Annotated in this window: 48 protein-coding genes and 1 pseudogene (2 of these 49 only partly in view); 23 read left to right on the top strand and 26 right to left on the bottom strand. The window is 69.2% G+C overall.

What is annotated here, in order from left to right:
- Positions 1–2,243, top strand: partial view of an Ig-like domain-containing protein gene (locus JHD82_RS03395; RefSeq protein ID WP_307838074.1) — the 3' portion only. The gene continues 85 nt to the left of window position 1, outside the view; the window shows 2,243 of its 2,328 coding nt (coding positions 86–2,328); its start codon lies off the left edge, out of view; it ends in the stop codon at positions 2,241–2,243.
- A gap of 34 nt (positions 2,244–2,277) precedes the next feature.
- Here the strand turns inward: JHD82_RS03395 and JHD82_RS03390 are convergent, their stop codons facing one another.
- The 6 genes from JHD82_RS03390 to JHD82_RS03365 form a co-directional block, all read right to left on the bottom strand.
- Positions 2,278–2,595, bottom strand: coding sequence for a DUF3325 domain-containing protein (locus JHD82_RS03390; RefSeq protein ID WP_198819416.1), 318 nt, complete (start codon positions 2,593–2,595; stop codon positions 2,278–2,280).
- Entirely contained in the window at positions 2,588–4,261 is a 1,674-nt protein-coding gene (locus JHD82_RS03385; RefSeq protein ID WP_199135411.1) for a PepSY domain-containing protein, read from the bottom strand. The genes JHD82_RS03390 and JHD82_RS03385 overlap by 8 nt, the downstream gene beginning before the upstream one ends.
- Before the next feature lie 17 nt (positions 4,262–4,278).
- Positions 4,279–4,557 (bottom strand): iron uptake protein, encoded by a 279-nt coding sequence (locus JHD82_RS03380; RefSeq protein ID WP_199135410.1) that lies wholly within the window; start codon positions 4,555–4,557, stop codon positions 4,279–4,281.
- Positions 4,558–4,671: 114 nt separating this feature from the next.
- Positions 4,672–6,390 (bottom strand): FMN-binding glutamate synthase family protein, encoded by a 1,719-nt coding sequence (locus tag JHD82_RS03375; protein ID WP_199135409.1) that lies wholly within the window; start codon positions 6,388–6,390, stop codon positions 4,672–4,674.
- Between the two features lie 88 nt (positions 6,391–6,478).
- A complete protein-coding gene (locus JHD82_RS03370) occupies positions 6,479–7,984 on the bottom strand; it encodes a HAMP domain-containing sensor histidine kinase (RefSeq protein WP_199135408.1) in 1,506 nt (501 codons plus the stop codon).
- A gap of 1 nt (position 7,985) precedes the next feature.
- On the bottom strand, positions 7,986–8,702 hold the full coding sequence (locus JHD82_RS03365; RefSeq protein ID WP_012204915.1) for a response regulator transcription factor: 717 nt from the start codon (positions 8,700–8,702) through the stop codon (positions 7,986–7,988).
- A 167-nt stretch (positions 8,703–8,869) separates the two neighbouring features.
- Between JHD82_RS03365 and msrB the strand changes: the two genes are divergently transcribed.
- The 7 genes and pseudogenes from msrB to JHD82_RS03330 all read left to right on the top strand — a co-directional run bounded on the left by msrB (position 8,870) and on the right by JHD82_RS03330 (position 17,535).
- Complete coding sequence (msrB, locus tag JHD82_RS03360; protein WP_012204914.1) at positions 8,870–9,370, top strand: peptide-methionine (R)-S-oxide reductase MsrB; 501 nt, start codon at positions 8,870–8,872, stop codon at positions 9,368–9,370.
- A 16-nt stretch (positions 9,371–9,386) separates the two neighbouring features.
- Entirely contained in the window at positions 9,387–11,216 is a 1,830-nt protein-coding gene (locus JHD82_RS03355; protein ID WP_199135407.1) for a cytochrome c biogenesis protein DipZ, read from the top strand.
- A gap of 34 nt (positions 11,217–11,250) precedes the next feature.
- Positions 11,251–12,000 (top strand): peptide-methionine (S)-S-oxide reductase MsrA, encoded by a 750-nt coding sequence (gene msrA / locus JHD82_RS03350; protein WP_197943097.1) that lies wholly within the window; start codon positions 11,251–11,253, stop codon positions 11,998–12,000.
- 84 nt (positions 12,001–12,084) lie between these two features.
- The gene (gene chrA, locus JHD82_RS03345) at positions 12,085–13,443 is read left to right on the top strand and encodes a chromate efflux transporter (RefSeq protein ID WP_199135406.1); all 1,359 of its coding nucleotides are present in this window, start codon (positions 12,085–12,087) and stop codon (positions 13,441–13,443) included.
- A gap of 13 nt (positions 13,444–13,456) precedes the next feature.
- The gene (locus tag JHD82_RS03340; RefSeq protein ID WP_012204910.1) at positions 13,457–14,284 is read left to right on the top strand and encodes an AraC family transcriptional regulator; all 828 of its coding nucleotides are present in this window, start codon (positions 13,457–13,459) and stop codon (positions 14,282–14,284) included.
- 84 nt (positions 14,285–14,368) lie between these two features.
- Positions 14,369–15,055, top strand: a pseudogene (locus JHD82_RS03335) (B3/4 domain-containing protein).
- Positions 15,056–15,375: 320 nt separating this feature from the next.
- Positions 15,376–17,535: a TonB-dependent siderophore receptor gene (locus JHD82_RS03330; RefSeq protein WP_199135405.1), complete on the top strand. Its 2,160-nt coding sequence runs from the start codon at positions 15,376–15,378 to the stop codon at positions 17,533–17,535.
- Positions 17,536–17,589: 54 nt separating this feature from the next.
- Here JHD82_RS03330 and JHD82_RS03325 read toward each other — a convergent pair whose 3' ends face one another.
- Entirely contained in the window at positions 17,590–18,540 is a 951-nt protein-coding gene (locus tag JHD82_RS03325; protein ID WP_065345925.1) for a transglutaminase family protein, read from the bottom strand.
- Positions 18,541–18,767: 227 nt separating this feature from the next.
- On the opposite strand from JHD82_RS03325, the gene JHD82_RS03320 reads away from it, so the two are divergent.
- Positions 18,768–19,454, top strand: coding sequence for a GntR family transcriptional regulator (locus JHD82_RS03320; protein WP_199135404.1), 687 nt, complete (start codon positions 18,768–18,770; stop codon positions 19,452–19,454).
- Positions 19,455–19,466: 12 nt separating this feature from the next.
- Here JHD82_RS03320 and JHD82_RS03315 read toward each other — a convergent pair whose 3' ends face one another.
- From JHD82_RS03315 to JHD82_RS03305, 3 genes are read right to left on the bottom strand one after another with little or no spacing between them, the layout of a single operon-like run.
- Complete coding sequence (locus tag JHD82_RS03315) at positions 19,467–19,886, bottom strand: heme-binding protein (RefSeq protein ID WP_199135403.1); 420 nt, start codon at positions 19,884–19,886, stop codon at positions 19,467–19,469.
- 37 nt (positions 19,887–19,923) lie between these two features.
- Positions 19,924–23,010: an FAD-binding and (Fe-S)-binding domain-containing protein gene (locus JHD82_RS03310; protein ID WP_199135402.1), complete on the bottom strand. Its 3,087-nt coding sequence runs from the start codon at positions 23,008–23,010 to the stop codon at positions 19,924–19,926.
- A gap of 8 nt (positions 23,011–23,018) precedes the next feature.
- A complete protein-coding gene (locus JHD82_RS03305) occupies positions 23,019–23,708 on the bottom strand; it encodes a GntR family transcriptional regulator (RefSeq protein WP_012204897.1) in 690 nt (229 codons plus the stop codon).
- A 158-nt stretch (positions 23,709–23,866) separates the two neighbouring features.
- Between JHD82_RS03305 and JHD82_RS03300 the strand changes: the two genes are divergently transcribed.
- From JHD82_RS03300 to JHD82_RS03285, 4 genes are all read left to right on the top strand, one after another.
- Positions 23,867–25,108 (top strand): alanine--glyoxylate aminotransferase family protein, encoded by a 1,242-nt coding sequence (locus JHD82_RS03300; protein WP_012204896.1) that lies wholly within the window; start codon positions 23,867–23,869, stop codon positions 25,106–25,108.
- A gap of 105 nt (positions 25,109–25,213) precedes the next feature.
- Positions 25,214–26,248 carry a tripartite tricarboxylate transporter substrate binding protein gene (locus JHD82_RS03295; RefSeq protein WP_199135401.1) on the top strand — a complete coding sequence of 345 codons (1,035 nt, stop codon included), beginning with the start codon at positions 25,214–25,216 and terminating at the stop codon, positions 26,246–26,248.
- A gap of 11 nt (positions 26,249–26,259) precedes the next feature.
- Entirely contained in the window at positions 26,260–26,856 is a 597-nt protein-coding gene (locus tag JHD82_RS03290) for a tripartite tricarboxylate transporter TctB family protein (RefSeq protein ID WP_199135400.1), read from the top strand.
- Positions 26,857–26,883: 27 nt separating this feature from the next.
- Positions 26,884–28,398 (top strand): tripartite tricarboxylate transporter permease, encoded by a 1,515-nt coding sequence (locus JHD82_RS03285; protein ID WP_199135399.1) that lies wholly within the window; start codon positions 26,884–26,886, stop codon positions 28,396–28,398.
- 3 nt (positions 28,399–28,401) lie between these two features.
- On the opposite strand, the gene JHD82_RS03280 is transcribed toward JHD82_RS03285, so the two are convergent.
- From JHD82_RS03280 to JHD82_RS03255, 6 genes are all read right to left on the bottom strand, one after another.
- Positions 28,402–29,445, bottom strand: a complete 1,044-nt coding sequence (locus JHD82_RS03280; protein WP_012204892.1) for a transporter — start codon at positions 29,443–29,445, stop codon at positions 28,402–28,404.
- 146 nt (positions 29,446–29,591) lie between these two features.
- Entirely contained in the window at positions 29,592–30,209 is a 618-nt protein-coding gene (locus JHD82_RS03275) for a hypothetical protein (protein WP_199135398.1), read from the bottom strand.
- Between the two features lie 108 nt (positions 30,210–30,317).
- Positions 30,318–31,037 (bottom strand): ligase-associated DNA damage response endonuclease PdeM, encoded by a 720-nt coding sequence (pdeM, locus tag JHD82_RS03270; RefSeq protein ID WP_185750980.1) that lies wholly within the window; start codon positions 31,035–31,037, stop codon positions 30,318–30,320.
- A 16-nt stretch (positions 31,038–31,053) separates the two neighbouring features.
- Positions 31,054–33,930: a ligase-associated DNA damage response DEXH box helicase gene (locus tag JHD82_RS03265; protein WP_199135397.1), complete on the bottom strand. Its 2,877-nt coding sequence runs from the start codon at positions 33,928–33,930 to the stop codon at positions 31,054–31,056.
- 11 nt (positions 33,931–33,941) lie between these two features.
- Entirely contained in the window at positions 33,942–35,633 is a 1,692-nt protein-coding gene (locus JHD82_RS03260; protein WP_199135396.1) for an ATP-dependent DNA ligase, read from the bottom strand.
- Entirely contained in the window at positions 35,630–36,670 is a 1,041-nt protein-coding gene (locus JHD82_RS03255; RefSeq protein WP_199135395.1) for a ligase-associated DNA damage response exonuclease, read from the bottom strand. Before JHD82_RS03255 ends, JHD82_RS03260 begins: the two co-directional genes overlap by 4 nt.
- Before the next feature lie 189 nt (positions 36,671–36,859).
- On the opposite strand from JHD82_RS03255, the gene JHD82_RS03250 reads away from it, so the two are divergent.
- Positions 36,860–37,117 (top strand): DUF2789 domain-containing protein, encoded by a 258-nt coding sequence (locus JHD82_RS03250; RefSeq protein ID WP_012204886.1) that lies wholly within the window; start codon positions 36,860–36,862, stop codon positions 37,115–37,117.
- A 9-nt stretch (positions 37,118–37,126) separates the two neighbouring features.
- On the opposite strand, the gene JHD82_RS03245 is transcribed toward JHD82_RS03250, so the two are convergent.
- Entirely contained in the window at positions 37,127–38,089 is a 963-nt protein-coding gene (locus JHD82_RS03245) for a TauD/TfdA family dioxygenase (protein WP_199135394.1), read from the bottom strand.
- Positions 38,090–38,275: 186 nt separating this feature from the next.
- Here JHD82_RS03245 and JHD82_RS03240 point away from each other — a divergent pair, with 186 nt between their 5' ends.
- The 5 genes from JHD82_RS03240 (at position 38,276) to JHD82_RS03220 (ending at position 43,599) form a co-directional block, all read left to right on the top strand.
- Positions 38,276–39,508 (top strand): SpoIIE family protein phosphatase, encoded by a 1,233-nt coding sequence (locus JHD82_RS03240; protein ID WP_199135393.1) that lies wholly within the window; start codon positions 38,276–38,278, stop codon positions 39,506–39,508.
- Positions 39,509–39,517: 9 nt separating this feature from the next.
- Positions 39,518–40,090 (top strand): SiaB family protein kinase, encoded by a 573-nt coding sequence (locus JHD82_RS03235; protein WP_013802972.1) that lies wholly within the window; start codon positions 39,518–39,520, stop codon positions 40,088–40,090.
- A 68-nt stretch (positions 40,091–40,158) separates the two neighbouring features.
- Complete coding sequence (locus JHD82_RS03230; RefSeq protein ID WP_012204882.1) at positions 40,159–40,560, top strand: DUF1987 domain-containing protein; 402 nt, start codon at positions 40,159–40,161, stop codon at positions 40,558–40,560.
- The gene (locus tag JHD82_RS03225) at positions 40,560–41,300 is read left to right on the top strand and encodes a GGDEF domain-containing protein (protein WP_012204881.1); all 741 of its coding nucleotides are present in this window, start codon (positions 40,560–40,562) and stop codon (positions 41,298–41,300) included. The genes JHD82_RS03230 and JHD82_RS03225 overlap by 1 nt, the downstream gene beginning before the upstream one ends.
- A 22-nt stretch (positions 41,301–41,322) precedes the next feature.
- Entirely contained in the window at positions 41,323–43,599 is a 2,277-nt protein-coding gene (locus JHD82_RS03220; protein WP_199135392.1) for a bifunctional diguanylate cyclase/phosphodiesterase, read from the top strand.
- 28 nt (positions 43,600–43,627) lie between these two features.
- Here JHD82_RS03220 and JHD82_RS03215 read toward each other — a convergent pair whose 3' ends face one another.
- Both JHD82_RS03215 and JHD82_RS03210 read right to left on the bottom strand, forming a co-directional pair.
- On the bottom strand, positions 43,628–44,800 hold the full coding sequence (locus tag JHD82_RS03215) for an MFS transporter (protein ID WP_199135391.1): 1,173 nt from the start codon (positions 44,798–44,800) through the stop codon (positions 43,628–43,630).
- On the bottom strand, positions 44,797–46,056 hold the full coding sequence (locus JHD82_RS03210; RefSeq protein WP_199135390.1) for a serine hydrolase: 1,260 nt from the start codon (positions 46,054–46,056) through the stop codon (positions 44,797–44,799). The genes JHD82_RS03215 and JHD82_RS03210 overlap by 4 nt, the downstream gene beginning before the upstream one ends.
- A gap of 118 nt (positions 46,057–46,174) precedes the next feature.
- Between JHD82_RS03210 and JHD82_RS03205 the strand changes: the two genes are divergently transcribed.
- Entirely contained in the window at positions 46,175–47,068 is an 894-nt protein-coding gene (locus JHD82_RS03205) for a LysR family transcriptional regulator (protein ID WP_199135389.1), read from the top strand.
- A 33-nt stretch (positions 47,069–47,101) separates the two neighbouring features.
- Here the strand turns inward: JHD82_RS03205 and JHD82_RS03200 are convergent, their stop codons facing one another.
- The 7 genes from JHD82_RS03200 to JHD82_RS03170 form a co-directional block, all read right to left on the bottom strand.
- Positions 47,102–47,779: a DUF1028 domain-containing protein gene (locus tag JHD82_RS03200; protein WP_199135388.1), complete on the bottom strand. Its 678-nt coding sequence runs from the start codon at positions 47,777–47,779 to the stop codon at positions 47,102–47,104.
- A 53-nt stretch (positions 47,780–47,832) separates the two neighbouring features.
- Complete coding sequence (locus JHD82_RS03195; protein ID WP_012204875.1) at positions 47,833–48,267, bottom strand: RidA family protein; 435 nt, start codon at positions 48,265–48,267, stop codon at positions 47,833–47,835.
- 60 nt (positions 48,268–48,327) lie between these two features.
- Positions 48,328–49,611 (bottom strand): NAD(P)/FAD-dependent oxidoreductase, encoded by a 1,284-nt coding sequence (locus JHD82_RS03190; protein ID WP_199135387.1) that lies wholly within the window; start codon positions 49,609–49,611, stop codon positions 48,328–48,330.
- Positions 49,612–49,726: 115 nt separating this feature from the next.
- Positions 49,727–50,425: an ABC transporter ATP-binding protein gene (locus JHD82_RS03185; protein WP_016448200.1), complete on the bottom strand. Its 699-nt coding sequence runs from the start codon at positions 50,423–50,425 to the stop codon at positions 49,727–49,729.
- Positions 50,418–51,245 carry an ABC transporter ATP-binding protein gene (locus tag JHD82_RS03180; RefSeq protein ID WP_199135386.1) on the bottom strand — a complete coding sequence of 276 codons (828 nt, stop codon included), beginning with the start codon at positions 51,243–51,245 and terminating at the stop codon, positions 50,418–50,420. The genes JHD82_RS03185 and JHD82_RS03180 overlap by 8 nt, the downstream gene beginning before the upstream one ends.
- On the bottom strand, positions 51,235–52,416 hold the full coding sequence (locus tag JHD82_RS03175; protein WP_026062742.1) for a branched-chain amino acid ABC transporter permease: 1,182 nt from the start codon (positions 52,414–52,416) through the stop codon (positions 51,235–51,237). Before JHD82_RS03175 ends, JHD82_RS03180 begins: the two co-directional genes overlap by 11 nt.
- Entirely contained in the window at positions 52,416–53,333 is a 918-nt protein-coding gene (locus tag JHD82_RS03170; protein ID WP_047327224.1) for a branched-chain amino acid ABC transporter permease, read from the bottom strand. The genes JHD82_RS03175 and JHD82_RS03170 overlap by 1 nt, the downstream gene beginning before the upstream one ends.
- A gap of 283 nt (positions 53,334–53,616) precedes the next feature.
- On the opposite strand from JHD82_RS03170, the gene JHD82_RS03165 reads away from it, so the two are divergent.
- The 3 genes from JHD82_RS03165 to JHD82_RS03155 form a co-directional block, all read left to right on the top strand.
- The gene (locus JHD82_RS03165) at positions 53,617–54,765 is read left to right on the top strand and encodes a branched-chain amino acid ABC transporter substrate-binding protein (RefSeq protein ID WP_012204869.1); all 1,149 of its coding nucleotides are present in this window, start codon (positions 53,617–53,619) and stop codon (positions 54,763–54,765) included.
- Positions 54,765–56,279, top strand: a complete 1,515-nt coding sequence (locus JHD82_RS03160) for a 4-hydroxyphenylacetate 3-hydroxylase family protein (protein WP_199135385.1) — start codon at positions 54,765–54,767, stop codon at positions 56,277–56,279. Before JHD82_RS03165 ends, JHD82_RS03160 begins: the two co-directional genes overlap by 1 nt.
- Before the next feature lie 133 nt (positions 56,280–56,412).
- A protein-coding gene (locus JHD82_RS03155) for a LysR family transcriptional regulator (protein WP_034398359.1) crosses the window boundary here: on the top strand, positions 56,413–56,480 show its start. The gene runs 883 nt beyond the window's last position; the window shows 68 of its 951 coding nt (coding positions 1–68); it begins with the start codon at positions 56,413–56,415; its stop codon lies beyond the right edge, outside the window.

Raw genomic sequence — 56,480 nt, 5'->3', positions numbered from 1 at the left:
CTCCCATGGCGGCACGCAGGCCCCTGCGCCTGCTCGCCCTGGCATTGCTGTCGCAAGGCTGCATCGCCACGGCCCATGCATGGACCGTCGTGGTGGACAGCGCCGCCGACGCAACCGGCCCGTGCGCCAGCACCGGCCTGGGACCCTGCACCCTGCGCGACGCCATCACCTACGCCAACGCCAACCGCAACAAAGGGGGCGACAACCGCATCGAGTTCAGCATCGGTGCGGGGGGAGAGCAGACCATCGTCACCCAAAGCAACTGGAATGGCAGCCTCATGCAGCCCATTGCACCGGCCACATCACTGACGGTGGACGCCAGCACGCAACCCGGCTATGAGGACCACTTGCCACGCCGCCCCCTGATCACGCTGCAGGCAGGCAGCTCAGAGTTCGGTACAGGGCTTGAGCTGGCAGGCGCCATCACGGTGCGCGGTCTGGCGATAGGCGGCTTCAACACCGCCCTGGCGGTGACAGGCGACGGCAACACCGTGCTGGGCTGCCATATAGGCGTTGACGCATCGGGAACGGTCGCCATGGGCAATCGCAGCAACATCCTTGTCAACTCCGGCAACCGCAACCGCATCGGTAGTCTGGATATTGGCGGGCGAAATGTCATCTCCGCGGCGGAAAATTCCGGAATATGGCTTTCCTGGCCGGGCGCCGGTACAGAAAACATCATTCAGGGAAATTACATAGGCACCGATATCACCGGCAACGTGGCGCTGGGAAACCAGGGAAACGGCATCAGCGTGGCATCCGGATTTACCGGCACGCTGATCGACAGCAACCTCGTCTCCGGCAACGTCAGGGAAACCGGTGGTTCATCCGGGATTTCCATTTCCGGCTCGCACACGCTGGTGACCCGCAACCGTGTCGGGACCAATGCAGCCGGCACGGCCATGATTGCCAACAATGGGCCAGGCATTGCCGTATTCTTTTCGCCGGAAGGCGGACATCGCATTGGCACAGGCCCTGAAGACGGCAACCTGGTTGCCGGAAACAAGGAAACGGCCATCGAATTGAATGGAAACTACGCCGCACGCAACTCGAATACCCTGATTGCCGGGAATATCGTGGGAACCAGCCTGGACGCCAGCACCATGCTGCCCAATCAATGGGGCATCGTCATCAAGGATTCGGACGAAGTGACCGTGCGCGGAAACATCGTCGGTGGCAGCAAGGCCTCCGGCATACAGTTCCAGGGCGCCGGCAAGAACAACCTCGTGCAGGGCAACTACGTGGGCGTCAGTCCCCAGGGAACCGCCCTGCCCAATGGGGAAGGCGTTTCCTTTTTCCAGAAGGCCCATGACACCCTGGTCGGCGGTGACGACGCGGCACATGCCAACGTGATTGCGCACAACAGGCTGTTCGGCGTGGGATTGCGGGGGGACGAAGTCAAGGGCGTCTCCATGCTCGGCAATGCCATCTACGGCAATACCGAGGGAGGCATCGCACGAACCAGCCTGGCCAACGGAGATCCTGCCGATCCGGTGCTGCTCACGGTGACGCCCGACGGCCTGTCCGGCACGCTGGACAGCGTCGCCAACGAGAGCATGCGCATCGAGTATTTCTCGACGCCCAGGCTGCCCGACGGGCTGGTGGAGCGCGCCGCCGGCAAGGTTCTGCTGGGCTCGCAGACCGTGACCACCGATGCATCAGGCCATGCGCCCTTGGCGTTCAAGGGCGCCATGCCCCCGGGCGACCAGGCCGCTGTCACGGCGACCGCCACCCGGATTTCCACCGGCGACACCTCGCGCTTTTCCAACGCGATGGCGGCCAACGCCGCCCCCGTGGCGCTGCCGCAAGCCGTCACGACGCCGCAGGATACGGCGCTGACCATCACCCTCGCTGGCACGGACTTCGAGTCGGACCCGCTGCGCTTCGAGATCACCGCCGGCCCCGCCCATGGCGGCATCAGCGGCTTCGATCCCCAGACGGGCACGCTGGTCTACACGCCGGCGGCCGGCTACTCCGGGCCCGATACCTTCGCCTTCACGGTATCCGACGGGCACCAGAGCGCTGCCGCACCGGCATCCGTGTCCATCGAGGTGATCGCTGCCGATCCTCCCGACCCGGGCCCGGGCACCGATCCCGACCCCGGTCCGGGCACGGACCCAGGGCCCGGTGCCGGCCCCGGAAATGTCCAGGCCGTTCCCGGCCTGGGCAAGGGCGGCATGCTGGCGCTGCTGTGCGGCATGGCCTATCTGGCCAGCCGCAGGATGAGGAAAAGGCAGGCCTGAGCCTGCAGCGGGCGCAGAGGCCCCCGCGCAATCGTCAGGCCGGCAGCCAGCGCAGCCAGCTCGGCCGCCAGGTCAGGGTGAAGGCAATGGCCAGGGCGGCAGCGGCCAGCGTCATGATCCAGACCAGGGAGGCCATGGAGGCATGGTCCACCGCCAGGCACAGGCCCAGCGAGGCGGCCAGGCCTGAGGCGCCCAGCCAGCGCAGCAGCCTGACCTTGCCATCGGGCTGGGGCATGTCGCCGTGCACCTGCTCCCAGTGCACGTCCTTGGCCAGCGCAAACCAGCCCATGCCGGCCAGCGAGGCGGCAAAGGCGGCGGCCAGCAGCAGTGCGTCCAACAGTCCCTCAGACATGGGCCACCTCCGCGGCGCGCGAGGGCATGGCGGGCACGGCGCGCGTCTTGAGCTTGCGTGCCACCACCACGGCCAGCACGGCGCTGGCCAGCATGAACAGGTCCACGCCGGCCACGGGCCAGTAGCCCGCGCCCAGGGTCTTGAACAGGTGGTCGCCCGTGGTCAGCCAGTTCAGCAGCACGGCGGTGACGGCCATGGCGGCCACGGCCCAGCACTGCTCGCGCCATGCGGGGTTGGGCAGGCCCCGGGCCACGGGGGCGCTGCGCACAAAGGCATGCGCCATGGCCAGCAGCCAGGCGGCCCAGAAGAAATAGCGCTCCATGTCGCCCCGGCCCGGCCAGCCCTGGGGCATGGCCTCGGGCAGCAGGCGGTTGGAAATCAGCATGCCCAGGGCGGCCACCAGCATGCCGGTGACGGTGGTGACGGCCAGGGCATCGACCACGCGCGCGCCCTGCACGCCCTGCTTGGCGTGCTGCTTCTTGCGCTTTTCCACGAAGAAGACGTAGCCGGTGGCAATGCAGGCGCAGCCGGCCAGGCCGCCCAGCACGTACAGCCAGCGCAGCAACCAGTGGCGGAAGTGCTGCAGGTGCAGGCCGGTGAGGAAGGTGTTGAGGCTGTCCACGGCCGTGCGCGGCGGATCTTCGCGCAGCAGGGCGCCCGTGCTGGCCTTGAAGTGGATGCCCTCGCCCGTGAGCGCGATGCGGTCGGTGCCGGCGCGGTAGACGCTGACGTAGCCATTGGCATCGCCCACATGGGTGACGGACAGGAAACCCACGTCGCCGGCCATGCCCTTGGCGGCCCAGCGGCGCTGCGCCTCGGCCACCATGGCGTCCACCGAGGCCACGGGCGCGGCCACTCCGGCGCGGTCGTGCGGCAGGCCGGTTTCCTCGGCCTCCATTTTTTCGTGCAGCTCGTGCAGCGGCTCCAGCTGGGTGTGGGTGATGGGGAAGTAGATGCCCGCAAAGATCACCAGCCCCGTGAAGGCGAAGAAGAAGTGAAAGGGCAGCGCCACCACGCCCGTCATGTTGTGCAGGTCCAGCACGCTGCGCTGGGTGGCCTTCTTCGGACGGAAGGTGAACAGCTCGCGGAAGATCTTGCGGTGCATGACCACGCCGCTGACCAGGGCCACCAGCATGATGAATGCGGCAAAGCCCACGATCCAGTAGCCAAGGCCCATCCAGTTGAGCGTCAGGCTGTAGTGCAGCGGGTAGAAGAACTGGCTGCCGATCTTGAGGTGGTCGTCCGGCAGGGACTCGCCATTGCGCGGGTCGATGGTGCGCATGGCCCAGATCAGGGTCTCGGGCTTCTTGGCGTTGGCCACCTCGTAGCCGGCGAACAGGCCCAGCACCGGGTCGCGGTGCGTGGTGTAGGCGCCCCAGCGCTGGGGCGTGTCGAAGCGCTCGGGCAGCGGGCCGTTGACCTCGCCGCGCATGGCCTCGCGCGCCTGGGCGTTGGGCTGCATGGACTCGAAGACCGGCTTGAGGATCTGGTCGTACGAGGGCATGGGCGTGGGCTCGAAGCGCGAGGCCGGAATGGCCCAGCGGTCGATCTCGCGGTCGAACACCGACAGCGCGCCAAAGAAGAAGGCGGCCATGAGCACGAAGCCGAGCACCAGCCCGAACCAGGTGTGCAGCCAGGCCATGGAAAGGCGGAAATTCTGGAACATGGGAAGCGATCTCCGGATCAGGGCAGCAGCATCTGCTGGAGCAGCGATGCGCAGCCGGTCATGACAATGCCGCCACCGGCCAGCACGGCCCAGACGCGCGGGAGGCTCTGCGCCGCAAAGGCCCAGAGGAACACCGTCAGAAACACCAGCAAGCCAAGGATGTAGCCCAGATGCTCGGCATCGTGGAACTCCATTCCGGCAGCAAACATCAGCACCACGCCCAGGGCGATGAAGCCCCAGGTGAAGGCATAGCCGCCGAAGACCGCAGCTGCAATGCGAACCAAAATAGTTTTCATTTACACAGAAAAATACAGTTGTGCACCAAGTTCTCGGGGCGCATTATCCCCGAGGGTTGTTAAAACCTGTAATCGGCTGTGGTCTGTGGCGCCTGTCTTCTGTGCGTGGCGTCTCTAGGCAGCCTGGCCCGCCGCCTGCGCCTTGGCCTGCGGCGCAGAAGGCTTGAGCGTGGGCGGCGCGAACTGGAAGGTGTGGGCGCTGGCGCCCGGCCAGTAGAGCTTGAACACGCTGTGCTGCTTGTCCAGCGGCCCCAGCAGCGCGCCGGGCTCCACGCGCAGGACCAGGTTGGCCAGCTGCCGCACCTCGGTGTCGGAGATGCGCCGCACGATGTGGTGGGCCGTGATGTCGCAGGGGTGCTCCAGGCCCGCAGCCTGCACCAGTTCCTGCAGCGCATGCAGGGTCTTGTCGTGGAAGTTGGCCACGCGCGTGGCCTTGTCGGGCACGACCAGGGCCTTCTGGCGCGCCGCATCCTGCGTGGCCACGCCCGTGGGGCAGTGGCCGGTGTGGCAGTTCTGCGCCTGGATGCAGCCCAGGGCCATCATGAAGCCTCGCCCGGCGTTGCACCAGTCGGCGCCCAGCGCCATCATGCGCGCGATGTCGAAGGCCGTGATCACCTTGCCGGCCGCGCCGATCTTGATGCGGTGGCGCAGGCCCACGCCGATCAGCGTGTTGTGCACCAGCAGCAGGCCTTCCTGCAGCGGCACGCCCACGTGGTCGGTGAACTCCACGGGCGCCGCGCCCGTGCCGCCCTCGGCGCCATCGACCACGATGAAGTCCGGCGTGATGTCCGTCTCCTGCATGGCCTTGACGATGGCGAACCACTCCCAGGGATGGCCCACGCAGAACTTGAAGCCCGTGGGCTTGCCGCCCGACTTCTCGCGCAGGCGGGCGATGAAATGCATCATCTCCACCGGTGTCTTGAAGGCGCTGTGGCTGGACGGGCTGATGCAGTCCACGCCCACGGGCACGCCGCGCGCGGCGGCGATCTCGGGGGTGACCTTGGCGCCCAGCAGCATGCCGCCGTGGCCGGGCTTGGCGCCCTGGCTGAGCTTGATCTCGATGAGCTTGACCTGCGGGTCGGTGGCGTTGGCGATGAATTTTTCTTCGTTGAAGCTGCCATCGTCGTTGCGGCAGCCGAAGTAGCCCGAGGCCACCTCCCAGATCAGGTCGCCGCCGTGCACGCGGTGGTGCTGGCTGATGGAGCCCTCGCCCGTGTCGTGCGCAAAGCCGCCCATCTTCGCGCCCTTGTTCAGCGCCAGGATGGCATTGGCCGACAGCGCGCCGAAGCTCATGGCCGAGATGTTGAAGATGCTGGCGCTGTAGGGCTGGGTGCAGGGCGAGTTGCCTTCATCGGCGCAGCCGATGGTGATGCGGAAGTCATGCGAGGCCAGCCTGGTGGGCTGCATGGAATGGTTCACCCATTCATAGCCCTGGGCCGTGACATTGAGCTGCGTGCCCAGCGGGCGGCTGTCCGGGTCGCCCTTGGCGCGCTGGTAGACCAGGGAGCGCTGGGCGCGCGAGAACGGCAGCGCCTCATGGTCGGACTCGATGAAGTACTGGCGCATCTCGGGCCGGATGAACTCCAGCAAAAACCGCAGGTGGCCGATGATGGGGTAGTTGCGCAGCACCGAATGGCGCACCTGGGTCATGTCGCGCACGCCCAGCAGCGCCAGCGCGGCGCATACGCCAAAGCCCAGCCACCACCACAGCCCTCCCCACACCAGCGCCGCCACCAGCAGCCCCGCGCTGCCGACCAGGCTCAGGCAGAACGTGGTGTAGCGCAGCGGCACCCATGCGGGCAGGCGATGAACCGGGGAGGCAGACGTTGACATGGCGTGGGTCCTTGGGGGCGTGTTGACGATCTTGTGCATGCCGCGCCGTCGAGGGCGCGCTGTGCACAAGGGTAACCCACGATCCGCGTCAGCCCAGGCGCGGCCGTGCGTCGGCGCCCGTTGCCTGCGCGGCCGCCGGCAGCACGAACCGGAAGCTGGCCCCCTGCCCCGGCTGGTCCACCAGTTCGATGCGGCAGCCATGCAGCTCCAGCATGCGGTGGACGATGCGCAGGCCCAGGCCGCCGCCGCGGCGGGCGCCGCCCACGGTAAAGGGGCGCTCGAACAGGCCTTCGCGCAGATCGGCCGAGATGCCGGGGCCGGTGTCGGCCACGGTGACTTCGACCGCGTTGCCCGCTGCCGCCAGCGCCACCTGGATGCTGCCGCCGCCGGGCGTGTGGCGCAGCGCGTTGTCCAGCAGGTTGCCCAGCACGCGCTCGATCATGCCCAGGTCGGCCTGGACGACGGGCAGGCGAGGCGGAAAGTCGGCCCGCAGCGCCACCTGGCGCGCCTCGGCACGCAGCTCAAATTTCTGGAACACGTCCTGCACCAGATCGGGCATGGAAAACGGCTCCGGCTCGGGCTGGACAAAGCCGTATTCCAGGCGCGCCAGCTCGAACAGGCTTTGCGCCAGCTCGCCCACCTTCTGGCTCTGGGCCAGGGCAATGCCCAGGTAGCGGCGGCGCTCGGTGGCGTCGAGCACGGCGTCCTTGAGCAGCAGCGTTTCCAGGTAGCCGTGCAGGGACGACAGCGGCGTGCGCAGGTCGTGCGAGACGTTGGCGATGAGTTCGCGCCGCTCCTGGTCCTGGCGCGTGAGCGCCCGCCACTGCTCGCCGATGCGCGCCACCATGCGGCGGTAGGCCGAGTCCAGCACGGCGATCTCGTCACGGCTGTCCTGTGCGGCGCCGGGCTGGGGGGCCGGCAGGTCCGGGGGCGCGCCATGGATGTCGAAACCGGCCACCTCTTCGGTGAGCCGGCGCAGCGGCCGCGTGATCAGCGCAAAGGCCACCAGGCCCGCCACCAGGCACAGCAGCGCCACCAGGCCGATGGACCACAGCGCCGTGCTGAGCACCGAGTTGGCCGAGCCCTGCGCCACCAGCTGGTCATGCGCCTCGCCCTGCAGCACCACGTAGATGAAGCCCACGTCCTTTCCGTTGACGCGCAGCGGCGCCGCGCTGAAGACCTTGCGGCCTTCGACGCTGCGCGGGTCGTCGCCCAGGATGGGCAGCGTGCCGCCCTCCAGCAGCCGGTGCACGGGCGCCAGGTCCACGCGCTCGCGGCGCACGCGGCCGTCGGGGGCGGCATGGCCGGCAATGCGGCCGTCGGCGTCCAGCAGGTAGACCTCCACGCTGGGGTTGACCAGCATGAGCTGGTTGAAGAAGCTGCGCACGGCGCCGGGCATGAGGCCGTTGGCGTCGGTCAGCTGGGCGTCGCGCGCAATGCTTTCGGCCACGTCGCGGGACAGGCCCTGCACCACTTCCAGCTCGTGCATGCGGCTGGCGCGCAGCTGCATCCAGGCCGAGGTGCCGCTGCACACCAGCAGCAGCACGGCAAAGACCAGGGACAGGCGCTGGGTCAGTGTCAGGCGCAGCTTCATGTCAGGCGCCCTCCCCCGCCTCGGCGAACTTGTAGCCGCGCCCCCAGACGGTGAGGATGCGCGCGGGCTGAGCCGGGTCGGCCTCGATCTTGGCGCGCAGGCGGTTGATGTGGGTGTTGACGGTGTGCTCGTAGCCTTCGTGCTGGTAGCCCCAGACGGCGTTGAGCAGGTCCATGCGCGAGAACACCTTGCCGGGCTGGCGCGCGAAGAAGTACAGCAGGTCGAACTCGCGCGGGGTCAGGTCCAGCCGGGCACCATGCAGCCGGGCATCGCGCGCCACGGGGTCCATGGCCAGGCCGGCGATGGTCAGGCTACCGGACTCCAGACGCGCATTCTGGGCCAGCGCCTCCACGCGGCGCAGCAGCGCCTTGACGCGCGCCACCAGCTCCAGCACGGAAAACGGCTTGGCCAGGTAGTCGTCGGCGCCGATCTCCAGGCCCAGGATGCGCTGCACCTCGCTGGAGCGCGCGCTGATGATGATGATGGGCGTGTAGCGCGCCATGGCGCGGGCGCGGCGGCAGATCTCCAGGCCGTCCACGCCGGGCAGCATGATGTCCAGCACCAGCGCGTCCCAGCCGCCGCGCTCCAGTTGGCGCAGGCCGTCGTCGCCACGCGCGCAGTGCATGACTTCCAGGCCTTCGTCGCGCAGGTGCAGCGTGAGCAGGTCGGCGATATGGGCGTCGTCCTCGACGAGAAGTACGCGGCGCGTGGCGGTCATCGGATGCGGTTTCCTGGAAGTGGCGGGAGTGGCTGCCATTGTGCGCAATACCGGGGCCGGGAGTTATCACGAATCTTTGAACTCTGCGTGAAGACTTCGGGAGGCCGCCGCCCTAACCTGACTGGCATCGCATCGTTTCAGACGCACGCAACCTTCAGGAGCACACCATGACCACCAGACGCCATCTTCTGTGGACTGCAGGCGCCGGCACCACCGCCGTGCTGGCGGCCAGCCTGTTCCCGCGCAGCGCACCGGCCGCCGCCTCCAGCGAAATCTTCGAGGTGAGCTACAGCGACGCCGAGTGGCGTGCCCGGCTCACGCCCGAGCAGTACCAGATCCTGCGCAAGGAAGGCACGGAGCGCGCCGGCACCAGCCCCCTGAACAAGGAGCACCGCGCCGGCACCTTTGCCTGCGCGGGCTGCGCCCTGCCGCTGTTCTCGTCCAAGACCAAGTTCGACAGCGGCACCGGCTGGCCCAGCTTCTGGCAGCCGCTGGACAAGGCCGTGGCCACGCGCCAGGACCGCACCTACGGCATGCTGCGCACCGAGGTGCATTGCCGCCGCTGCGGCGGCCACCTGGGCCATGTCTTCGACGACGGCCCCAAGCCCACGGGCCTGCGCTACTGCATGAACGGGCTGTCGCTGACGTTCACGCCCCAGCCTGCCTGAACCCGGGAGCCGCGCCATGCTGCTGATCGTCCTGGCCTATCTGGGCGGGGTGCTGACCATCGTCAGCCCCTGCATCCTGCCGGTGCTGCCCTTCGTCTTTGCACGCGCCGACCAGCCTTTCGCCAAAAGCGGCCTGCCGCTGCTGGCGGGCATGGCGCTGACCTTCGCCCTGGTGGCCTCGCTGGCGGCCGTGGGCGGCGGCTGGGTGGTGGCCGCCAATGAATACGGCCGCTGGCTGGCCCTGGGCCTGGTCGCCGTGTTTGCACTGACCCTGCTGTGGCCCGGCCTGTCCGAGCGGCTGACGCGGCCGCTGGTGGCGGCGGGCTCGCGCCTTTCCGAGCGTGCGCAGGGCAAGGACGGCGGCGCCCGCCCCGGCGCCTCGCTGCTGCTGGGCGTGGCCACGGGCCTGCTGTGGGCGCCCTGCGCGGGCCCCATCCTGGGCCTGATCCTCACGGGCGCCGCACTGCAGGGTGCCAACACCACCTCCAGCCTGCTGCTGCTGGCCTATGCGGCCGGTGCGGCCACCTCCATGGCGGCGGCCCTGCTGCTGGGCGGCAAGGTGTTTGCGGCGCTCAAGCGCATGCTGGGCGCGGGCGAATGGGTGCGGCGCGGGCTGGGCGCAGCCATGCTGGCCGGCGTGGGTGCGATTGCGCTGGGGCTGGACACGGGCGTGCTGGCGCAAGTGTCCACGGCCTCCACCGGCGGCCTGGAGCAAAGGCTGGTGGACCGCCTGAGCGGCAGGCCCGAGGGTGGCGCCATGGCCATGCAGGCCGGTCCCGCAATGATGGCCGCCGTGGATAGGGACTCCGGTGCTGGCCCGGCCATGATGGCCGCAGGCGGCGCCATGCGCATGGCCGGCGGCCCGTCCCGCGCCGCCCTGCCGGACGAAGGGCTGGCCCCTGCGCTGGACGGCGCCACCGACTGGCTCAACTCCACGCCGCTGACGGCCGAACAACTGCGCGGCAAGGTGGTGCTGGTGGATTTCTGGACCTACTCCTGCATCAACTGCCTGCGCACCCTGCCCTATGTGAAGGCCTGGGCCGAGAAGTACCGCGACCAGGGCCTGGTGGTGGTGGGCGTGCATGCGCCGGAGTTCGCCTTCGAGCGCAAGCTGTCCAACGTGGAAAAGGCCATCAAGGACCTGGGCATCGGCTACCCCGTGGCCGTGGACAATGGCTACAAGATCTGGCGCGCCTTCAACAACCAGTACTGGCCGGCGCATTACTTCATCGATGCCCAGGGCCGCATCCGGCACCACCACTTTGGCGAAGGCGGCTATGCCGAGTCCGAGCGCGTGATCCAGCAACTGCTGCAGGAAGCCGGATCGAAGCAGGTGGACCAGGGACTGATCGACGTGCAGGCCAAGGGCGTGCAGCAGGCAGCCGACATGGCTGCCGTGCGCTCGCACGAGACCTACCTGGGCTATGAGCGCGCCGAGCAATTTGCCGCCACGCCTGCCGCCGTGCACAACCAGGCCACCGCCTATGCCACGCCCGAGCGCCTGCCGCTCAACGCCTGGGGCCTGAGCGGCCAATGGACGGTGGGCCCGGAAAGCGCCACGCTGGACGGCGCCACCGGCCGCATCACCTACCGCTTCCAGGCACGCGACCTGCACCTGGTGCTGGGCCCCGGCAGCGATGGCAAGCCCGTGCGCTTCAAGGTGCTGATCGACGGCAAGGCGCCCGGCGCCTCGCGCGGCATGGACGTGGCCGCCGACGGCAGCGGCAGCGTGACCGAGCAGCGCCTGTACCAGCTGGTGCGCCAGGACGGCGGCGCAGCCGAGCGCACCTTCAGCATCGAATTCCTGGACCCCGGCATCTCCGCCTATGCCTTCACCTTTGGCTGATCCCTGGCCACTTCACTTTCACCGGAGAGACACCATGACCAACGATTCCACCCTCGCCGCCGCACCCCGCCGCCGCGGCCTTCTCCAACTGCTGACCGGCAGCGCCGTGCTGCTGGGCGGCGCCCTGCTGTGGCAGGGCAGCAACCTGCAGGCGGCCGAGCAGGCCGTGCGCATTCCACCACCCGCGCAGGATGCGCCCGCCACGGGCCAGGGGCCGCAGAAAGCCATCTTTGCGGGCGGCTGCTTCTGGGGCGTGCAAGGCGTGTTCCAGCATGTCAAGGGCGTGCAGCGCGCCGTCTCGGGCTACAGCGGCGGCACGGCGGCCCAGGCCTCGTATTCGGCGGTGAGCAGCGGACGCACCGGGCATGCGGAGTCGGTCGAGGTCACCTATGACCCGGCCCAGGTCAGCTACGGGCAGCTGCTGCAGATCTACTTTTCCGTGGCCCATGACCCGACCCAGCTCAACCGCCAGGGGCCGGACACGGGCACGCAGTACCGCTCGGCCATCTTCGCCACCGACGCCGCGCAGCTCAAGACCGCACAGGCCTATGTGGCCCAGCTGGACGCGGCCAAGGTCTTCGGCAAGCCCATCGTGACCCGGCTGGAGGACAAGCCCAGCTTCTTCCCGGCCGAGAACTACCACCAGGACTTCATGACCGAGAACCCGCGCCATCCCTACATCGTCATCAACGACCTGCCCAAGGTGGAGCAGCTCAAGCAGCTGTTCCCGGGCAGCTACCGCGCCGAGCCGGTGCTGGTCAAGCAGGCCGCCCGGCAGATGTAGCGTCTGCGCAGCGCGGGGGCGGTGCGGGTACGGTGCGGGTGCCTGCAGGCGTCGGCGGCGGCTGCCGTATGAGACATTTGCGGCATGCCTCCCAGTTCGCTTGATGCACCCGCTGCACCCCTCCCTCCCACCCGCGCCGAAGCCCTGCGCTACTGGCTGAAGCTGGGCTGCATCAGCTTTGGCGGGCCGGCCGGGCAGATCGCCATCATGCATGAGGACCTGGTGGAGCGGCGGCGCTGGATCTCGGAGGCGCGCTTCCTGCATGCGCTCAACTACTGCATGCTGCTGCCCGGCCCCGAGGCGCAGCAGCTGGCCACCTACATCGGCTGGCTGCTGCACCGCACCTGGGGCGGCATCGTGGCCGGCGGCCTGTTCGTGCTGCCTTCGCTGCTGCTGCTCATCGCCCTGTCCTGGATCTATGTGGCCTTCGGCCATGTGCCGGCCATTGCCGGCATCTTCTATGGCATCAAGCCGGCCGTGACGGCGCTGGTGGTGCAGGCGGCCTGGCGCGTGGGCTCGCGCACCCTGCGCAACGGCTGGCTGTGGGGGATTGCCGCGGCGGCCTTCGTGGCCATCTTCGCGCTGAAGCTGCCTTTTCCGCTGATCGTGCTGGCGGCCGGCGCGCTGGGCTACCTGGGGGGCAGGCTGGCACCGCGCCACTTCTCCCCTGCGGGCGGGCACGGCCCGCGCGGGGGCAGCCACGGCCCGGCCGTCATCGACGATGACACGCCCACACCGGCCCATGCACGGTTCAGCTGGCGCTTTTTCAGCCAGGTGCTGGCGGCCAGCCTGGGGCTGTGGGCGCTGGCACTGGGCCTGCTGGCCGCCGCCTTCGGCTGGCAGGGCGCGCTCACCCAGATGGGCTGGTTCTTCACCAAGGCGGCGCTGCTGACCTTTGGCGGCGCCTACGCCGTGCTGCCCTACCTCTACCAGGGCGCCGTGGACCACTACCACTGGCTCACGGCCACGCAGATGATGGACGGGCTGGCCCTGGGCGAGACCACGCCGGGGCCGCTGATCATGGTGGTGTCCTTCGTGGGCTTCCTGGGCGGCTGGAGCACGCAGGTGTTCGGCCCCGATGCGCTGCTGCCTGCCGGCGCCGCCGCCGCCCTGGTCGTGACCTTCTTCACCTTTTTGCCGTCCTTTGCCTTCATCCTGCTGGGCGGCCCCTTCATCGAGTCCACCCATGGCAGGCTGGGCTTCACCGCGCCGCTGACGGGCATCACGGCCGCCGTGGTGGGCGTCATCGCCAACCTGGCCGTGTTCTTTGCCTGGCACGTGCTGTGGCCCCAGGGCTGGGCGGGTCCCTTCGACTGGCCGTCCGCACTGCTGGGCCTGGCTGCGGCGGCCGCGCTGCTGCGCTGGAAGGTGGGCGTGATCCCCGTGGTGGTCGGCGCGGGGCTGGCCGGCCTGGCGATCACGCTGGCGCGCCAGGTTGGATAGGAAAGGCTGTGGCATGGTATCGACCACGGATGGGCATTTCAGCTGGCTGCGCTGCCGCACCGCAGGGGTGGAGGCCGTGGCCGCAGACACGGCGAGGCGCTTTGGGCGGCACGCCCACGAGCAGTACGGGATCGGCCTGATCGAGCGTGGCGCGCAGAAGTCCGCCAGCGGGCGAGGTCTGTACGAGGCCGGGGCCGGCGACCTCATCATGGTCAACCCCGGCGAGTTGCATGACGGCATGCCCCTGGGCGATGGCGGTCGCGCCTGGCGCATGCTGTACCTGGAACCCTCGGTCGTGGCCGGGCTCATGGCGGACATGGATGGCGCAGGGCCGGCGACCGGCTTCGAGTTCCGCCAGCCCGCCGTGCGCGACCCGCGCCTGGCCGCGTGTTTTCAGGCTCTGTACCGCAGGATGACCGGCAGCGGCGAGGCAACGGACGCCCTGGACCTGGACGAAGCCCTGCTGCAACTGCTGGGCGGCATGCTGCAGCGCCCTGCCCCGGCGCCCCGCGCACCGGCCCCCATCACACTGGCCCGCGCCCGGATGGACGACGATCCCGGTGCACCGCTGACCCTGGGCGCCCTGGCCCACGAGGCGGGCCTGAGCCGCTACCAGTTCCTGCGTGCCTTTGCGCGCGCCACGGGAATGACGCCCCATGCCTATCTGCTGCAGCGGCGCCTGCACCAGGCGCGCAGGCTCATCGCCGGCGGCATGCCGCTGGCCGAGGCCGCCGCGCACAGCGGCTTTGCCGACCAGAGCCATATGACGCGCCTGTTCGTGCGCAGCTTCGGCATGGCGCCCGGCTTCTACGCCAGGGCAGCCAAGGCCTGCGCTGCGTGACGCGCTGCAATTTCCTTCAAGACCACGCAAACCGGCCTGGCGAGGATGGAGATCACATCCCCTCTCCACTCACAAGGCCTGATCTTGCAGTTCTCCTACTCACCCTCCATCCCCCGCGACTTTCCTGAACTGGCCTCGCAGACCTTGCTGCTGCGCGGCCTGTCACCCGACGTGCCCGCACACGCCGTGATCGCACCCTTCATGGCACAGGCCAGGCAGAACCTGGCCTGCACCCCGGAAAGCGAGATGCCATCCATTCAGGCCTGGCGGCGCGGCTTTGCCAGGATGGGCCTCAAGCCCACGCAATACCGCTGCGCCGCCGAGGCCCTGCTGCGCCGCTTGCGCAAGGAAGGAGATCTGCCGGGCCTGCATCCGCTGGTGGACCTGTGCAATGCGGCCTCGGTGGCCTTTGCCATTCCCGTGGCCGTCTTCGACCTGGACCGCGTCAGCGGCTGCCTGCAGGTGCGCCCCGCAACCGGCAGCGAGGTCTACGAGACCTTCTCGGGCGAGATCGAATATCCCGAGCCCGGCGAAATCATCTTCGCCGACACCGCTGGCCGCGCCCACGCCCGGCGCTAGTGCAACCGCCAAAGCGGCCACTCGGCAGTGCGCGAATCCACAGTCAACGCGCTGATCGTGACCGAAGCGCTGCACGCCACGGGCAAGGCCGATACGCGGCAACTGGTGGAAGCATTGCAGTCGGCGGCCGGGCGGCTGTGGCCCGAGGCCGTTTCACACCGAAGCAACCCCTCGCAGGCCGCCCTGGCCTGAGGCGACCGGGGCCGTTGGCGCCCCGGCGTGAAAGGGGCTAACACGCTGCGCGGACTTCCCGCAAGCAAGACCGCACGCGTATCGCACCGCCCTGCACATCGACTCGCAGATCTCTTCAAGACATGCTTTGTTGCTATCAAAATGATACCAATGCGTTGCATGCTACATACAAATGAAAAGAAAAAGCAATCATTATCATTGTCATTCTAAAATCCGCACCCGCAATGACAGGCCGCGCCGCTGGCCCCAGGCCGGCAGCAGCGCCGACGCACCCAGAGCACGCCCCACGGCACAGGTTTCCCAGCTCTCGACCATTGACCATGCCTATCCAAAGACTCTCGCGCACGGCAGTTGCGCATGCCGCCCTGCTTGCCCTGTGCGGCGCAGCCCACGCCCAGGCCCAGCCTGAAAATGTTCCCGAGGCCACGCTCGCCCCGGTCACCGTGAACGCAGGCGCCGAGAAGGAAAATCCCACCGGCCCCGTGGTGGGCTTCACCGCAAAGCGCGCCATTTCGGCCACCAAGACCGACACGCCGCTGATCGAGACGCCCCAGGCCATCAGCGTGGTCACGCGCGACCAGTTCGAGGCGCAGGGCGTGCAGACGCTGCGCCAGACCACGGCCTACAGCGCGGGCGTGGTGTCCAACTATTTCGACAGCCGGGTGGACAGCTTCTCGGCACGCGGCGGCAGCGTGAGCCAGTACCAGGACGGGCTGCTGCGCACCTACGGCACCTACAACACCAGCCGCCCCGACCCCTACACGCTGGAACGCGTGGAGCTCCTGCGCGGCCCCTCTTCCGTGCTCTACGGCCAGGGCAGCGTGGGCGGCGTACTCAACCTGACCAGCAAGCGCCCGCAGGCCGAGGCGCTGCGCGAGGTGCAGGTGCAGATGGGCAGCTACGGGCGCAAGCAGATCGCCACCGACCTGACCGGCGCCGTCACCGAAGACGGCCAGTGGCTGTACCGCCTGGTGGCCGTGGGCCGGGAAAGCGGCACCCAGGTGGACCATGTGAACGACGACCGCCTGGTCATCGCGCCCAGCCTGACCTGGCGGCCCAGCGCCGATACCTCGCTGACGCTGCAGGCGCTCTACCAGAAGGACAAGAGCGGCTCGCTGATCGGCTTCTTCCCCTGGCAGGGCACGCGCCTGCCCAGCCCCTACGGCCAGATTCCCACCAGCACCTTCATCGGCGAGCCCGGCTGGGACTCGTTCGACACAGAGAACAAATCCTGGGGCTACCTGTTCAGCCACCGCCTGAACGCGGACTGGACCGTGCGCCAGAACCTGCGCCGCACCATCAGCGACGTGGACTACCGCTCCATCTACACCAGCTTCACCGCCATCCCCGGCCAGGGCCGCCCTGCGCGCCCGGTCTTCAACCCCGACAACCGCAGCGTCTACCGCGATGCCTCCTGGCAGGTCAACGGCGGGCGCATGCTGGTGATCGACACGCAGCTCGAAGGCCGGCTGCGCTGGGGCACGGCCGAGCACACCGTGCTGGCCGGCATGGATGCGCAGCGCAACAGCACCAGCCAGTCCACCTGGCGCGGCCTGACCGCGCCGTTTGACGTCTACAACCCGGTCTACGGCAATTTCACGCCGCCCACGGCCTCGCAACTGGTGCGCCAGCCGGGCGTGTCGCAAAAGCAATTGGGCTTCTACGCCCAGGACCAGATCAAGTGGGGCCGCTGGACCGCCACCCTGGGCCTGCGCCACGACAGCGCGCAGACGGACACCGAAGGCCGGCCCGCCTCCGCCGTGGACGAGAAGGCCTGGACCAAGCGCGCAGGCGCCACCTACCAGATGGACGGTGGCTGGGCGCCCTACCTGGGCTACTCCGAGTCCTTCCAGCCGCTGGGCGGCGTGAACGTCTACGGCACGCCCTACAAGGCCCAGCGCGGCGAGCAATGGGAGGCCGGCGTGAAATGGCAGCCGCCGGGCCAGGGCCTGTCGGCCTTTGCCGCCGTCTACACGCTGCGCGAGAAGAACCGCAAGACCACCGACCCCGCCAACCCGCTCAACAGCCTGCAGATCGGCGAGGTCAAGGTCAACGGCTTCGAGGCCGAACTCACCGCCAGCCTGGCGCGCCACTGGGACGCCACGCTCGCCTATGCGTACACCGACGCCGTCATCTCGCGCAGCAATGGCGGCGACCAGGGCCAGCGCGTGACCAGCGTGCCGCGCCACACGGCATCGGCCTGGCTGACCCACCGCTTTGCCAGCGAAGGGCGCGGCGGCTGGAGCCTGGGCGCTGGCGTGCGCTACACGGGTTCGCAGTGGACGGGCACCAGCCTGGTGGACACGCCTTCGGCCACCCTGCTGGACGCCATGGTGTCCTATGACGCCGGCCCCTGGCGCCTGGCCTTCAACGTGGTCAACCTGACCGACAAGGTGCAGATCACGCAGTGCCTGGCACGCGGCGACTGCTTCTACGGCCAGCGGCGCACCTTTGCGGTGACGGGAACGCACCGCTTCTGAGAGCCGCCGCCGCGCGCCTCACACAGCCCAGGCATTTCACGCAGCGCAGGCAGCTCAGGCAGGCAGCTGCCTGAAGCTCCTTCGGTCCGCCGTGCTGCCAAACGATGCGCAGCCCGACAGCACGGCGGGCGAAGGCGCGGTGGTCGACAGCGCCTCGCTGCACAGCCGGGGCAGCTGGCTGTGCTCGTCTTCCAGGGCCTGTGTCTGGATCATGGGGGCCATGGCCACCACGTTGCCGAAGATGGTGGCAAAGGCCACGTCGGCCGCGTCCCGGCCCGTGCCAAAGCGCATGAAGCCCATGGGAATGGCCGTGCCCGATGCATCGAACAGATACCACCTGTCGCCCAGGTAGGCTTCCACGTAGGCATGGAAATCGGGCGGGCCCAGCGCAGGGTCGGCACCGTAGTCCGTGCCGGTGGCGATGCGGGCAGGAATGTTCAGCGCACGGCACAGGGCGATCATCAGGTGCGTGAAATCGCGGCACACGCCCACCTGCTCCACCAGGGTATCGACGGCCGAGGTCGACGAGTTGCTGGTGGCCGAAGCGAAGGTCACCAGCTCCTGCACCCACTGCTGTATGGCCAGCACGCGCGAATAGCCGGGCGCCAGTTGGCCGAAATTGCGAAAGGCCAGCTGCATCAGCCGGTCGGACTGGCAGTAGCGGCTGGGGTAGATGTACGGCAGGACCTCCAGCGGGATGCAGCGCACCGGAACCTCGCCCAGCGCAGCCGGATCCTCGCGGTGGTGCGCGATGCAGACGGTGGCCGTGTAGGTCAGGTGCAGGGGGCCTGGGTTGGCATGCAGGCGCATGAAGCGGGTGGAGGTGGCGGGCTCGGTGGCAATGTCGGGCTCCACGGGCTGGCTGAGCACCAGTTGCTCGTTCTCCACCGTCTGGTGCGAGGTGTGGGCCGCATGGATGTTGAACACGAAATCGGCCCCGGCCGGATCGCGGATGTCATAAGCAAGATCCACCTGGATCTGCAGCCGGATCGCTGCGTTGGCCATTGTTTGTCCCTGGTTGGTGTGTCTGATCGCCACCATGGTGCGGGCAGCCACGCCCGCAGGCCGTAGGCCCCTGCTGAAAAGCCTGTAGTGCTTGGCAGGGACAGCGCGTGCGCCGGGCAGGAGGCCCGCCTGGAGTGCAAACTCGGCTAACATCGGCGCCGCCCCGCATGGCGCAATGCCTGTGGCGGGGGCATCCACCAGCCAGGAACAGCCAAGGAGACCGCTAGATGGCGGAGATCATCGAAATATCGCGGGCGGCGCTGCACGAGCAGGTGGCGGACCGTTTGCGGTCCATGCTCATCGAAGGGCGCATCGCCCCGGGCGCCAAGCTCAACGAGCGCGAGCTGTGCGAGCAGCTGGGCGTCTCGCGCACGCCGCTGCGCGAGGCCATCAAGCTGCTGGCCGCCGAAGGCCTGGCTGACCTGCTGCCCAACCGCGGCGCCATTGCCGTCAAGCTGAGCGAGGCCGACGTCATGCACGCCTTCGAGGTGCTGGCCGGCATCGAGGGCCTGTCCGGCGCACTGGCCGCGCAGCGCATCACCGACCAGGAATTCGCCGAGATCCGCGCCCTGCACTACGAGATGATGGCCAGCGTGGCGCGCGCCGACGTGTCTGCCTACTACCGGCTCAACGCCACCATCCACGCGGCGCTCAACAGCGCCGCCAAGAACCCCGTGCTGACGGAGACCTTCCAGCGCATCAACAACCGCGTGCAGTCGCTGCGCTTTCGCACCAACCTGGACACGGCCAAGTGGAAGCAGGCCGTTAAGGAGCACGAGGCCATGATCGAGGCCCTGGGCGCACGCGACGCCACGGCCCTGCGCGAGCTGCTGGTCACCCACCTGCACCACAAGCGCGATGCCGTGCTGGCCATGCTGCGCGCCGAGGCCCTGCAGCCGCGCAAGTCGCGCTGAAGCCAAGGGCCGCTACCGCTGCGGCGCGGCCCCCAGCGCCGCAATCCCCGCCCGCGCCACCTCCGCATCCTCGGCCGGCTTCACCCCGCTGACGCCCACGGCGCCCAGGCAGTGGCCCTCACTGGTGATGGGCACGCCGCCTTCCAGCAGGCCCTGCAGCGCGGGCACGCTCAGGTAGGCGGTACGGCCACCATTGATCATTTCCTCATAGAGCCGGCTTTCCTTGCGGCCCAGTGCTGCGGCGTGGGCCTTGGCCGGCGCGATGTGGGCCGAGGCCGGTGCCGCGCCGTCCAGGCGCTGCAGCCACAGCAGGTGGCCGCCGTCATCGGCGATGGCGATGCTGACGGCCCAGCCGCGCGCCGTGGCATGCGCCTCGGCGGCCTGGGCGATGGCCTTGATGTCCTGGAGGTCCAGGCAGGGCTTGTGCTTCATGGGAGTGCCTTGTCTTGTGCGGGAGGGAGGATGGCGGTCAGCGGGCGTCCAGCAGGCTTTCCAGCAGCCGCGCCACATGCACGGCTTCGCGCGCCGCGCCGTCGGCGATCTGGTGGCGGCAGCTGGTGCCGTCGGCCACGACGATGGCTTCGGGGCGCTGGCGGATGGCCGGCAGCAGGGCCGCCTCGGCCATGTCCATGGAGACTTGGTGGTGGCTGGCCTCGTAGCCGAAGCTGCCGGCCATGCCGCAGCAGGAGCTTTCGATGAGCTCGGGCTGGGCGCCGGGAATCAGCCGCAGCACGTCGAGGATGGGGCTGACGGCGCCGAAGGCCTTCTGGTGGCAATGGCCGTGCACGAGGATGGGCGCCCCGGCGGAGCGCAGCGGCAGCGCGAAGCGGCCGGCCTTGACTTCACGGGCAATGAATTCCTCGAACAGCAGGGCCTGGGCGGCAACGGCCTGTGCAGGCTCGCCCAGGCCCATGACCAGGGCTTCGTCGCGCAGGGTCAGCAGGCAGGAGGGCTCCAGGCCGACGATGGGGATGCCGGCCCGGGCCAGAGGCGCCAGGGCGTTGATCAGCGCACCGGCGCTGGCCTTGGCCTGCTCGACCATGCCGGTGGCCAGGTAGGTGCGGCCGCAGCAGTGGTGGCCGCCGCCCTCTTTGGCGGACTTGCTGGCGGTGTGCAGCGCATATCCGGCCGCCTGCAGCACGCGCGCGGCGGCCAGGGCGTTTTCGCTTTCGAAGGTGCCGTTGAAGGTGTCCACGAAGAGCACGGCCACGCGCTCGCCAGCCGCCGCGCGGGCCAGGGCCTGGTCGCGGTCAAGAAAGGTATGTGCTTCGGGCGCGCGCCAGAACGTGTCGCTGCGCCAGGCCGGCAGCGAGCGCCTGGCGGACAGGCCCAGCAGTTTTTCGCCCAGTTGGCGCAGCACGGGCAAGCGGTTGCGCAGGTTCAGCAGCCAGGGCATGCGGCTGGCCGTGGCCGCGTAGCGCGGCAGATGGGCGACCAGCCGGTCCTTGAGCGTGTGGCCATGGCGGGCCTTGTAGTGGGCCAGGAATTCCACCTTCATGCGGGCCATGTCCACGCCCGTGGGGCAGTCGCGCCTGCAGCCCTTGCAGCCCACGCACAGGTCCATGGTGTCGTGCAGGGCCTCGCTGGTGAAGGCGTCAGGCCCCAGCTGGCCCGAGATGGCCAGGCGCAGGGTGTTGGCGCGGCCGCGCGTCAGGTGCTGCTCGTCGCGCGTGACGCGGTAGCTGGGGCACATGGTGCCGGCGTCGAACTTGCGGCAGTGGCCGTTGTTGTTGCACATCTCCACGGCCTTGGCAAAGCCGCCGGTGACGTCGCCGCCCGTGCCGGGCGCCGTGGTGACTTCGGTGACCGGGTCGGCCTGCACGTTCCAGGCCGACCAGTCGAGCACGGGCGTGATGGGAATGCGCCGGTAGGGCCGGGGCGCGTCGGCGGGCGCGAAGCGAAACAGCCGGCCATCGTCCATCCTGGGCGTATCGATGATCTTGCCGGGGTTGAACAGGCCCTGGGGATCGAACTCCTGCTTGATGGCGCGCAGGGCCTCGGTGATGGCGGGCCCGAACTGCCAGGCAATCCACTCGCCGCGGCACAGCCCGTCGCCGTGCTCGCCGCTGAAGGCGCCCTTGTATTTGCGCACCAGTTCGGCCGCTTCCTCGGCAATGGCGCGCATGCGCGCCGCGCCGTCGGTGCGCATGTCCAGGATGGGCCGCACATGCAGCGTGCCCACGGAGGCATGGGCGTACCAGGTGCCCCGGCTGCCGTGGCGCGCGAACACTTCGGTGAGCGCATCGGTGTACTCGGCCAGGTGCTGCAGCGGCACGGCGCAGTCCTCGATGAAGCTCACGGGCTTGCCGTCGCCCTTGAGGCTCATCATGATGTTCAGCCCCGCCTTGCGCACTTCCCAGAGGTTTTTCTGGGCCGCTTCCTCGGGCATTTCCACCACGCTGCCGGGCAGGCCCAGCTCGCCCATCAGCTCCACCAGCTGGCGCAGCTGCGCCAGCAGCGCGGCGCGGTCGTCGCCGGCGAATTCCACCAGCAAGATGGCGGCCGGGCGGCCGATGAGCGCGGTCTCTATGGTGGGCTTGAAGGCCGGGTTGGCCAGGCCCAGCTCGATCATGGTGCGGTCCACCAGCTCCACGGCCGTGGGGCCCAGCTTCACGATGTGCTGGGCCGAGTCCATGGCCGCGTGGAAGGTGGGGAAGTTGACCACGCCCAGCACCTTGGCGCGTGGCAGCGCGCTGAGCTGCAGGGTGAGCGAGCGCGTGTAGGCCAGCGTGCCCTCGGCGCCTATCAGCAGATGGGCCAGGTTGACGCTGCCGTCGGCCGTGTAGGGCCGCTCGCTCTGGTTGTCGAAGATATCGAGGTTGTAGCCGGCCACGCGGCGCATGACCTTGGGCCAGTGCGCGTGAATGTCCTCGCGGTGCTGTTGCGCCAGCCCGTGCACGAACTGCGCAATGCGCGCCGCGCGGCCCGTGGCCTGGGCGACGGGGCCGAAGTCCAGCAGCTCGCCATCGGCCATCCAGGCGCGGGCGCCGCGCACGTTGTGCACCATGTTGCCGTAGGCAATGGAGCGCGATCCGCAGGAGTTGTTGCCCGCCATGCCGCCCAGCGTGGCCTGGGCGCTGGTCGATACGTCCACCGGATACCACAGGCCGAGCTTCTTGAGCCGGGCGTTGAGGTGGTCCAGCACCAGGCCGGGCTCGACCTCGGCCGTGCCTGCATCAGGGTCCACCGAGAGGATGTTGCGCAAATGCTTGCTGTTGTCGATGACCAGGGCCGCGCCCGTGGTCTGCCCGCACTGGCTGGTGCCGCCGCCGCGCGGCAGCACGGGCACCTTCAGCTCGCGGGCGATCTGCAGGGCCGTGGCGATGTCTTCTTCGCAGGTGGGCACGAAGACGCCCACGGGCATGATCTGGTAGATGGAGGCATCGGTGGCATAGCGCCCGCGCGAGGCGGCGTCAAACAGGACCTGGCCGCGCGTGTCCGAGCGCAGGCGGCGCGCCAGCATCTGGCTGACATCGTCGGGCGGCAGCACGGTGCCGGGGGCGGGCACGGTGTCGTCGGGGGAAGCGGCAAGGCGGTGCGTGGATTCCATCAGCATGGCGGCTCTCATTCGTTCATGGTTCGTGGGTAGATCTGGCCTGCCTTGAGCAGGGCGATGACGGTGTCGCGCTTGTGCTCCAGGTGGGCCACCAGCACCTGGCGCAGCGCGGCGGCGTCGCGCGCCTGCAGCGCCTCCAGCATGCGTTCGTGCTCCTGGACGGCACGCTTCCACTTGGCCGCGTCCTGGTTGGTGCGAAAGCGCAGCGACTGCACGCGGGCGTTGATGCGGCCATAGGTCTCGGCCAGCACGGGGTTGGCGGCGGCGCGGTTGATGGCCGAGTGGATCAGCGCATTGAGCCGGTAGTAGCCGGACAGGTCCTGGCGCGCATGGCTGGCCAGCATCTCGAAGTGCAGGGCCCGCACCTCGGCCAGCTGCTGCTCGCTGATGCGCTGCGCGGCCAGCTCGCCCGACATGCCCTCCAGCCCCGCCAGCACCTCGAAGGTCTGCAGCACATCGGCCTCGCCCAGGCGCACGGCCACGGCGCCGCGGTTGGGCACCAGGTCCACCAGCCCTTCGGAGGCCAGCAGCTTGATGGCCTCGCGCAGCGGCGTGCGCGAGACGCGCAACTGCTCGCACAGCGCGCGCTCGTTGAGCTTGGCACCGGGCGGTATGCGCCCCTCCACCAGCCAGGTGCGCAGCCGCGCCGCCACCTGGTCATGCAGGGCAAGCCGCGAAATCTCGATGATCTCCGCCATGGATTCTCCTGGTCGAATGAATTTTGCATTCATTTTTACGCAAGCATTTCTCAAGGCATTCATGGTTATCACCAAGGCATTTATGAATTTTGAATGCAAAAATTCGCAAACACCCTTTCCCGCAGACCGACCTGGCATTTCCTTGAAAAGGACGCACCATGCTCACGCTCGACAACCATCCCACGGGCCGCCACTTCCTCCAGATCCCCGGCCCCAGCCCGGTTCCCGACCGCATCCTGCGGGCCATGAGCCTGCCCACCATCGACCACCGGGGGCCGGAGTTCGGCCAGCTCGGCCTGAAGGTGCTGGCCGGCATCCAGCAGGTCTTCAAGACCCGGCATCCGGTGGTGATCTATCCGGCCTCCGGCACTGGCGCCTGGGAGGCGGCCCTGATCAACACGCTCAGCCCTGGCGACCATGTGCTGATGTTCGAGACCGGCCACTTCGCCTCGCTGTGGCAGAAGATGGCCACGCGCCTGGGCCTGTCCACCGAGTTCCTGTCCTATGGCGGCTCCGATGAGCACCTGCCCCAGGCGCCGGGCTGGCGCCATGGCGTGCAGGCCGGCCTGATCGAGGCGCGGCTGCGCAAGGACACGGAGCGCCGGATCCGCGCCGTGTGCGTGGTGCACAACGAGACCTCCACGGGCGTGACCTCGGACATCGCCGCCGTGCGCCGGGCCATCGACGCGGCGGGCCACCCGGCCCTGCTGCTGGTGGACACCATCTCGGGCCTGGCCAGCGCCGACTACCGCCATGACGAATGGGGCGTGGACGTGACCATCAGCGGCTCGCAAAAGGGCCTGATGCTGCCGCCCGGCATCAGCTTCAACGCGCTGTCGCCACGCGCGCTGGAGGCCGCCAAAAGCGCGAAGCTGCCCAAGTCGTTCTGGGCCTGGGACGAGATCGTGGAGATGAACCAGACCGGCTACTGGCCCTACACGCCCAACACCAACCTGCTGTACGCCCTGTCCGAATCACTGGACATGCTGCTGGCCGAAGGGCTGGACACGGTGTTTGCGCGCCACCAGCGCTGGGCGGCCGGCGTGCGCGCCGCCGTCCAGGCCTGGGGCCTGCCCATCCAGTGCGCCGATCCGCAGGTCTACTCGCCCGTGCTCACCGGCGTGATCACGCCCGAAGGCGTGGATGCCGACGCCCTGCGCCGCCTGATCCACACGCGCTTCGACCTGTCGCTGGGCGCGGGCCTGGGCAAGCTCAAGGGCCGCATGTTCCGCATGGGCCACCTGGGCGACAGCAACGACCTGACGCTGCTGGCCATGGTGGCGGGCGTGGAGATGGGGCTGAAGCTGTCCGGCATCCGGCTGGCCGGCAGCGGCGTGCAGGCGTCCATGGATTACTTCGCTGCCCACGCCGCAGCCGGTGCGCTGCGCAAGGCCGCCTGAACCCATCGGCCCCGCGCCGAAAACCCTTGGCAGAGCCGGAGCACATGGCTCGCCCCCTTGATCGTGGATTGCACCAATACCAGGAAATAACAGGAGACAAGAGACATGACATCGCCCCGCAACCGCCTGGCGGCAACTGCCGTCGCCACCCTCGCCGCCACCGCCGCCATCACCCTCGCCCCTGCCGCCTGGGCGCAATGGAAGCCCGCCAAGTCCGTCGAACTCGTCGTGCCGTTCTCGGCCGGTGGCGCCTCGGACCAGATGGCGCGCGTGATCCAGGCCATCGTAACCAAACACAAGCTGATCGAGCAGCCCGTGGTCATCCTCAACAAGGCCGGCGCCTCCGGCGCCGAGGGCATTCTGGACGTCAAGGCCTCGGCGCGCGACCCGCACAAGCTGCTGGTGGCCTCCACGGCCATCTTCACCCTGCCCATGGCCACGGCCCTGCCCTTCCAGTGGCGCGACCTGAATCCCGTGGCCATGATTGCCCAGGACCAGTTCGTGCTCTGGGTCAATGCCGAGACCGGCTACCAGACGCCCGCCGACTACCTGGCCGCCGCGCGGCAGGCCGGCGGCAAGTTCAAGATGGGCGGCACCAGTTCCAAGCGCGAGGACCAGATCATCACGGCCAACATGGAACAGGCCGCCGGCGTGAAGTTCACCTACATCCCCTACAAGGGCGGCGGCGAGGCCAGCACGCAGCTGGTGGGCAAGCACATCGACTCCAACGTCAACAACCCCAGCGAGTCCATGGCGCAGTGGCGCGCGGGCCAGGTGCGGGCGCTGTGCGTGTTCGACACGCAGCGCATCGAGTACACGGCCAAGGTCACGGGCAGCCAGGCGCTGTCGGACATCCCCACCTGCAGGGAGCAGGGCCTGGATGTGCAATACACCATGCTGCGCGGCTTCTTCCTGCCGCCCGGCACCACGCCCGAGCAGGCGCAGTTCTATGCAGGCGTGATGCGCAAGATCGTGGACACGCCCGAGTGGAAGGAGTATCTGGAGAAAAACGCGCTCAAGCCCGAGTACATGACGGGGCAGGCCTTCGTGGACTTCCTGTCCAAGGACGAGACGCGCCACCTCGACATCATGAAGAAGGCCGGTTTCCTGTCGGCCAGCGTGGCCGCCGCCGCCAAGTGAGGAGCCGCGCCATGGACACCGCCATCCACCTTGCCCCGCCCTCCTCCAATTCAGCGGCGGCAGCAGCAGCGGCAGCCCCGGCCCAGCCCGCCAGCGCGGCCACCGAATCCATCCCCGCCACCGAAGCCCAGGCCCCCGGCCTGTCCCGCCGCCATGTGGAGTACGGCGTGGCCGCCGTGCTGCTGGCGCTGGCCGTGCTCGTGGTCTGGGACAACCAGCGCATTGGCGCGGGCTGGAGCGACACCGGCCCGCAGGCCGGCTACTTCCCGCTGCGCGTGGGCGCCGTGCTGGGCATCTGCGCCATCGCCGTCTTCGTGCAGGCGCTGCGCAGCCGCAGCCAGGAGCAGTTCGCCAGCTGGCTGCAGCTCAGGCGCGTGGCCCAGGTGCTGCTGCCGCTGACGGCCTACATCGCCGTGATCGCGCCGCTGGGCATCTACGCGGCCTCGGTGCTGTTCATCACGGGCTTCATGGTGTTTGCGGGCCGCTATCCCTGGTGGAAGGCCGTGGCCCTGTCGGGCTTCACCAGCGTGCTGCTGTTCTACGTCTTCGAGATCCAGTTCAAGGTGCCCCTGCCCAAGGGTCCGCTTGAAGCCTGGCTCGGCTATTGACCCCTGTCGCCGCCACGGAGCAACACCATGGACGAACTCCAATACCTCGCGCACGGCTTCGCGGCCGTCACCACCTGGCAGAACACGGGGCTGATGCTCACGGGCATCCTGCTGGGCATCGTGGTCGGCGTGCTGCCGGGCCTGGGCGGCCCCAACGGCGTGGCCATCCTGCTGCCGCTGACCTTCGGCATGTCGCCGACCTCGGCCATCATCCTGCTGTCTTGCATCTACTGGGGGGCGCTGTTCGGCGGCGCCATCACCTCGGTGCTGTTCAACATCCCGGGCGAGGCCTGGTCGGTGGCCACCACCTTCGACGGCTATCCCATGGCCCAGCAGGGCCACGCGGGGGCGGCGCTGACCACGGCCTTCACAGGCTCGTTCATCGGCGCCATCTCGGGCGTGATGCTGATCACCTTCCTGGCGCCGGTCGTGGCCTCGTTCGCGCTGCAGTTCGGGCCGCCGGAGTTCTTTGCGGTCTTCTTCCTGACGTTCTGCTCCTTCATCGGCATGGGCAAGGAGCCCAAGGCCAAGATCGTGGCCGCCATGGCCGTGGGCCTGCTGCTGGCGGCCGTGGGCATGGACACCATCTCGGGCGACCTGCGCATGACCTTCGGCTCCACCGAGCTGCTGCGCGGCTTTGATTTCCTGGTGGTGGTGATCGGCCTGTTCGGCATCAGCGAGATCCTGATGACCATCGAGGAAGGCCTGGCCTTCAAGGGCAAGAAGGCCTCCATCGACCTCAAGGTGGTGTTCAGGACCTGGGCCCGGCTGCCGCGCTACTGGCTGACCATGCTGCGCTCGGCCCTGGTGGGCTGCTGGATGGGCGTGACGCCGGGCGGCGCCGTGGCGGCCAGCTTCATGGGCTACGGGCTGGCCAAGAAGTTCTCGCGCGACCCCGACAGCTTCGGCAAGGGCAACCCCGAAGGCGTGCTCGCCCCCGAGACCGCCGCCCACGCGGCCGGCACCTCGGCCCTGCTACCCATGCTGGCCCTGGGCATTCCGGGCTCGGCCACGGCGGCCGTGCTGCTGGGCGGGCTGATGATCTGGGGGCTGCAGCCCGGCCCGCTGCTGTTCACCGAGCAAAAGGACTTCGTCTGGGGCCTGATCGCCAGCATGTACCTGGGCAACATCGCCGGGCTGGTCATCGTCATGGCCACCGTGCCGCTGTTCGCCGCCATCCTGCGCGTGCCGTTTTCCATCGTCGCGCCCATGATCCTCATGGTCTGCGCCATCGGCGCCTTCACCGTACACGGCAATGCCACGGACATCTGGCTCATGCTGGTCTTCGGCGTGGTCGGCTATGTCTTCAAGAAGCTGGACTATCCGCTCGCGCCTATGGTCCTGGCCATCGTGCTGGGCGACCGCATGGAAGACGCCTTCCGCCAGAGCATGCTCTCCAGCCAGGGCGCGCTGGGCATCTTCTGGCACAACGGCCTGTCGGGCACCATCACCACGCTGGCCCTGCTGATGCTGGTGTGGCCGCTGCTGGGCAAGTTGCGGGCGACGGCGTTCGGGGCGAGGGCAAGGGCTGTGGCGGCCTGAGCCCTAATCCCTGTACCGCTTCTTGCGAAACGCCAGCCAGGCGGCGATGACGGTGAAGGCGATCACGATGGACACCACGATCCAGAAGCCGTGCTCGTGCTCTGCCAGCGGTATGCCGCCCACGTTCATGCCGAACAGGCCGGCCAGGATGTTGATGGGCAGGGCCAGCACGGTGACCACGGTCAGCACGAAGAGGCTGTTGCTGTTGTCCTCGTTCACGGCGGCGGCCACTTCTTCCTGCAGCAGCTTGATGCGGTCCTGCAGGGTCTGCATGTCGCGCAGCATGAGCGAGAACTCCTCGCTGGCGGCGGCCAGGCCGCGGCGGTCGTCCTCGCCCATCCAGGCGGGGGGCTGCTGCAGCAGGCGGAACAGCGCGGCCGGCTCGGGCGCCAGCAGGCGCTGCAGGCGCACCAGCAGCCGGCGCAGCCGGCCCAGGTGGGCGCGCGGATGGTGGTAGCGCTGCGCGATGATGGCGTCCTCGATGTCGTCCACGCGCGCCGTGGTCTCGCGCACCACCTTGACCAGCACGTCGGCCTGGGTGCGCATCAGGTGTTCCAGCAGCTCGGCCGTGCTGGCGGGGCTGTCGCCCTGGCGCACGCCGGCACGCAGCGCATCGACCGAGCGCAGCGGCTGGGTGCGCGCGGTGACGACCAGGCGCTCGTCCAGGCAGATCCACAGCGTGGCGATGTCGGCCGACTCGAAGTTGAACTCGAAATTCACATCGTTGAGCACGGCGACCAGGGAGTCATCGGAGCGCTCGATGCGCGTGGAGGCCAGGCCCTCGCGCAGCGTGGTGTAGAAGACTTCGGGCAGCGCGGCGTGGCGCTGCAGCCAGCGCAGGGACTGGGTATTGGCCAGGTTGAAGTGCAGCCACAGGAAGTCGCGCCGGCCGGGCTCGGTGAGCGGACGCTCTGCACCCAGCCACTGCGCGGCCGACTGCGCCGTCATGGCCTCCACACGCCGCTGCGTGTCGCAGAAAAACCGCCAGCCGCAGATCAGGCCTGCGTCTTCATTGGCCTGGGCCAGGGGGGAGGCTGCGTCAGTCATGGATGGGTGGGGCACCTGCGGGGAGTGGCCTGCGCGGGCCGGACAAGTGCGGGATTCTTGGCCGCCTCCATGACAGAGGTGTGACAACTGTCACGGAGTCGTCATCCGATGTGCCTGCCCCCCCAGTCGGGGGTGCGGGGCAGGCCTCAGCACATCACGACGTTCTCCAGCGTGAACGACAACGGCGTGGACCCGGCGCCCGCACCGCCGCCTCGCATCACGATGTCGGCGCGCGAGATGCCCAGCAGGGAGATCTCGGTGTTGATGTCGCTCAGGATGGCCGAGTTCATGACCTGGCCCTGCTCGATCTGCGAGACCACGCCGATCCAGATGGTGGGCTTGAATTCGAACACGGCCTTTTGCTGGGGGGCAATCGCGGTCTTGACGGCCAGCAGCCGGCCGTCCTTGTAGCAACTGGCATTGATGGCGCCCCGTGGCAGCGAGTTGAGCACCTGCACTTCGTTGGAGCTTGCGCCATAGCCTGCGGGCGCCAGGCGATCGCCGCTGCTGCTCAGGGACAGCTGGAACTGCTGGCCGAACTGCGCCTCCAGCTGGGGCGTGTGGTTGCCATAGCTGTCGCTGGCACCGACCTGCAGGCCCAGCGGGAAGGTGAACGGATGGTTGTCGCCCTGGCCGCAGTACTTGATGACCCGCCAGGCCACGGCCAGTTCCTCGAAATCGCTGGCCACGTTTTTCTGGAAGATGACGATCTGCGAGTTGTTTGCGTCGTTCGATTGATTGACGAAGTTGAGTTGAACGCCCATGCATCTCTCCTGATGGATCAAAAAAGCGCTGCGGCGCTTTCTGCTGCCCCGCCGTGGGGGCGCAAGCGCACTGTAGGGAACAACGATCCTTCAGAAAATTACGCCTGATTACATCCCGCCCCCTCCACCGGGAACGGCCCAGACCCGCCCGCCGCCCACGGCAAAGCACTGGAGGCCAGGACCGGCCGGCAGGCTGGCCATGCCCGTGAACAGACCGAAGGCCGGCAGCAGGGTGAAGCCGGCATGGACGGCAAAGCACGGCAGGCGCAGCGCATCGCGCCCGGGGCCGCGCAGCACGACGGCGGGGTGGACATGGCCGGCCAGCACATGGCAGGCAGGAGCCTCCTGTGGGTAATGGCAGCCCGCGAATGGCCCCAGGCGCCAGGGTTCGTCCACCACGCCGATGCCCAGCGCGGACGGCGGGTCGCCCGCATGGCTGTCGTGGTTGCCACGCACCAGCACCACCTCCAGCGCCGCGTGGCGGCGTCGCCAGTCGGCCAGGGCGGCCAGCACGGACGGCGTGCGGGCCTGCGCGGCATGCAGGAAGTCGCCCAGAACGACCAGCCGGCGCACCGGCAGGCCCTGCAGCAGCGCCGACAGCCTGTCCAGGTTGCCCTGGGTGGTGCCGGCCGGCACGGGAATGCCGCGCGCGCGGAAGGTGGCGGCCTTGCCCAGGTGCAGGTCGGCAATGAACAGCGTGCCCTGGGCGGGCCACCACAGGGCGTGCTGGGCCAGCAGGTGGACGGGCTCGCCCGCCAGGAGGATGCCCAGGCTGCCGGCCAGGGCGTCGGGGGAGACAGGACTTGGCAACGGTGCGTGGCCTTTCATCAGCGGTGCAATGGTTCTACAGCAGCGGCAAGGGCCGCGAGGGCTTGCGCACGCGGCGCGGGCGGCGGCTGGCGGCATCGGCCTCGGGGCCGTCGGTGGCCTGCAGCGAGAAATCCAGCGTACGGCGCACGGCGGCCGTATCCTCGTCCACGGCGGGGGGCTGGTCTGCCTTGGGCTTTTTCCGTGGACGCAGCGGCGGATCGGGCGGGACCAGGTCCTGCGTGCGCGGCTCGCTGGCTGCACCGCCGGCGTCTGCCGCCTCGTGCAGCTGGGCCAGCATGCGCGCGATGCGGTCGGCCAGGTGCTCGTTGGTGAGCTTTTCGCGAAAGCGCTCCACCATCAGCGGAAAGGCAAACGGGCTGGGCCGGCGCAGCGCGCTCACCACCAGCTGCTGGGCCTGCATGCGGCGCAGCGCGGCCAGCAGCTGGGCCACATCCAACTCCTGGCTCAGGACTTCCTCATCGGCCTGGCGCAGCAGCAAGTTCATGTCGTCGTATTTGCGAAACACCTCGAAGAACAGCTGGGCCGAGGCCTGCAGCTGGCGCGCGCTGCGGCGCTCGCCCGGGTGGCTCTGGAAGATCAGGCCGGACACCCGCGCTATCTCGCGGAAGCGCCGCCTTGCCATCTCGGTGGCGTTGAGGCTGGCCAGCACTTCGTGCAGCAGGGCGTGGCGCGCGTCATCGCCCGCCAGGTGGGCGTCGTCGGCGGCCTGGTCCCAGTGGCGGTCCGCATTGGCGGTGTTGCGCGTGGCGACCGCCTGGCTGGCGGACACGCGCCCGGGCACTGCCACGGCCTGGGCAGGCTCGGCGCGCAGCAGTTCGGGCAGCATGGCGGCCCAGTCACGCTCGGTGGCGCTCAGCAGCTCCAGCCCGTAGTCGTTGACGGCGATGGAGAAGGTGCCCGTCTCGCCCTGCGCGGCGCGCCAGGCCAGCAGGCTGGCCAGCCCCGTATGGGCATGGCGGCCCGCAAACGGGTAGAGGAACAGATGCCAGCCTTCGCGCGTGCGCAGGGTTTCGGCCAGCAGCGTGCTGGGCGTGGGCAGGGCCGACCAGCGCTGCTGCACCTCCAGCAGGGGGCGCACGCAGCGCAGCTCGGGCGAATGGTAGTCGCCCGCTGCCGCCAGCGCCAATTGCTGCACCACGAAGTCGGCCAGCACGGTGGACAGCGGCATGCGCGCGCCCGCCCAGCGCGGCACGGTGGGCCGCGTTCTGGCGGCGCGGCGCACGTAGGCGGTCATGTCCTCGATGCGCACCAGCTCCAGCACCTGGCCCGCGAAGACAAAGGCATCGCCGGGCGACAGGCGCGACAGAAAGCTCTCTTCCATGCTGCCCAGCCGCGCGCCGTGCAGGATCTGCACGCTCATGCTGGCGTCGCTGACGATGGTGCCGATGTTGGCGCGGTGCCTGCGCGCCAGCCGCGCGTCGGGCATGCGCCAGATGCCCTCTTCATCGGGCCGCACGCGCTGGTAGTCGGGATAGGCGGCCAGCGAGGGGCCGCCGCGGTGCACGAAGTCGAGGCACCACTGCCAGACCGCAGGCGCCAGCCCGGCGTAGGCGACGGTGCGGCGCACTTCGGCATACAGCTCATCGGGCACGAAGCCGCCGCCCAGGGCCACGGTGGCCAGGTGCTGCACCAGCACGTCCACGGGCTGGCGGGGGCTGGCACGCATTTCCACCTGCTGCGCGCGCACGGCGGCGCGGGCGGCGGCGGCCTCCACCAGCTCCAGGCTGTGCGTGGGCACCAGGGTGATGCGCGAGGGCCGGCCCGGCGCATGGCCCGAGCGGCCCGCGCGCTGCAGCAGCCGTGCAATGCCCTTGGCCGAGCCGATCTGCAGCACGCGCTCCACGGGCAGGAAGTCCACGCCCAGATCCAGGCTGCTGGTGCAGACCACGGCCTTGAGCGTGCCGGCCTTGAGCCCGGCCTCCACCCATTCGCGCACGCCCCGGTCCAGAGAGCCATGGTGTATGGCCAGCAGGCCGGCCCAGTCGGGCCGGGCCTCCAGCAGCGCCTTGTACCAGAGCTCCGCCTGCGAGCGCACATTCACAAAGACCAAGGTGGAGCCTGCCGTGGCCTCCAGCTCGCGCACCACGGCCGGCAGCATGGCCAGGCCCAGGTGGCCGGCCCAGGAAAAGCGCTCGGGCCGGTCGGGCAGCAAGGTGTCCACCACCAGGCGCTTGTCCACCTGGCCCTGGACCAGCACGCCGGGCCGCGGCTGGCCATGGTCGTCCAGGCCCAGCAGGGTCTGCATGGCTTCGTCCAGATTGCCCAGCGTGGCCGACATGCCCCAGACGCTCAGTTGCGGGCTCCAGCCGCGCAGCCGCGCCAGGGCCAGCTGCAGTTGCACGCCGCGCTTGTTGCCCAGCAGCTCGTGCCATTCATCGGCCACCACCAGGCGCACGGAGCCCAGCAGCTCGCGCGCATCGGCCCGCGCCAGCAGCAGGGACAGGCTCTCGGGCGTGGTGACCAGCACGGTGGGCAGCTGGCGCGACTGCGCGCCGCGCTCGGCGCTCCCCGTATCGCCCGTGCGTGCGCCCACGGTCCAGCGCGCCAGCGCGGGATGGTCCTGGGCCAGCGCCTGCAAGGGCGTCTGCAGCGCCTTGAGCGTGTCGGCCGCCAGGGCACGCATGGGCGTGATCCAGAGCACGGTCAGGGGCGCGGCGGCGGGTTTTCTCCTGCTGGATGAGGCCTGGGCAGGGGCCTTGGAGGCCTGCGCAAAGGCCTGCAAGGCGCCCAGCCAGACCGCATAGGTCTTGCCTGCGCCCGTGGTGGCATGCAGCAGGCCGCTGTGGCCCTGGGCCAGCGCCTTCCACACGGCGCGCTGGAAGGCAAAGGGCTTCCAGCCCCGTGCGGCAAGCCAGGCGGTGGCGAGGGGGTGGGGGGAACGGGTGGCCATGGCGCGGTGCGTCAAGGGTCGGAATGCGGCAGCAGGGCGGCCAGCGTGTCGATGGAGTCGGCCTCCTGCACAGGCTTGTCCTCGCGCCAGCGCAGCATGCGCGGAAAGCGCACGGCAATGCCGCTCTTGTGGCGTGCGCTGCGCGCAATGCCCTCGAAGCCCAGCTCGAACACCAGGGTGGGCCGCACGCTGCGCACGGGGCCGAAGCTCTCCACCGTGGTCTTGCGGATGACGGCGTCCACGCGCGCCATTTCGGCATCGGTCAGGCCCGAATAGGCCTTGGCGAAGGGCACGAGGGCGCGGCCCTCGGTGCCGGGCGGCGCGTTCCAGACGGCAAAGGTGTAGTCGCTGTAGAGGCTGGCGCGACGGCCATGGCCGCGCTGTGCGTAGATGAGCACGGCGTCCACGCTCAGCGGATCGATCTTCCACTTCCACCACACGCCGCTGTCCTTGGTGCGGCCCACGCCGTAGGCGGCATCGCGGGACTTGAGCATCATGCCCTCCACACCCAGGGAACGGGCCTGCTCGCGCAGTTCGGCCAGGGCCTGCCAGCTATCGCCCGCAAGGACCGGACTGGGCAGCAGCGCCGGATGCGCCACCAAGGCCACCAGCCGCTCAAGCCGCGCGCGCCTTTCATGCTGGGGCAGCGCGCGCAGGTCCTGGCCGCCCTCCTCCAGCAGGTCATAGGCCAGCAGCACCACGGGCAGCTCGCGCAGCAGCTTGGGGCCCAGGGTCTTGCGGCCTATGCGCTTTTGCAGGTCGGCAAAGGGGCGCACATAGGCGGGCGCCTCGCCCTGCTGCGCGGCCCAGACGACGATCTCGCCGTCGATCACGGTGCCCGCAGGCAAGGCATCGCCCATGGCCTGCAGCTCGGGGAAGCGCTCGCTCACCAGTTCCTCGCCGCGCGACCAGATCCAGGTGCCCAGCGCGTCACCGCTGCCGCGCCGCACGATCTGGGCGCGTATGCCGTCCCATTTCCACTCCACCACCCATTGGGACGGCGGGCCGAGCACGGCGTCGAACTGCTCCAGCGGCAACTGCAGCGGATGGGCCAGGAAGAAGGGATAGGGGTGGCCGCGTGCTTCGCCCGAATGCGCGTCATCGCCCTCTTCCTCGCCTGCCACCAGCCGCAGGTAGTCGGCCGCCCCGGGCCGCGCGCCGATGTGGGTGTAGCCCATGAGCCGCTGGGCGATGCGCTTGGCATCCACGCCGCTGACGGCCGCCAGCGCCTGCGTGACCTGCAGCCGCGACACGCCGACCCGGAAGGCACCAGTGATCAGCTTGAAGTAGACCAGCCGCTCATCGGCCGCCAGCCGCGCCCATTGCATGCGCAGCGTGTCCGCCAGCGCTTCGGGCGCCATGCCGCGCAGCGGCAGCAGGTGGTTCGTGACCCAGGCGGCCAGGCCCAGGTCGTGCGCGTCACCGGGTGGCGGCAGCAGCAGCGCAATGGTTTCGGCCAGGTCGCCCACGGCCTCGTAGCTTTCGTCGAACAGCCATTCGGGCAGGCCGGCAGCCTCGCGCGCCAGCTCCTTCAGGACCTTGGTGGGCACCAGCTGGCGCGGCTTGCCGCCGGCCAGGAAATAGACGGCCCAGGCCGCATCGGCAGGCGCGGCGGCGCGCAGATAGGCCTGCAGCGCGGCCTGCTTGTCGCGGCTGGCGGTGCTGGCGTCCAGCGCGCGGTAGAGGGCGGCGAAATCCTTCATGGCGCGGGCGCCTCATCCGGTGCAGCCTGGGCGGCGGCAGCCTCGTCCTCATCACCGTATTCGGTCTGGAAGGCTTGCGCATCCAGGCCCTGCTCGCGCAGCCAGCGCACCAGCACCGCCACGCTGCCGTGCGTGACGAAGACACGCTCGGCGCCCGTGGCGCCTATGGCGTATTGCAGGCCGGGCCAGTCGGCATGGTCGGACATGACAAAGCCCCGGTCCACGCCACGGCGACGGCGCGTGCCGCGCAGCTGCATCCAGCCGCTGGCAAAGGCATCGGCATGGCCGGGAAAGCGGCGCATCCACGGCGTGCCCTGCGCCGAAGGCGGCGCCAGCACCAGGGCGGTCTTGAGCAGTTGTGCATCCACGCCAGGGTCGGTGACGCGCAGCGTGGGCGGCAGGTCCACGCCTGCGGCGCGGTACACGGCATTGAGCGGCTCCACCGCGCCATGCACGACGATGGGGCCGATGCGGCGGTCCACCCCATGCAGGATGCGCTGGGCCTTGCCGAAGGCATAGCACAGCAGCACCGAGGGCCGGCCCTGGGCGGCGTTGGCCTGCCACCAGGCGTTGATGTCGGCCATGAGCTCGGGCTGGCGGGGCCAGCGGTAGATGGGCAGGCCGAAGGTGGATTCGGTGATGAAGGTGTCGCAGCGCACGGGCTCGAAGGGGGTGCAGGTGCCATCGGCCTCGGTCTTGTAGTCGCCCGATGCCACCCAGACCTGACCACCATGCTCCAGCCGCACCTGGGCCGATCCGAGCACATGGCCGGCCGGGTGCAGGGAGATGCGCACGCCGTGGTGATCAATGGCTTCGCCATACGGCAGGGTCTGCAGCGTGATGTCCGCGCCCAGCCGTGCGCGCATCACGCCCTCGCTGTCGTCATGGGCCAGGTAATGGGCGTGGCCGGCGCGCGCGTGGTCGGAGTGGCCATGCGTGATCACGGCCCGGTCCACGGGCCGCCAGGGGTCGATGTAGAAGTCGCCGGCCGCGCAGTACAGGCCTTCGGGGCGGGCCACGATCAGGTCGGCGGGCATGCGGAATCAGGGGCGGGAATGCTCATGGCCCCATGCTAGTGGGGCGGTCGCCGCGCGCACGCTGGCCCGGAGCGCGGCAGGCTGTCAGCCTGCACCTACCCGCGCAACGAATGACCGCAACCGGGCCGCAGGGCCGGTCAAATCGGGGAAGATAGCGCCCTCTCATCCCACACACATCCACACGCCTTCATGAACAACTCCGTCGTACGCATGTCCAATCTCTTCCTGCAGCTGGGCCTGGATGCCAGTGACCAGGCCATTGCCGATTTCATCCGCGCGCACCAGCTGGCCGCCGATGTGGATGTGGTGGATGCGCCCTACTGGAGCGATGCGCAGCGCCAGTTCCTGGCCGAGCAGCTCAAGGCCGATGCGTCTTGGTCCATCGTCGTGGACCAGCTCAGCGAGTCGCTGCACGAAGACGCGGTCAGGCAGCGCGCTGCCCGATAGCACGGGCAGTCAGGCCGCCAGCGGCTCGGGCACCGTGATGTCCACGCTGCGGCGGCCGTCCACGCTGGTGGCCACGGTGCCGGTCACGGTGACGCGGCGCACCACGCGGTGGGCATCGCCGTAGTCGTTGATGGCGTAGTGCTGCGTGGCGCGGTTGTCCCAGATGGCCACGTCGCCCTGCGCCCACTGCCAGCGCACGGTGTTCTCCAGCCGGATGATGCGTTCGTTGAACAGCTGCAGCAGCGCCGTCGATTCATTGGCGCGCAGGCCCTTGATGCGCTTGGCGAAGTGGCCCAGCAGCAGCGCCTTCTCTCCGGTGTCGGGGTGCACATGCACCAGCGGCTGCTCCGACTCGATGGTCTTGCGCGTGAACACCTTGCGGTAGCTGGCGCGGCCTGCGGTCTCGGTCTGGCTGGCCGCGTTCTGGCGGAAGTTCTCGGCGTAGTCGTAGTCGTTGCCATGCACGGCCCACAGCTGCTCGGCCAGTTGCCTGAGCGGCTCGGGCAGGCCCTCATAGGCGGCCACGGTATTGGCCCAGACGGTGTCGCCGCCATGGCCGGGCAGCGTGACGGCGCGCAGCACGCAGACCTTGGGAAAGGCCGCCTTGAAGGTGACGTCGGTATGCCAGGAATCGGCGCGGCCGCCATGCTGGGAATTGAGCTCCAGAAAGGCCGTGCCGTCCGGGGCAGGCACGGTGGGGTGCGATTCGATCTCGCCGAACAGCCGCCCGAAGGCCTGGTGCGATGCATCCGTCAGATGGTGCTGGCCCCGGAAGAACAGCACGCGGTGGCGCAGCAGGGCCGCATGGATCTGCGTGAACTGTTCGGCCGCCAGCTCGCCCGACAGCCTGGCGCCGTGGACCACGGCGCCTATGCGGCCGGACAGGGGCTGGATCTGCAGCGGCTGTTGCCGGTCCTGCTCCAGGTCTTGGGCCACGGTGCTCAGGTGGCTGGCTTCGGTGACAGCGTTCACGGCGTCTCTCCTCAGTGCTTGCATGGGTGGAAGCCCCCATGCTAGGAACCGCCCTGCCACGCCACAACGAAGCTTTTGGCGCATGGTTATGCGCAAGACAAGTGCATGCCAACCAGGGCCGTGCGCGTCACAAAACTGCAACAAGGAAAACGTAACATTCCTTAACAATTTTGCGATGTGCCTTCCATGGATGAGTCCCGCGCCTACCTGAGCGATTCCAGGCCACGTTTCCGCCCACCCAGCGCTGCGGACCTGTGTACCCCCGTTCCCTGCATGACCGCCGACGAGACCAACGAGAAGGTGCTCGAGGTCTTCACGCGCCACCGGGACCTGATCAGCCTGCCCGTGGTGGAGGGCAACCGCCCCATCGGCCTGATCAACCGCAGCATCTTCCTGTCCCAGTTCAGCAAGCCCTTTCGCATGGAGCTGTACGGCAAGAAGAGCTGCATCGCCTTCATGGACAAGGAGCCGCTGGTGGTCGATGCCTCCACCGACATCGACACCCTGACCGTGAAGACCGTGGAGTACGGCGAAAAGGCGCTGACCGATGGCTTCATCATCACGCGCGACGGCCTGTTCGCGGGCGTGGGCAACGGTCTGCAGCTGATGCGCGCGGTGGCGGACATGCAGGTGGCGCGCAACCGCCAGATCATGCACAGCATCGAATACGCCAGCGTGATCCAGCAGTCGCTGCTGCGCAGCTCGCGCGAGGCCCTGGCCCGCGCCTGCCCCGGCGCCGACCTGGTCTGGGAGCCGCGCGATGTGGTCGGCGGCGACTTCTACCAGTTCAGCCAGGACGGCGATGGCTGGTTTGCCACCGTGGCCGATTGCACGGGCCACGGCGTGCCCGGCGCCTTCATGACGCTGATCGCCACCAGCAGCCTGAGCCAGGCCATCAAGGAGCACGGCCCGCGCGACCCGGCTGCGCTGCTGGGCCATGTGAACCGCAGCGTCAAGCAGATGCTGGGCCAGCTCGACGGCAAGGATGGCACGCCCGGCTCCGACGACGGGCTGGACGCGGCCTGCTTCTGGTTCGAGCCCGCGCACCGGCGCCTGCGCTTTGCGGGCGCGCGCCTTGCGCTGTTCGTGCTGCGCCCCGGCGCCGAGGCGGTGGAGGTGCTCGACGGCCAGCGCAAGGGCGTGGGCTATGTGGACAGCGAGTTCGACTTCGCCTGGAACAACATCGACCTGGAGCTGCCCGCCGCCACCCTGGTCTTCGTCACCACCGACGGCCTGATCGACCAGGTCGGCGGCCCGCGCGGCATCACCTTCGGCAAGAAGCGCGTGCGCGAGCTGCTGCTGGAGCAGGCAGGCCGCACGCCCGCCGAGATCAACCGCGCCCTGCTGGCCGCCCTGCAGACCTGGCAGGGCGAGCACCACCGCCGCGACGACCTGACCTTTTTCTGCTTCAGAACCTGAATGCCTCCCATGCCCTCCGCACAGATCGCCGACAAGTACGGCAGCTTCTTCCACCTGGCGCGCCAGCACCAGGTGATCTTCTACTACGTGGGCTACTTCTCGCAGAACATCGTCGCGGCCATGGCCGAGGCCGTGCGGCTGCAGCTGGAAGTGGCCGGCGTGCCCGGCCCCACGCGGCGCAAGCTGTTCTCGTCCTTTGTCGAGATGGCGCAGAACATCATCCATTACTCGGCCGACGCCCTGACCCCGCCCCACCAGGACGATGGCGAGCTGCGCCACGGCGCGGTCTGCATCCGCCGCGAGGACGACGGCAGCTTCGTGCTGCTGTGCGCCAACCCCATCGAGCCGGGCATGGGCGAGGCACTGCGCGCCAAGCTCGACGCCCTGCGCAGCATGACGCTGGACGAGATCAAGAAGGCCTGCCGCCAGTCGCTGCGCGATGACGCGCCCGAAGGCAGCAAGGGCGCGGGCATGGGTTTCCTGACCCTGGCCCGCGATGCGCGCGAGCCGCTGCAGTTCGACTTCGATCCCGCCCAGACCGTGGACGGCCGGCCCGTCTTCTACCTGAAAGCCACGCTCTGAGCCGTCGCTCCGGCACCAGGCCTGGACAGGCCCGGCCCGCAGGCACGGACAACGCACCGAGATCACGCATGGACAACCTCTACATCGCACCGACTCCCAGTTCCCCGGAAGTGGACTTCCAGTTCGACACGCACACGCTGCACCTGCGTGGCGAGTCCTATCCCGAGAACGCCGCCGCCTTCTACGGCGGCATCCTGGCCCGCCTCAAGGACTACCTGGCGCAGCCGCAGCCGGCGCAGCAGCAGGCGCGCATCGAGGTGCACATCGCGCTGGCCTACTTCAACAGCTCCAGCACCAAGATGCTGTTCAACCTGATCGAGGCACTGAGCGGCGCCGCCGAGGCCGGCCGCCCCGTGGCCCTGCACTGGTACCACGACGAGGAAGACGACACCATCTGCGAATTTGGCGAGGAGCTGCGCGACGACTTTCCCGCCATCGCCTTCACCGGCCACCCCGTGAAGGCGGCGTGATGGACACCGTGGCCGCTCCCGCGGACCTCTTCGATGCCGAGCACCAGGCCCTTTTGGCGGCCCGCGCCGCCCACGACCGGGGCGAAGAAGCCGGCGCCCAGGCCTGCCACCAGGCCCTGGGCGTGCTGCTGACCGCCTATGAGCGCCTGCTGCGCGAAACGCGCCGGCTGGTGCGCCGCAGCGACCGGGCCGAGCTGGAGATGACCCAGCTCAACCAGCGCCTGCAGGAGCTGGCCGGCGAGCTGGAATACCGCGCCACGCACGACCCGCTGACCGGCGTGCTCAACCGCGCGGCCATCATCGAGCGCGTGAACCGCCACTTCACCCAGCAGGGGCTGGCCCTGATCGTGCTGGACATAGACCACTTCAAGCGCGTGAACGACAGCTTCGGCCACCCCGTGGGCGACAGCGTGATCCTGGGCGTGGTGCGCTGCCTCAAGGCCGCCGTGCCGGCCACGGCCCACATCGGCCGCGTGGGCGGTGAGGAATTCACCGTGCTGCTGCCCCAGCACGACAGCGACGGCGCCGTGTGCGTGGCCGAGCAGGTGCGCGCCGCCATCGAGGCCCATCCCTTCGGCCTGCCCGACGCCAGCTGCATCACGGCCAGCTTCGGCGTGAGCTGGCGCCCGAGCGGCGGCCGCTTCGACGACGCCTACAGCCTGGCCGACGAGGCGCTGTACGCCGCCAAGCGCAGCGGGCGCAACCAGGTCGTGCGCGCGGCAGACCATGCCACGGCCTGAGCGGCGCGGACAGGGCTGAGGCATGAGTTTCGTGATGCGCGCACGGGCGCCCAGGGCGCCCGCCCCTGCTTCCGCCCTCCTGCAGCCGGCTCTGCAGCCGCCCCCGCCATCGCCCGTGCCCGGGCCTGAATGGCGGGTGCTGATCGTGGACAGCGACCCCGACGTACACGCCGCCTTCCGCCTGGCGCTGGAAGGCCACAGCCTGTTCGGCCGGCCGCTGGTGTTCCTCTACGCCCGCTCCGGCACACAGGCGCGCAACCTGCTGCGCAGCGAGCAGGACCTGGCCGTGGTGGTGCTCGACGCCGTGACCGATGGCACGGGCGCCGGTCTGGACCTGGTGGACTTCATCCGCTACACGGCCGGCCTGCGCAACAGCCGCATCGTGCTGCGCACCGGCCGCCCGGGCCAGGCGCCCGATCTGGAAACCCTGCTGCGCTACGACATCAACGACTGCCGCACCAAGACCGAACTCACGCCCGACCGGCTGCTGGCCATCGTGGTGACCGCCGTGCGCTCCTACGAGCAGCTGTGCGCCATCGAGGCCAACCGCCGCAGCCTGGAGCTGATGGTGCGCTCCAGCGCCTCGCTGCTGGAGGAAACCAATCTGCACGCCTTCGCGCGCGGCGCGATCACCCAGCTGGCCACCTTGCTGGGCGTGGCCAGCGAAGGCCTGGTCTGCTCGGAGGGCACGCACCCGGCCGAGCCCTACCGCGTGCTCGCGGCCACGGGGCCATTCGCCCGGCTCATCGACCAGCCCATCGCCACCGTGCTGGCCTCGCGCGGGCTGCGCCTGCTGCGCCAGGCGCTGCAGGCGCGGCGCAACATCTACGGCGCGCAGCGCGGCGTGGCGCTGTACATCGGCCGGGGCGACGAGCAGGACATGGCCGTCTTCATAGACGCGCCAGCCTCGCACAGCGCACTGGACCGCCAGCTGCTCGAAGTCTTCTGCGCCAACCTGCGCACGCTGCTGCACAACCGCGGCCTGCTGGAGCGCCTGCACCAGTCCGCCTACTTCGACCCGCTGGTCTGCCTGCCCAACCGCGCCCACTTCGTGGAAAAAGTGGACGAATGCGTGTGGCGCGGCACGCGTGACCATGTGCTGGCCCTGGTGGACATCGACGACTTCAGCGCCACCAACGACGTGATGGGCCACCGCTTCGGCGACCGCCTGCTCGAAGCCATGGCCCGCCGCCTGGCCAGCGCCCTGCCCGCAGGCGTGCTGCTGGCGCGCGTGGGATCGGACACCTTCGGCATCCTGGGCCCCACCGACGAGGTGGCGCTGGCCCAGTTGCTGGACTGCGCCCGCCAGCCACTGGCCGTGGACGGCGTGCCGCACAAGGTCTCGCTGACCTGCGGCTACGTGTACCTGCCCCATGAGCGCCAGGCCGGCACCGACCTGGTCAAGGACGCCACCATCGCCCTCAAGCGCGCCAAGCGCGATCACCGCGGCCAGTTGCTGGAGTACTCCGAGCAGATGGGCATGGAGGCGCGAGACCGCGCCCTGCTGCTGTCCGACCTGCGCGCCGCCATCGACGGCGCCCAGCTTTTCCTGGTCTACCAGCCCCAGGTGGACCTGGAAACCCATGCCCTGGTCGGCCTGGAGGCCCTGCTGCGCTGGCGCCGGCAGGACGGCAGCTTCGTGCCGCCCGACCGCTTCATTCCGGTGGCCGAGCATTCGGGCCTCATCGTGCCGCTGGGCCAATGGGTGCTGGCCACGGCCTGCCGCACCATGCGCGAACTGCTGGACGCCGGCCGCGCCCCCAGGCGCATGGCCGTCAATGTCTCCACCGTGCAGCTGCAGGACCCGGGCTTTCTGCAGACCGTGAGCAACGCCCTGGCAGAGCACGGCCTGCAGGGCGCGCAGCTGGAGCTGGAGATCACCGAATCCGTCGCGGTCCTGCCCACCCAGCTGCTGCAGGCCACGCTCAGCGCCCTGCGCTCTCTGGGCGTGACCATTGCCATCGACGACTTCGGCACCGGCTACTCCTCGCTGAGCTACCTGGAGCGCCTGCCGCTGGACCGCATCAAGATCGACCGCAGCTTCGTGCGCCAGCTTGGCGAATCACAGGAAGCGCGCATCGCCGAAATGATCGCCCAGTTGGGCCGCAAGCTCGGCCTGCAGGTCCTGGCCGAAGGCATAGAGGACGCCAGCGCCTGGCAGGCCCTGCGCGCCATGGGCTGCCAGGAGGGACAGGGCTATCACGTTGCCCGGCCCATGGACAAGGCGCAGTTGCTGGGCTGGCTGGGCCAGCGCAATGAAGTGCCTCAGCGACAGCCTGGCACCTCTGAGTTCCCCTGAAGCGGCCAGGCCGCGCCCTGCCCCTGCCCTACCTGCACACCGCAGGAAAGCCATGCCGCCTGGCCGCCCACACCACGGCCAGCGATGCGCCCAGCAGCGCCAGCAGCACGGGCGTGAAGGCGCCCACGCCCATGCGCGCCAGCAGCAGGCCGCCCACGATGCCGCCGCCGGCAATCGCCATGTTCCAGGCCGTGACCAGCATGGACTGCGCCACGTCGGCGGCCTCGCCCGCCGTGTGGGCAATGGCGGTCTGCAGCAGCGTGGCGGCGCCGCCAAAGGCCAGGCCCCAGACGGCCACCGCCGCATAAACCAGGGCCGGCGCATCTGCGGCCACGCCCAGCATCAGCGTGGACAAGGCGAACAGCGCAATGCTGGCCAGCGTGAGCGCGCGCAGGTGGCGGTCGATCAGCACGCCGGTGATCCAGATGCCCAGCACGGAGGTGGCGCCGAACACCAGCAGCACCAGGTCCGTGCGCGCGGCCATGCCCGCCTCCGCCAGGAAGGGCGCGATATAGGTGTAGAGAATGTTGTGCGCCAGCACGAAGGCCAGCACCACGAACAGCACGGGGCGCACGCCCGCCAGGGTGAACACGCGCCGCAGCGGCAGGTGGCGGCCTGCCGCCTGCCCTGCAAAGTCGGGCAGGCGGGCGCGCACCCAGACCATGAGCACCAGCGCCAGCACGCTCATGAGTCCGAAGCACAGCCGCCAGCCCACCAGTTGGCCCAGCACGGTGCCGGCCGGCACGCCCAGTGACAGCGCCAGCGGCGTGCCCACCATGGCAATGGCGATGGCGCGGCCCTTGAGATGGCCGGGCACCATGCGTGCCGCGTAGCCGGCCAGCAGCGCCCAAAGCAGCCCGGCCGAGACCCCCGCCAGAAAGCGCGCCACCAGGGTCAGCGCAAAGTGCGTGGACAAGGCCGTGACCGTGTTGGCGACGACAAAGCCCGCGATCGCCGCCAGCAGCAGGGGGCGGCGGCGCATACCCTGCGTGGCGGCCGTCAGCGGTATGGCGGCCACCAGGGAACCTATGGCGTAGAGGGTGACGGTCTGGCCTACCCAGGCCTCGGTCACGGCCAGGCCCTGGGCCATCTGCGGCAGCAGGCCGGCCGGCAGCGCCTCCGTCAATATGGTGATGAAGGCCGCCATGGCCAGCGCCAGCAGGGAGGCAACGGGCAGGCGGTCCTGGCGTGTTCCGGTCATTGCGGCGCTCCCGAAGCCCCTTGGACCTCACAAACCCCGTAGACCGCGTCGCGCAAATCGTTGACGAAGCGCCCCGACATGCCCTCGTACAAGGTGTTGGTGAAGGCCACGACGCTGAGCTCCTGCGCCCGGTCCACGAACCAGGAATGCCCGTAGGCCCCGCCCCAGCGCCAGGTGCCCACCGACTCCGGCGATGCCGCCTGCGCCGCATCGCGCAGCACGGAAAAGCCCAGACCAAAGCCGAAGCCCGGCGCATTGGGCAGGGCCAGCCCGCCGGTCTGGTCCCGCGCCATCTCGGCGACCAGGGCGTCGGGCAGCAGGGTGTTGCCACCCTGGCGCAGGGCTTCCAGCAGCCGCAGGAAATCGCCTGCCGTCCCGGCCATGCCGGCGCCGCCGGAGGCAAAGGCCTGGGCGTCAAAGATGCGCGAAGGGCTGAAGGCAATGCCGATGCTCCCCTCGAAGGGCGACACGGTCTCGCCCTCGGCCAGCGGATGGGGCTGCGGCACATCGCTGACATAGGCCGTGGCCACGCGCTGCGCGGCCAGCGCATCGGTGACGGCAAAGCCGGTATCGGTCATGCCCAGCGGCCCGGTCACCAGCTCGCGCACGGCCTGGTCCAGCGGCCTGCCGTGCACCTGTTCAATGAGGGCGCCCAGCACATCGGTGGCCAGCGAGTAGCCCCAGGCCGTGCCCGGCGCGTACAGCAGCGGCACGCTGGCGATGCGCTCCAGGTTCTCTGCCAGTCCGATGGCCTGGCGGTCCATGCCGTCCGATACGCCAGCGCGCGCATAGGGGCCTTGTGCATCGGCCTCGAAGAAGCGGTAGCCCAGCCCCGCCGTGTGGCTGAGAAGCTGCCGCACGGTGATGCGGGCGGGCCCGCCATCGGCCAGCCGGGGGCGGAACCGGGGCAGCCAGCGCTCCACCCCCTCGTCCAGCGCCAGCAGTCCCCGCGCCACCAGCACCAGCGCGGCAGCCGAGACGATGGGCTTGCTGGCCGAGGCCAGGCGGAACACAGCATCCACGGCCATGGGCAGCCCGCGCTCGCGGTCGGCCCAGCCTGCGGCCTGGCGGTGGACCAGCGCGCCGCCACGCGCCACCAGCACCACGGCGCCGACCAGGCGCTGCGCCTCAATCGCCTGCCGGACCACGGCCTGGATGCGGTCGGACAGGGGCGAGGACGACAGGGTCGCAGGCAGCGCAGCGGGCACAGCGGGCGCCGCAGGTGCTGAAGGCGCTGCAGAAAGGGCAATCGTCATGGGAATTCCCGGGATCAAATGAACAGGGTTCCGACGATAGAAAGCCCTCGATTAAAGAAAAAGTGGGGTAGATTTCCGGTTTGCGCGGAACTGGATGTCCGCAATGAAGGAGCGGCGTTTGGACAGCCTGAACGGTTTCATGGTGTTCGTGCAGGTCGCCGAGACCCGCAGTTTCGTGGCGGCCGGCCGGCTGCTGGGCGTCTCGGCATCGGCCGTCGGCAAGAGCGTGGCAAGGCTGGAGGACCGGCTGGGCGTGCGCCTGTTCCACCGCAGCACGCGCAGCATCACGCTGACGGCCGAGGGGGCGCTGTTCCTGGAGCGCAGCCGGCGCATCCTGGCCGAGATCGAGGCCGCGCAGCTGGAGCTGTCGCAGGCCAGCACCGCGCCGCGCGGCCGGCTGCGGGTCAGCCTGCCCCTGGTCAGTTCGCTGGTGCTGCCGGTGCTGGGCGAGTTCATGCGGGCATATCCCGAGATCGAGCTGGACCTGGACTTCACCGACCAGCTGGTCGATGTGATCGAGGAAGGCTTCGATGCCGTGGTGCGCACGGGCGCACCCGCCGACTCACGCCTGTCCGCGCGCCGGCTGGGCGACTTCCGCTACCTGCTGGTGGCCTCGCCCGGCTACCTGGCGCAGCGCGGCACGCCCCGGGTGCCCGAGGATCTGCTGCAGCACAGCTGCCTGCACTACCGCTACCCCCACAGCGGCAAGCTGGAGCCCTGGGTGCTGCGGCGCGCAGCGGGCGCGCCCGAGCTGCAGCTGCCCACCTCCATGATCTGCAACAACATCGAAACCCGGCTGTGCTTTGCGCTGCAGGGCCTGGGCATCGCCTACCTGCCGGAGTTCTCCATCCGCGAGCCGCTGGCCGATGGCCGGCTGCAGCCCGTGCTGGCGGACTGCATGGAGCACACCAATGTCTTCCACGTGCTGTGGCCCGCCAGCAAGCACCCCTCGCCCAAGCTGCGGGCGCTGGTGGACTTCCTGTGCGCGCGGGTGTTTCCGCAGCAGGCATGAGGTGCACGGCGGCGTCCGAATGAGCGGGCCGCCTCACTCGTCGCCCGGCACTCCGTAGCTGGGCGCGGCCGTGGGATGGATGGCGCGCGTCTGGTAGTCCTGCATCTGCGGCGCGTAGGCGGCCCAGAGGCCTTGCAGCGCGCCGATGGGATCGTGCTCCGACCAGTCCACGCGCAGGTCCGCCATGGGCCAGCTGTGCTCGCCCGCCACCTTGAGCGCGGCCGAATGCACGGGCCCGGCCTCGCCGCCTGCGGCCATGGCGGCCTGCATGGCGGCCAGCAGGCGCTCGGCCAGCGGCAGCACCGCGCTGCGCTCGAAGGCCGGCACCATGGCCTCGATGGTGCGTTCGCTGGCCAGCAGGTTGCCGGCCGCCACGCACTGCCGCCCCACGGCGCTGGTGAAGATGCCCAGCGCCTGGCTGCCGCTGAAGACGCCGGTGCGGCCCTGCGCGTCCACCACGGTGACCTGGCGGTACTGGGGCCAGCTGCCGTCGTCCAGCGCCTGGCGCAGCGCGGCCTGGGGGTCGGCGCCCTGCTCCAGCAGGTCCAGCACGCGCGGGCCCAGGGCGGGCAGCGTGATGTTCTGCGTGGACACCACGCCCACGCCCGCGCGCACCCAGGGGCAGCGCGCGCCCACCGCAATGCTGGACGAGCTGATGGCCACGCCCAGCTGCCCGGTGCGCTCGCAGCGCCCCACAATCGAAAAAGTCATGGTTTCTGCCTCCTGCCGATGCGGCTGTACCAAGTGATTGCTGTGGTCGACGTTCAGGCGCTGGCCGGCGGCTGCCAGTCATCGGGGATGACCGCGATCACGTCGATCTCCATCAGCCACTGCGGCTGCCCCAGGGCCGAGATGCACAGCCCCGTGGAGATGGGAAACACGCCCTTGAGCCACTTGCCCACTTCCCGGTAGACGGGCTCGCGGTAGCGCGGGTCGATGATGTAGGTGGTGGTCTTGACGATGTGCGACAGGTCGCTGCCCGCTTCCTCCAGCAGCTGCTTGACGTTCTTCATCGCCTGCTCGGCCTGCTTTTGCGGATCGCCCAGGCCGACCAGGTTGCCCTCGAAATCGGTGCCGATCTGGCCGCGCACATAGACGGTGTTGCCGGCGCGCACGGCCTGGCACAGGTCGTTGTCCAGCGATTGGTTGGGATAGGTGTCCTTGGTGTTGAACATGCGGATGCGGGTATGGGTGGGCATGGTCTGGTTCCTGCAGGGGGTGGATGGGAAGGTGTCTCAGAGCGCGCTACCTGCTACCTGCTACCTGCTGCGGGCAGCGGCGTCGTAGTCGCTGTAGCGGCGCTGCTTGGCGATGTGGTCGGCCACGAACTTGGCGTCATGCCACACGCCCCAGATGAAGGACGAGCCACGGCGCGACAGCCAGGGCAGGCCCAGGAAGTAGATGCCGGGCTCATGGCCCACGCCGCGGTGGTGGCGCGGCTTGCCGCCGGGCTCGAAGCTGTCCACCTGCAGCCAGCTGAAGTCCACCCTGTAGCCCGTGGCCCAGATGATGGAAGTGATGCCTGCGGCGGCCAGGTCGAGTTCACGCAGCGGATGGGTCATGCACTCCGGATCGGGCAGGCGCCTGCGCGCCTCGGGCTCCTCGGGCAGGTCCAGGCCGTTGCGGCGGATGTAGTCGTCGGCCGCATCCAGCATGGTCAGGTAGTTGGCGTCTCCGTTGGCGATGTTCTCGGCCAGGTCGTCCCGGAAGCGCACCCGGCCATCGGCGAAGGACTCGGTCAGTCCCACCAGGGTGATGCCTTGGTGGCCCAGCGCGCGAAAGTCCACGGTGTGGCCGCCGCGCGCGCCGCTGACGGCAATGGTCACATGCTCGCGGCCGGGCTTGGCAATGGCCGCATCCCATTCGCCCAGCACGCCCAGCCACCAGCAGAAATCACGGCCGCGGTAGGCGCGCGGCGGCCGGTCATGGGCGCCTACCGACAGGAACACCTTGCGGCCCGCGCGCTGCAGTTCATCGGCGATCTGCACGCCCGAGGAGCCTGCGCCCACCACCAGCACGGCGCCTTCGGGCAGCTGCGCGGGGCGGTGGTAGTGCGCGGAATGGATCTGCAGCAGGCTGCCATCGGCGGGTGCAGCGGGCGCAGCCGGCGCTATCGGAGGGATCACCGGCACCTGGAACGGCCCCGTGGCCGCGATCACGTTGCGGGCCTCGATCACGCCCTCGGACGTTTGCACCGTGAAGCCCGGCCGGCCCTGGTTGCGCGTGACCCGCCTGACCTCCACGCCGGTGCGCACGGGCGCCTTGATCTGGCGGACATAGTCCTCGAAGTAGTCGGCCACCTCGTCCTTGCCGGGAAAGCCGTCGCGGTCGCCCTTGAACTCCAGGCCCGGAAAGCGGTCATGCCAGGCCGGCCCGTTGGCCACCAGCGAGTCCCAGCGCCCCGTGCGCCAGGCCTGGGCGATGCGCTGGCGCTCCAACACCAGGTGCTCTACGCCAAGCTGGCTCAGGTGTTCGCTGGCCGCGATGCCGGCCTGCCCGGCACCGACCACGAGCGTGTTGATGGTTTGGATTTCAGCTGTCATGGTGTGGGTCTCTCAGGAAAAAAAGGCGCAGGCCGTCCCGCATCGGCGCGGTGCCGACTGCCTTGGTGTGGTCCGCAACAAAAAAGGGAAGGAGGTGAAGGCCGCCCGTGCGGCGCTACAGGTACAGGTGCTTCACCACGTCGTTGGCCAGCAGTTCGCTGGCCGTGCCCGAGGCCACCAGCTGGCCCTTGAGCAGCAGATAGCCGGTGTGGGCGATGGACAGCGCCGCCTCGGCGTTCTGCTCGATGAGCAGCACGGTGATGCCTTGGCTGTGGATGCGCTGCACCGTCTCGAAGTACTCCTCGATGAGTTTGGGCGACAGGCCCAGCGTGGGCTCGTCCATCACCACCAGGCGCGGCTCGCCCATGAGCACGCGGCCCAGCGCCACCATGGCCTGCTCGCCGCCGGACAGGGTTCCCGCTGCCTGCGACAGGCGCTCGCCCACCCGGGGGAACAGGGCCACCACGCGCTCCAGCGCCTGGGCAAAGCCCTGCTGCGGGCGCAGCGCGTCGTGGCCGATCTTCAGGTTCTCCTGCACGGTCAGCTCGGCAAACAGGCGCCGCCCTTCGGGCACGAAGCCCACGCCCAGGCCGGCCAGGTCCTCGGTGCGCATGCGCGCCAGCGGCTGGCCCATGACGCGGATGGCGCCGTGGTGCACGGGCAGCAGGCCCGCAATCGCCTTGAAGGTGGTGGTCTTGCCCGCGCCGTTGGGACCCAGCAGGCAGACGATGCTGTGCTCGGGCACCTGCAGCGAGACCTGGTTGAGCATGTTCACCACGCCATAGCGCGTGCTGATGGAGTCCAGTTCAAGCATGGCTGGCCTTTCTGCCCAGATAGGCTTCCTGCACGCGCGGCAGCCGGCGCACCGCCTCGAAGCTGTCGTCGCCGATCTTGCGTCCGTAGTCCAGCACCATCACGCGGTGCGGCAAGGTGGCAATGAGCCGCATGTCGTGCTCGATGATGATGAAGCCCAGCGCCGGATTGCCGTCGCGCAGGCGCTGGATGTCGGCGATCAGCGCATCGGTGTCGCGGTCGTCCATGCCGCTGGAGGGCTCGTCCAGCAGCACGATGCGGGGCTCGGCGGCCAGGGCGCGCGCGATCTCCAGGCGGCGGCGGTCGGCCTGCGGCAGGCTGCTGGCCAGCACGTTGCGGCGCTGGTGCAGGTCGCTGGACACGCTTTGCAGCAGCGCGCAGGCGCGCTCGGCGCAGCGCTTCATCTCTGCGCGCGAGACGGCCGGGCGCAGCAGCGCGGTGAGCACGCCGCAGCGGGTGCGCGCGTGCATGCCGATGATCACGTTGTCCAGCACGCTCAGCGAGCCGAACAGCCGGCTGGTCTGGAAGGTGCGCGCAATGCCGGCGCCCGCGATGTCGTGCGCGGCCATGCCCTTGAGCGAGCGGCCTTGCAGCAGCACCTCGCCCTCGGTGGGCTGGTAGATGCCGGTCAGCAGGTTCAGCAAGGTGGACTTGCCCGCGCCGTTGGGCCCGATGATGCCCAGCACCTCGCCCGCCGCCAGGTGGATGTCCACGCCCTGCACCGCCGTCAGGCCGCCAAAGCGCATGGTCAGGCCACGCCCCTCCAGAACCAGCGGGCCTGCGGGCGCGGCATGGTGGATGGGATGGGAATCAATGCTCATGGTTGCGCACCCGTTGGGGGAAGATGCCGCGCGGGCGGATGATGAGGAAGGCGATCACCACCAGGCCGTAGAACAGGATGCGGTAGTCGGAAAACGCCCGCAGCTTCTCCGGCAGCATGGTCAGCAGGAAGGCGCCGACGATCACGCCCAGCGTGTTGTCCATGCCGCCTGCGATCACCAGCGTCATGATGGTCACAGACACCAGGAAGGTGAAGTTGTCCGGCGAGATGAAGCTCACATAGAACGCATACACCGTGCCCGCGAAGCCCGCCAGAAAGGCGTCCACCGCAAAGGCCTTGACCTTGAACCAGGTGACGTTGATGCCGCAGGCGCGCGCGGCGATCTCGTCGTCGCGCAGGGCATTCCAGGCCAGTCCCACGCGAGAGCTGTGCAGGCGCTGCGCCGAGACGATGGCCAGCCCCAGCAGGGCGACAGCCACGTAGTAGAAGTTGGCCTGGCCCGGCAGGCTGTGGCCCCACAGCGTGATGGGGTCGTTGAACGAATGGCCGAACAATGTGGGCGAAGGAATGCCCACCAGGCCGTTGGCGCCGCCCGTCCACTCCAGGTTCATCAGCAGCTGGTGCACGACGATTCCGAAGGCGATCGTCACCAGCGCCTGGTAGCTGTCGCGGGTGCGCATGGACGGCAGGCCCAGCAAAAAGCCGAAGACCGTGGCCACGGCGGCGGCCACCAGCAGGCAGATCCAGAAGCTCACGCCAAAGTGGATGGCCAGCAGGGCCGACGCATAGGCGCCGATGCCGTAGGACGCGCCGGTGGCGAAGTTCGGTATGTTGGCGCTGCCCAGCTGGAAGTTCAGCGCCAGCGCCAGCACCGCGTACAGGCAGGCGATGATCATCAGGTGCATGGCGTAGCTGTCACCGCCCAGCACCCACGGAAACACCAGGGCCAGCACCACGCCCGTGCCCACCGCCAGCGGCCTGCACTGGCCGAAGGCGGCCACGATGCGGTCTTCCACCAGCGGGCGTTTCTGCACCGCGACCAGGGCCACGGCAAAGCAGGCCAGCAGCGCCAGCACCGTGATCCAGCTTTCGGCCAGCAGGAACTGGCGCAGCAGCACGGCGCCCGCCAGGGCCACGCCCAGCACGATGGCGGCCGAGCCCGCACTCCGTGGAGCCGCCTGCGGCGGCGCCTGTATCGTCGTTGTCTGCATCACACCTTCTCCATTTTCTGAACGCCGAACAGGCCGGCGGGGCGAAAGATCAGCACCAGGATCACCAGGGCGAACACGAACACCAGGCGGTACGAGGTGCCATTGGGCACATAGCCCTGCACGATGGTCTCGATGGCCGCAATCAGCAGGCTGCCGACAATGGCGCCCCCCAGCCGCCCCAGGCCACCGACCACTGCGGCGGAAAAGCCGATCAGGCCCGCCTGCACGCCGAAGTCAAAGCGCACCACGCCCGCATAGCTGGCCAGGAAGATGCCGCCCACCGCGCCGGTGGCCGAGGCAATGAAGAAGGTGTTGCGAAACACCGGCCCCGGCGCAATGGAGAACAGCCGCGCGGTTTCGCGGTCCTGCGACACGGCGCGTATGCGCATGCCCATGGGCGTGTGGTGCAGCACATAGAGCAGCACGCCCACCAGCGCCATGGCCACCAGCACCGAGACCACGCTGATCAGGGGCAGCGGCCCGAACGGGGTGGGAACGGCCCCCTGCGCAATCGCCGGGAACGCGTGCGGATTGCTGCCCTGCGGGTACAGGTGGCGGATCAGCTCGCGGATCACGATGCCCAGAGCCACCGTGGCCACCAGCGGCATCATGGCCGGCGCATTGCGAAAGCGGCTGATCACCAGCCGGTCCAGGGCGACGCCCAGCCCTCCCACCGCCGCAATGGCCACCAGGCAGGCCAGGCCCAGCACCAGCCAGGGGGCCGAGCCGCCCAGCGCGGCGGCCAGGGCCTGCACGGCCGCCAGGGCGATGAAGGGGGCGACCATGGCCACGTCGCCATGGGAAAAGTGAATCACCTGCAGCACGCCAAACAACAGGCTGAAACCCAGGGCAAGCAGGCTGTAGATGCAGCCCAGGGTCAGCCAGTTGATGAGTTGCTGGAACAGCGCGTCATGCATCGATAGGGTTCCTCTTGTGTCGGGTTCGGCCGGGTTGGCGGGGCTTCGCTTGTCTCCATGTCACGTAACCATTGAAGCAAGAAACCGCGCAAAACCTGCGTCGCTTTTGCCGAGGCGCTGCTTCGGAAAACGCGATCCAGTCCCGGGCAGGTGCGGCGATACATTGATCCGGCGGCGTTGCCAGACAGCGCCGGCCAGCCCGCCATGCACCGTGGCGCCCCGCCGCCCCGGCCCGGGCCGCCATGGCTGCCCTTCGTCTTCACCTGAACAGGACCGACCGACCATGCAAGCCTTCACGACAACCACCGCCCTCCTGCCATCGCGCCGGCGCCTTGCCGCATCCGCCCTGGCGCTGGCCGCCGCCACGCTGGCCTGCGGCGCGGCCTGGTCCCAGTCCACCGTGAAGCTGGGCTTCATCGGACCCGTCAGCGGCGGCAACGCACAGCAGGGCCTGGGCGCGAAGAACGGCTTCCTGCTGGCCATAGACCAGTGGAATGCCACGGCCGGCGTGCCGTTCAAGGTGGAGGGCGTGGTGCTGGACGATGCCTCCGACCCGCAGACCGGCGTGTCCGCCGCGCTCAAGCTGGTCAACGACCGCGACGTGGTGGGCGCCATCGGCCACTGGAACAGCCCCGTGGCCCTGGCCACGCTGCCGGTGTTCAACCGCGTGCAGATGCCCTTCATCGTCTGGGGCGCCATCGGCCCCAAGATCACCGACCAGAACTTCGCCAACACCACGCGCGTGACGCCCACCCTGGTCAACGAGAACAAGCCCCTGGCCACCTGGGCCGCCACGGGCCTGGGCGCAAGAAAGATCGCCATCATTGCCGACACCAGCGACTACGGCCGCGCCAACCTGGCCTCGTTCGGCAGCTTCTACAAGGCAGAAAAAGGCAGCGTGGTGGCCGAGGAAAGCTACCCCGTGGGCACGACGGATTTCCGCTCCATCCTCACCAAGATCAAGAGCCTGAACCCCGACGCGGTCTACTTCGGCGGCGTGATCACCGAGGCCGGCATCGTGCGCAAGCAGATGGCCGAGCTGGGCATGAAGCAGCCCATGCTGGGCATCAGCGGCATCTTCGATCCGCAGCTCATCCAGATCGCCGGCCCGGCTGCGGACGGCACCATCGTCGGCACGCCCAAATCGCAGACCAACCCCCGGCTGGACGCCATGAGCCGCGCCTATGCCGCCAAGGGCTATGCCGACTCCGAGAGCCCGTACACCAAGTACGCCTACGACGCCACCGGCATCCTTTTGCAATCGCTCAAGACGGCCGGCACCAAGGACCGGCAGGCCGTGGCCAAGGCCATCCGCGCCATACGCTACGACGGCGTGACCGGTACCGTGACCTTCGACGCCAACGGCCAGACGCAGGTGCCCGTGGAGCTGCAGCTGCACGAGGTCAAAGACGGCAAGTGGGCCAGCCGCTGATGATCAGGACAGGCAGCCAGTACCGCGACTCCATCCGCGATGGCCGGCGGGTCTGGATGAACGGCGAGCGCGTCAAGGACGTGACCACCCACCCCATGTTCAAGCCGCTGGTGGACATCCGCGCGCGCATGTACGACCTGCAGCACGAGGCCGCGCTGCGCGACGCGCTCACCTGCGACGAAGGCGACGGCGAGCGCCACCCCATCGCCCACAAGCTGCCGCTGACGCGCCAGGACTGGTGGGACAAGCGCCGCGCCACCGACCTGCTGCTGGAGGACATGGGCGGCGTGGTCATGCGCGTGGGCGACGAGAGCGTGGGCGAGATGTGGTCGCTGTTCGATGGCCAGGACGTGCTCAACGAGCTGGACCCGCGCTTTTCCGCCAACATCCGCACCCACATCCGCCGCGTGGTGCGTGGCGACCTGTTCCACGTATCGGCCAACACCGACCCCAAGGGCGACCGCTCGCGCCTGCCGCAGGACCAGGACCCCGACGTGCTGCTGCATGTGGTGAAAGAGACCGATGCAGGCGTCATCGTGCGCGGCGCCAAGTACGAGACCGCTGCCGCCTATGCCAACCAGGCCTTCACCAAGCCGGGGCTGGCGCACTGGGGCGACGCGGCGCAGTCCGAATACGCCATAGGCTTCATCTGCGACCTGGGCGCGCCCGGCCTGCGCTTCATATGCCGCCCGGGCCTGGCCGCCCGCGCATCGGCCCAGGACCATCCGTTGAGCCATCGCTTCGACGAAGTGGACGCCATCGTGGTCTTCGACGACGTGCTGGTTCCCTGGGAGAACGTGCTGTTCTACCGTCACACCCGGGCCGCCCATTTCCTGCGCGAGACGCTGCACCGCTACTCGGCCTTCACCTTCCTGCAGCGCAGCCTGAAGCTGGCCGACATGCTGATAGGCACGGCCCTGCACAACGCGCGCCAGACCGGCGTGGAGAAGCTGCAGGCCGTGCAGGACAGGCTGGCCGGCCTGGCCTGCTACCGCGAAGGCATCAACGCCCACCTCACGGCCGCCATCGCACTGGCCGAGCGCAGCCCGGCCGGGCTGATGATGCCCAACCAGTCGCTGCTGTTCACGGGACGGTCTCTGGCCACCAGCCAGCTGCACCACATGATGAACACCGTGCGCGAGCTGTGCGGCGGCCAGGTCTGCCTGACGCCGGACCACGCCAGCTTCGAGAACGAGGAAACCGGCCCCTGGCTGCGCAAGTTCTACACCCTCGGCCCGCAGTGGCAGGCCGACGACCGCCGCAGGCTGCTGGCCTATGCGCGCGACCTGCTCGACTCGGACCACGCCGGCCACCGGCTCAGCTTCCAGCTGTTTGCGCAATGCCCGCCCTACGCCCAGACGGCGGCCGTATACCGGCACTTCAACTGGGATGCGCCGCTGGACTTCGTCGGCAAGTCCGCCGGCCTGACGGACCGCGTGAAGGCCACGCAGGCGCCGGCCCAGGGCGACGGTGCGGTGGCGCAATGGTTTCGCAATCACAACGCCAGCGACTGAAGGCTGCCGGGGCCCGACCGCCGCACAATGCAGGCGCCTTGCGGGAAGGGCCTCTTGCAGCGCGGTCCGCCGCTTGGTCAACTACGCGGCAGGTCACCCTGGCCGCCCTCCCCCTCTCCACCTCTTGCACACCGTGCTGACACGACTGACCTTCAGACAATTGGAATACTGCGTGGCAGCGGGCGAGTTCGGCAGCATTGC

Source organism: Delftia sp. ASV31 (genome assembly GCF_016428765.1).
Taxonomy (GTDB): domain Bacteria; phylum Pseudomonadota; class Gammaproteobacteria; order Burkholderiales; family Burkholderiaceae_C; genus Comamonas; species Comamonas acidovorans.
Note: the sequence above shows the minus strand (reverse complement) of the source record. Positions and strands in the feature narration are given on the sequence as shown.

What these genes read in the sequence shown, in the direction of transcription:
- JHD82_RS03180 (WP_199135386.1), bottom strand. Translation starts at nt 51,245, where the DNA reads ATGAGCATTGATTCCCATCCCATCCACCATGCCGCGCCCGCAGGCCCG.
- JHD82_RS03305 (WP_012204897.1), bottom strand. Translation starts at nt 23,708, where the DNA reads ATGGCGGAGATCATCGAGATTTCGCGGCTTGCCCTGCATGACCAGGTG.
- JHD82_RS03390 (WP_198819416.1), bottom strand. Translation starts at nt 2,595, where the DNA reads ATGTCTGAGGGACTGTTGGACGCACTGCTGCTGGCCGCCGCCTTTGCC.
- JHD82_RS03365 (WP_012204915.1), bottom strand. Translation starts at nt 8,702, where the DNA reads ATGACCGCCACGCGCCGCGTACTTCTCGTCGAGGACGACGCCCATATC.
- JHD82_RS03355 (WP_199135407.1), top strand. Translation starts at nt 9,387, where the DNA reads ATGCTGCTGATCGTCCTGGCCTATCTGGGCGGGGTGCTGACCATCGTC.
- JHD82_RS03215 (WP_199135391.1), bottom strand. Translation starts at nt 44,800, where the DNA reads ATGACCGGAACACGCCAGGACCGCCTGCCCGTTGCCTCCCTGCTGGCG.
- JHD82_RS03295 (WP_199135401.1), top strand. Translation starts at nt 25,214, where the DNA reads ATGACATCGCCCCGCAACCGCCTGGCGGCAACTGCCGTCGCCACCCTC.
- JHD82_RS03210 (WP_199135390.1), bottom strand. Translation starts at nt 46,056, where the DNA reads ATGACGATTGCCCTTTCTGCAGCGCCTTCAGCACCTGCGGCGCCCGCT.
- JHD82_RS03315 (WP_199135403.1), bottom strand. Translation starts at nt 19,886, where the DNA reads ATGAAGCACAAGCCCTGCCTGGACCTCCAGGACATCAAGGCCATCGCC.
- JHD82_RS03340 (WP_012204910.1), top strand. Translation starts at nt 13,457, where the DNA reads ATGGTATCGACCACGGATGGGCATTTCAGCTGGCTGCGCTGCCGCACC.
- JHD82_RS03165 (WP_012204869.1), top strand. Translation starts at nt 53,617, where the DNA reads ATGCAAGCCTTCACGACAACCACCGCCCTCCTGCCATCGCGCCGGCGC.
- JHD82_RS03260 (WP_199135396.1), bottom strand. Translation starts at nt 35,633, where the DNA reads ATGAAGGATTTCGCCGCCCTCTACCGCGCGCTGGACGCCAGCACCGCC.
- JHD82_RS03370 (WP_199135408.1), bottom strand. Translation starts at nt 7,984, where the DNA reads ATGAAGCTGCGCCTGACACTGACCCAGCGCCTGTCCCTGGTCTTTGCC.
- JHD82_RS03330 (WP_199135405.1), top strand. Translation starts at nt 15,376, where the DNA reads ATGCCTATCCAAAGACTCTCGCGCACGGCAGTTGCGCATGCCGCCCTG.
- JHD82_RS03285 (WP_199135399.1), top strand. Translation starts at nt 26,884, where the DNA reads ATGGACGAACTCCAATACCTCGCGCACGGCTTCGCGGCCGTCACCACC.
- msrA (WP_197943097.1), top strand. Translation starts at nt 11,251, where the DNA reads ATGACCAACGATTCCACCCTCGCCGCCGCACCCCGCCGCCGCGGCCTT.
- JHD82_RS03385 (WP_199135411.1), bottom strand. Translation starts at nt 4,261, where the DNA reads ATGTTCCAGAATTTCCGCCTTTCCATGGCCTGGCTGCACACCTGGTTC.
- JHD82_RS03310 (WP_199135402.1), bottom strand. Translation starts at nt 23,010, where the DNA reads ATGCTGATGGAATCCACGCACCGCCTTGCCGCTTCCCCCGACGACACC.
- JHD82_RS03300 (WP_012204896.1), top strand. Translation starts at nt 23,867, where the DNA reads ATGCTCACGCTCGACAACCATCCCACGGGCCGCCACTTCCTCCAGATC.
- msrB (WP_012204914.1), top strand. Translation starts at nt 8,870, where the DNA reads ATGACCACCAGACGCCATCTTCTGTGGACTGCAGGCGCCGGCACCACC.
- JHD82_RS03160 (WP_199135385.1), top strand. Translation starts at nt 54,765, where the DNA reads ATGATCAGGACAGGCAGCCAGTACCGCGACTCCATCCGCGATGGCCGG.
- JHD82_RS03375 (WP_199135409.1), bottom strand. Translation starts at nt 6,390, where the DNA reads ATGTCAACGTCTGCCTCCCCGGTTCATCGCCTGCCCGCATGGGTGCCG.
- chrA (WP_199135406.1), top strand. Translation starts at nt 12,085, where the DNA reads ATGCCTCCCAGTTCGCTTGATGCACCCGCTGCACCCCTCCCTCCCACC.
- JHD82_RS03290 (WP_199135400.1), top strand. Translation starts at nt 26,260, where the DNA reads ATGGACACCGCCATCCACCTTGCCCCGCCCTCCTCCAATTCAGCGGCG.
- JHD82_RS03175 (WP_026062742.1), bottom strand. Translation starts at nt 52,416, where the DNA reads ATGCAGACAACGACGATACAGGCGCCGCCGCAGGCGGCTCCACGGAGT.
- JHD82_RS03230 (WP_012204882.1), top strand. Translation starts at nt 40,159, where the DNA reads ATGGACAACCTCTACATCGCACCGACTCCCAGTTCCCCGGAAGTGGAC.
- JHD82_RS03250 (WP_012204886.1), top strand. Translation starts at nt 36,860, where the DNA reads ATGAACAACTCCGTCGTACGCATGTCCAATCTCTTCCTGCAGCTGGGC.
- JHD82_RS03265 (WP_199135397.1), bottom strand. Translation starts at nt 33,930, where the DNA reads ATGGCCACCCGTTCCCCCCACCCCCTCGCCACCGCCTGGCTTGCCGCA.
- pdeM (WP_185750980.1), bottom strand. Translation starts at nt 31,037, where the DNA reads ATGAAAGGCCACGCACCGTTGCCAAGTCCTGTCTCCCCCGACGCCCTG.
- JHD82_RS03280 (WP_012204892.1), bottom strand. Translation starts at nt 29,445, where the DNA reads ATGACTGACGCAGCCTCCCCCCTGGCCCAGGCCAATGAAGACGCAGGC.
- JHD82_RS03240 (WP_199135393.1), top strand. Translation starts at nt 38,276, where the DNA reads ATGGATGAGTCCCGCGCCTACCTGAGCGATTCCAGGCCACGTTTCCGC.
- JHD82_RS03200 (WP_199135388.1), bottom strand. Translation starts at nt 47,779, where the DNA reads ATGACTTTTTCGATTGTGGGGCGCTGCGAGCGCACCGGGCAGCTGGGC.
- JHD82_RS03380 (WP_199135410.1), bottom strand. Translation starts at nt 4,557, where the DNA reads ATGAAAACTATTTTGGTTCGCATTGCAGCTGCGGTCTTCGGCGGCTAT.
- JHD82_RS03320 (WP_199135404.1), top strand. Translation starts at nt 18,768, where the DNA reads ATGGCGGAGATCATCGAAATATCGCGGGCGGCGCTGCACGAGCAGGTG.
- JHD82_RS03195 (WP_012204875.1), bottom strand. Translation starts at nt 48,267, where the DNA reads ATGCCCACCCATACCCGCATCCGCATGTTCAACACCAAGGACACCTAT.
- JHD82_RS03325 (WP_065345925.1), bottom strand. Translation starts at nt 18,540, where the DNA reads ATGGCCAACGCAGCGATCCGGCTGCAGATCCAGGTGGATCTTGCTTAT.
- JHD82_RS03235 (WP_013802972.1), top strand. Translation starts at nt 39,518, where the DNA reads ATGCCCTCCGCACAGATCGCCGACAAGTACGGCAGCTTCTTCCACCTG.
- JHD82_RS03255 (WP_199135395.1), bottom strand. Translation starts at nt 36,670, where the DNA reads ATGCCCGCCGACCTGATCGTGGCCCGCCCCGAAGGCCTGTACTGCGCG.
- JHD82_RS03225 (WP_012204881.1), top strand. Translation starts at nt 40,560, where the DNA reads ATGGACACCGTGGCCGCTCCCGCGGACCTCTTCGATGCCGAGCACCAG.
- JHD82_RS03170 (WP_047327224.1), bottom strand. Translation starts at nt 53,333, where the DNA reads ATGCATGACGCGCTGTTCCAGCAACTCATCAACTGGCTGACCCTGGGC.
- JHD82_RS03275 (WP_199135398.1), bottom strand. Translation starts at nt 30,209, where the DNA reads ATGGGCGTTCAACTCAACTTCGTCAATCAATCGAACGACGCAAACAAC.
- JHD82_RS03190 (WP_199135387.1), bottom strand. Translation starts at nt 49,611, where the DNA reads ATGACAGCTGAAATCCAAACCATCAACACGCTCGTGGTCGGTGCCGGG.
- JHD82_RS03185 (WP_016448200.1), bottom strand. Translation starts at nt 50,425, where the DNA reads ATGCTTGAACTGGACTCCATCAGCACGCGCTATGGCGTGGTGAACATG.
- JHD82_RS03220 (WP_199135392.1), top strand. Translation starts at nt 41,323, where the DNA reads ATGAGTTTCGTGATGCGCGCACGGGCGCCCAGGGCGCCCGCCCCTGCT.